We start from the raw sequence: 49,142 nt of genomic DNA, 5'->3' as shown, positions 1-49,142 counted from the left end.
TATGTTTGTAAACTCTTTTAAGGACCATGAGTGTTTTGGTCTTTTTCGAAACTTAGAAACAGTCAAACTTGACAACCAATTTTAGGACGGGACAAGGTGTAACAAAAAAGTGGATGGAATCAATATCTAAAAGAGACACGATCAGGAAAAAAAACGATTCAATCATTTCAATATGGTCTATATAAAGTGGTTTTGAAAAGCCGGAAATTCGAAGAAAAAACTATCTTTGTCATACCTTAAGATAAAAGAAACAAGCGCCTTGATGAAATCTTTTTTCCGTTTTATAATCTGTGTCGGACTGTTATTTCCTTTTATAATGAAGGCTTCAACAGTTCCGTATATACCCAAGGTCATCAATTATTCAGTCAGTGATTACAAAGCCGGCAATCAGAATTGGGCTGTAGGCCAAGGGCCGGATAGTAAGATTTATTTGGGTAATAATCGTGGACTATTGGTTTTTGACGGTATTCGGTGGCAGCTTTATCAACTGCCCCAACATACCCCTGTTCGCTCTTTATTTCTGGGAGAGGATGGGCGTGTTTATGTTGGTTCCTTTGAAGAATTTGGTTATTTTCAGGAAGATAGTGCCGGGCAATTGATCTATTTTTCATTAAAAAGCCAGGTTCAGGATCATCGTTTTTTTAACGATGAAATATGGACCATTCATGCATTTAGCGGTGATATTTATTTTCAATCTTTTTCTTCCTTTTTTATTTATGACGGAGAACATGTCAGAACAGGTACTGCGAACTATTCCCCGTTGTATTTCTTTTCTGTGGATGAGAAGATGTATGTACAGTTTATCAGAGAGGGTTTTTATCAAATGGATGAGGGAAGACGTTTTATCTCTTTGTTATCCAGAGAGCAGTTGAATGATGATAATGTGGTCGCTGTTTTGCCTTATGATGATCAATTACTGCTGGTTACAGCCCAGAATGGCCTTTATCTGTATAACAAAAGAGGCGTTCTTCGTCCTTGGAATGTTTCATCCGGCGAATTATTGAAGACAGGTATAGCAAACAGGGCCATACTAATGCCCGACTCATCTTATATTATCGGAACGATTTCGGAAGGAATCGTTGCGATCGATAAATCAGGGAATCAACTCTGGCATATTAATCGTGAAAATGGCTTAATGAACAACTCCATCTTAGGCTTGAATATTGATACTTCGGGGAATTTATGGGTGGCGATGGATAATGGCGTGTCACAGGTTCAGGTCAACTCTCCGCTTTATTTTTATGAACCGGTTGCAGCTCAGATAGGGATGGTTCATGATATGGCGATAAAAAACGATCGAATTTATCTGGGTACCAATCAAGGCGTTTATGTGTTTTCGGAAAATGATATAACCCCTCATTTAATTCCAGGAACGGAAGAGCAAACCTGGTATATTACTGATGTGGGCAATCATCTGATTGCTGGGCATAACAGGGGGACACTGTTTATTAAAGATGATCAGGCGCATTTTATCGATGGTCCGTCAGGAGGAGGTACCGATATGCGGAAAGTGATTATTCATGGGAAAGAGGTGTTGATTCAGGTCTCCTATACGTCTCTGAGTATTTTTACACAAACTGCTGAAGGGGATTGGGGCTTTAGTCATAATGTAGAAGGTTTTAATAATCTGATACGAACCCTTGAAATCGATCCGGCGGGGACGATTTGGGCCAGCCATATGTTTAAAGGACTTTATCGGATCAGTCTGGATGAAACGCTGCAAAAGGTGAAAAACGTGGAATACATCGGAAAACTGAGTGAGGATCAGGAGGAGGGTAAAATCAACGTTATGAAATTGAGAGGGCGTATTGTGTTGACGGATGGGAGTCAATTTTATACGTATGAAGATCTGTCTGATTCTATTGTGCCGTATGATGTTTTGAATGAAGATTTTCCGGAGTTGGGTGATACGTATCGGATTGTCTCGTTAAATAACGACCTGTTTTGGTTTATCCGAAATACGGAATATGTCTTGTTGAGTTATGAAGGCGGACGGTTTGTGCATCGTATGCGAATGCCTTTTTCTGTCTTTGAAAACCCGACTATAGAAGATCGCGGATATATTTATATCAGTACGAGCGGTTTATCGTATTTTTGTTTGAATGGTGGTATTGCTCTTTTTGATCCCCTACGTCTTAAAAGAGAGAGCCAGACGGAGATGATTCCGCTTTCTCTTTCGTCTGTTGAAGCGTATGACCGGTTTAATAATAATTGTATTATGCCCAATAAACCGGGTAGCGATTCGTCGGAAAATATCTCATTCCCTTTTAAATATAATACGATCACCTTTGAACTTTCTTATCCCGATTATAGCCGGTTATATGCACAGATACGCTATAAATTGGAAGGGTTTGATGAGGAATGGACGGTCGGTACGCCCGATTTTGTGAAAAGTTACTCCAATCTTCCTTACGGGAAATATGCGTTTTCGGCATTGGTCGAAAATGGTGTCGGACAGACACTGGCTGCTTTGTCTTATCCGTTTGAGATCAAACGACCATTTTATCGTTCGATAGGGGCGATAATACTTTATGTTGTATTCGGATTAGCCCTTTTCATCGTATTGATCCGGTTTTATATCAACCGGCAGATAAAAAAAGAGAACAGATCGATAGAGGAATATCGCCAGAAGCAAAAAGAAAAGCTTGAAAAACAAGAGCAACTTATCGTTCAATTAAAAAATGAACAATTGGAAAAGGAGTTGACTTATAAGAGTAAAGAGTTGGCCAGTGTAACCTTGGCTCGTATCTCACAGACCGATTTTCTGGAAGAATTGAAGAAAGAGATCCAGACTCAACAAATCTCCGGAACGTATACCAAACGTTTTTTTGAAAAGGTGATTCATATGATTGATGAGAATTTAGCCAGAGAAGGGGAGTGGGAACTCTATCAGGCAAATTTTGACCGTATTCATGAGAACTTCTTTTATAAGATCAAAGAGCGTTATCCTGATCTGACTCCGGGCGATTTACGGATGTGTGCTTTACTGCGATTGAATATGCCTACCAAGGATATGGCCAAAATGCTTAACCTTTCGGTGCGGGGAATAGAAGCAGCCCGGTATCGGCTACGTAAAAAATTGGATTTGTCTGAAGGTGAAAATCTGGTGGAATTTATGATTCGGTTTAACTAAATCATACATATTCGAACAGAAACATGCTAAATAACATAAATTACGCCTTGGTCTAATTAACAAATATAACTTCATTGTTTTCAATGTTCTAAATATTTATGACGTACTGAAAACGTATTGAAATAACACCCCTTCTTCTTGTAAAGTAGCTTTCACGTATACATTTATTTGTCATTTTTTTGAGTTAGGCGTTCATTTGCCATACAAATCAAAATTGTGTGTAAAATCAAATGTTCAACTTTAAAATTGAAATGCATGAAAGCTAAATTAATGCTTTGTTTATGCCTGCTTATGGCTACGGCATCACTGTTTGGCCAGGGCAATCTGACGGTTACCGGAGTGGTAACTGAAAAGGCCACCGGTTATCCAGCTATTGGTGTCAGTGTGCTGGTAAAAGGCACTACAAACGGAACCATAACTTCTGTTGATGGTGATTATTCGTTAACTAATGTACCTGCGAATGCAACGTTGGTCTTTAGTTATATTGGTATGTTGACTCAGGAAGTACCTGTAAATGGTCAAACGGTTGTTAACCTGTTACTTGAGGAAGATACTCAACGATTAGAAGAGGTGGTTATTATTGGTTATGGTACAAGTAAAGTGAAAGACCTTACTTCTTCCATTACGACAATCAAAACAGATGACATTATGAAAACACCAGCGAGCCAGCCGATGCAAGCTTTGCAAGGAAAGGTGCCGGGCGTTCAGATCGTTAGTAGCGGTCGTCCGGGTGCATCTCCAACGGTACGTGTGCGTGGTGTGGGATCTTATCCTAAAAAAGACAGTGATGGTAATTGGACCAATACAGAGGCTCCGTTGTATGTTGTTGACGGAGTGTTTTATGATGATATCGGCTTTTTGAACTCAGCAGATATTACCTCTATGTCGGTATTGAAAGATGCTTCTGCAGCAGCTATTTATGGGGTGCGTGCAGCGAATGGGGTTATTTTGATTGAAACAAAATCGGGTCAGTTCGACCGGAAAGCAGAAGTGACCATGGATGCTTATTATGGGGTGCAGGTTGCTCAGAACGTATTAAAAATGGCCAATACGGAACAGTTTGTCACCATGGCTATGGAATCGGGTTCTGCAACAGATATGAGCAATATCGAAAAAGCGATGCTTCGTTACGGACGTAGCCGCCTCAATCCGAATCTGCCTGATGTCAATACCGACTGGTATGATGAGGTGATACGTTCGGCAGCCATCCAGAACTATAGTTTTGATGTATCGGGTGGTAGTTCTACGGTTTCTTACTCTTTTGGTGGCAACTATTTTGCTCAGGAAGGTATATTGGATATGAAAAACCAATATGAAAGATATAACTTCCGTTCGAAAATCGACTTTAAAGCAACCAGTTGGTTGAAAATGGGTGGAAACATGATCTGGAGTCAGTCTATACAATATCCGGAGAAAAAAGAAGCATGGAAAGCGGCTTACCATGCCATTCCGATCTTACCGATTTATGATGAATCTAATACGGCGGCAACTCCTATCAATTATGCCAATGCACAAGACATGGGTTATAGAGGTTCTCAAAACCCGTTTATTGATATGGCGTTCTCGGACAACAAAAATATCACGAAGAAGTTATTAGCGAATTTTTATGCTGAAGCAACGTTGATTCCGAATAAACTGGTCTTTAAAACGACGTACAACCAGGCGTATACGAACCTGAGAGAACGTGAAGCTCTTCTGGCTTATTACCTGGGTGATAACGCACAGCGTAAAGATGCTTCGTTGGTTAAGAAACATAAAACCTATTCGGATGTAACCTGGGATAACCTGTTGACCTATACGGATACATTTGGTGATCATAACCTGACCGTTATGGGGGGTACTTCTTTCCGTGACGAATCGTATGATTTACTGCAGGCAAAAGGGTTGAACTTCCCTACAGGACAGAAACAATCCTGGTATCTGGATCAGGCCGAAACAATTGTAACGGATGATGTTAAAGATGGTGGTCTGCGTCAGTATGGAATGTCGTATTTCGGACGTGTCTCTTATAACTATGCCAACAGATACCTGTTGTATGCAACAATGCGTGCTGACGGTAGTTCAAAATATCAGGAAAAATGGGGTTATTTCCCAACTGTAGGTGCCGGTTGGGTACTGACAGAAGAAGCTTTCCTGAGAGATAACAAATTTGTAGATTATTTGAAACTGCGTGCCAGCTGGGGACAACTGGGTAACGATAAGATTCAGGCCAGTGACGGTGCATTAACAACCACAGTAGAAACAACAGCTATTAATGATGTATTGACATCTGGTGCCATTGTTTCCGGTGTTTATTCTTCACTCAGCTGGGAAAGAACGGAAGAGACAAATGTCGGTTTGACAGCTAACTTCTTGAATAATAGATTAAGTCTGGATGCCGACTATTATATCCGTGATACTAAAAAGGCGGCAATTGATGTCAATATCCCGGCTGTAGGAGGTACTGTGATTAAGAATGTGGGTGTTGTTAGAAACTCAGGTTTTGAAATGGCACTGAATTGGGATGATGCTATCTCAAGTGATTTCAGATATAATATTGGTGTAAATATCTCTACATTGAAAAATGAAGTACGCGACCTGTACGGACAACCATATGTTGATGGTGGTAGTGCAGAATTCCGTCAACGTTCGATTGTCGGAGAGCCTTTATTGGCATTCTATGGTTATGAAGTAGCCGGTGTTTATCAGACTCCAGAAGAAGTTGCAGCTGATCCTGTAGCGGTAGCAAACGGATTAGTCCCGGGTGATTTCAAATACAGAGATACCAATAAAGATGGAAATATCGATGACGACGACCGTGTAGTACTCGGTTCTTATTTCCCAACATTTATGTACGGTGTCAATCTGGGTGCCAGCTATAAAGACTTTGATTTGTCTGTCAATATCATGGGGCAGACAGGAAACAAAATCCTGAACCGTAAACGTGGTGAATATATCTGGACAAACGATACCAATATCGATGCTGATCTGGCAAAGAACCGTTGGCATGGTGAAGGAACAAGTAACTCTTATCCCTCTTCAGCCGGTTTAAGAAAAGGTTGGAACCAGAAAATGAGTGACTTCTATGTCGAAGATGGTTCATTCTTCCGTATTCAGAATATTCAGTTGGGATATAATATCAGAAACAAACGCTGGTTTGGTTACAATATGCCGACGATGCGTGTAACACTGACAGCCGACCGTCCATTGACCGTATTCAAATACAACGGATTTAATCCTGAAGTTGCTGATGGAATCGATACACAGACCTATCCGATACCTGCAACATATACCATCGGCTTAAATGTTAAATTCTAATCATTTAATAAGAGAAAATATGAAACTGATAAATAAATATATAACGCTTGCTTTCACGGCCACTATGCTATTGCCGACAGTAGCTTGTCATGATTTGCTGGATGAACCTGCCGAAAACAAGACATTTACCGAAGAAACGGATTATGCGCAATCTGGAAATATGATCCAGCCACTGATCGGAGCCTATGCTAGGTTCTACAATGCAGGTTGGGAAACTTACCCGCTGATTTCCGTAAGAGGGGATGATGTGAATGCCGGTGGTTTAGGTGACCAGCAGGATTATGATGCAACAGATAATTTCAAGTATAACAAGGATTATTGGATGTACAACTCTTTATGGCAAGGGTTTTACAGTAATGTATTGGATGCATATTCAGCAGCCAACCAGATCAATCTATACCGTGAAGCTGGGGCAAGCGATCAGTTAGCTGATCAGTATGTAGCTGAAACGAAAACGATCGCATCATTTCTGTTGTTTAACCTCTCACGTGTATGGGGCGATATCCTGATTCCGCAAAGTTATGATCCGACAGATCTGTTGAATCAGGAATTATCTACAAGAGAAGAGGTGATGCGTCATATCTCAAGTGAGATGGCTGAAGCTGCAAAAGTATTGCCGGATATGAATCCGAATCAACGTACAGATATCAGAGGTGGTGTGACTAAATATACCGCATTGGCGATTAAAGCATTGGCTGATTTGGAGTTGAACGATTATCAAGCGGTAGCAAGTGCAACCGGTGAAATTATCAATTCAGGTAAATTTGTGCTTGAATCTGATTTTTATGAATTATTCAAAACCAAGGGTAAGTTGAATAGTGAGAATCTGTTGGAATGGCAATATTCTGACTTCGGCCAAGGTTCGGGAGATAGTAAAAGTTACTTGTGGGGATTCTTTGGCCCACAAAACTGGACACCTAAAGTAGCCGGTATTGGCGGTGGTTGGGGATTCTATGAACCCAGCTTTAAATATATCAAATTTATGCTTGACAGAGGTGAGGTTTCCCGTCTGCAGACAAGTGTGATGTTCACCGATCGTGGTATTGCAGAACTTAAAAAAGATTCCAAATATGCCAAATTGCCTAATTGGATATCCAATACTACTCCTTCGGGGGATGTTGTTAATGATTATGCACGTGCTTACTTCGCAAGTGGTAAACATTATATGCCGAGTGATCAGTTTACTCCCGGTCGTACAGATTACGGGTCAAATAAGAATATGCCGTGTATCCGTTATGCCGAAATTCTGTTGATGTATGCAGAAGCACTGACAAATGGCGCATCCGGTTCAGGTATGAGTGCTGATGATGCGGTGAATCTCGTTCGCACAAGAGCAGGTCTGGGTAAATTATCCGGTGTCACCAACCAACAGGTAATGGACGAAAAATTCGCAGAACTGGCAATGGAGTGGGGTACGCGTTATTACGACATGGTACGTCTTGGAAAGGTGGATGAGTTAAGCTATGACGGCAGAGTATTTAATATGAATCTGAGATTCCTACCTTATCCGCAGAATCAGGTGGATCAGCTTCCTGCACTGAAAGGTGATAAAAATGAATAATGTACGGAATATTAAAAAGAGAAAATAAATGAAAACATTAAAATATATTTTCGTATCCATGCTGGCTGTTTTTGCCGTAGCATGTAATGATGGAATCGATTCGATCTCCCGTGTTGATCCGGGACCGGATGAAACGGCACCGGTAGTAAAGATTCTTTATCCGTTGGAAGGTACTTTGATCCAGGTCACGGAAGCAGTTACTTCGATTAATATACAGGTAGATGGTGTAGACGATATTGAACTGGAGTCTATAGCGATCAGTCTGGATGGGGCAGAAATTGCCAAGTTTACCGAATTTAAAGATTATCGTCATGGTATTGTTTCTTATCTCTATGATAAGTTGACAGATGGAAAACATACGATAAGTGCTACTGCCAAAGATTTGTCCGGTAAAATAACGACAGAATCTGTTTCGTTTGAAAAAGTAGAGGCGTACAGTCCTAAATTTGATGGTGAAATATTCTATATGCCGTTTAATGGTGATTATATGGATCTGGTAAGCATTAAGAATGCAACTGCTGTAGGAAGTCCTTCTTTTGCAGATGGTAAATCAGGAAAAGGATATGTAGGAGCGACAGATGGTTATCTGACTTTCCCGACAGCAGGTCTTTTAGGTTCAGAATTCAGTGCTACTTTCTGGTATAAATTGAATAGTACACCTGACCGCGCAGGTATCCTGACCATTGGTCCGGCTGATACCAGCAGAGAGAAAGGGTTCAGATTCTTCCGTGAAAGTGGAAATGACGGCCAGACATTCAAGTTGAATGTAGGTGACGGAGCAGCAGAAAGTTGGTTTGACGGAGGAGCAACGGCTACATTAACTACATCAGATTGGGTACATATCGCATTCACAATTTCAAATTCGGAATGTGTGGTGTATTTCAACGGAGAACCTGTTTGTCAAAATGCCTTTACTGGTGTGAGTTGGGATACTTGTGATATCCTCTCTATCGGATCAGGTGCGCCAAGATTTACAGAATGGAGTCACTTGTCTGATCTGAGCGTAATGGATGAATTACGTCTATTCAATAAAGCGTTGACTTCTGAGGAGATCAAGGCTGTTATGAAATAATTCTCAATCAATCAATAAACAGAGCCTCTGTGATATGAAAAGCAGAGGCTCTGTATCTTTCTACATTTAACATCTATATATTGAAAAGTCTGTTATCATATTTCTTTTTGCCGGTTCTGATGTTGCTGATAGGATGCAGTGACGGAGAAAAGAATGACCCGGTTCCTCAGCCTTCGGATGTTCCGCTTACCTGCCAGATGTTGACGGTAAACGGATTATCCGGAACTTCCCAGTATAAGGAAGTCAGTCGGGATCCTGTTATTGAACTGTTCTTTTCTACGGTGGTGGATCATTCTACTGTTTCGCAGGCCATCAAACTGACAGATAAAGATAACCGGCCAATCACGTTGACCTTTTCTTACGGAAAAAATGATAGTTTACTCGTTCTTCGACCAACAGGTTTATTGGATTGGCTGTCAAAATATACATTAACGGTCTCGTCCGACCTTAGGTCACAAAGCGGTTATTCTTTGGCAATGCCTGTTTCTATTAGTCTGATTACGGCATTGGATTCAACAGATAAATACTCTATTGTAGCTGATGAAGAGTTATTGACATTGGTACAAAAACAAACATTCCGGTATTTCTGGGATTTTGGTCATCCGGTGAGCGGTATGGCCCGTGAACGAAGTACATCCGGTGATGTGGTAACAACCGGGGGAACCGGATTTGGTATAATGGCAATGCTTGTAGCTGTCGAAAGAGGATTTATAGCAAGAGCGGAAGCTGCCGATAGGGTATTAACGATTGCTCGTTTTCTGAAAAATGATTGTACCTCTTATCATGGAGCTTTTGCTCATTGGATCAATGGGGCAACAGGAAAAACACAACCCTTTAGTGAAAAAGATAATGGGGCAGACCTGGTAGAGACTTCTTTTTTGTTTCAGGGACTGCTGACTGCAAGACAATATTTTACAGAGAATCATGCGACTGAATCGGAACTCAGGTCTCTTATTTCCGAATTGTGGGAAGCTGTGGAGTGGAACTGGTTTTGCCGTGATAATGAAGATGTATTATACTGGCATTGGAGTCCGGATTACGGCTGGGCCATGAATCATCAGATCCGGGGGTGGAATGAATGTTTGATTACATACGTTATGGCGGCTTCATCACCTACCTATCCGATCGATAAAAAGGTGTATGATCAAGGGTGGGCCAGAAATGGAGCAATGAAAAATGGCGGAATATATTATGGTTATACGTTGCCTTTAGGCGAAGCTTACGGAGGACCGTTGTTTTTTACCCATTATTCGTTTCTTGGATTGAATCCGAAGGGATTAAAAGATAAATATGCTGATTATTGGGAGCAAAATGCAAGTCACGCTTCTATGAATTATGAATATTGCCGGAGAAACCCTTCGGGAAATTATGGATACAGTAACGATTGCTGGGGATTAACGGCAAGTGACGGGAACGGAGGATATAGTGCCCATTCACCAACCAATGATAAAGGAGTTATAGCACCAACAGCTGCTCTGTCATCTATGCCTTATACTCCGGAGGAGTCTATGGTAGCACTTCGTTTTTTCTACTATAAGCTGGGAGATAAACTTTGGAAAGATTATGGCTTTGTCGACGCCTTTAATCTGACAGCCAAATGGTATGACAGTCAGTTTCTGGCTATCGATCAGGGACCGATCATTGTCATGATAGAAAATTATCGGACAGGCTTGTTATGGAATCTATTTATGGATTGTCCAGAAATACAAGCCGGATTATCAAAATTGGAGTTTGAATATTCAAATTGTAACCTATGAAACACATGAAAAAAAATTTATTTTTAATTGCCATCTGCCTCTTCTCATTTTTCCATGGATATGGAAAAGTAAACGCAGCTCAATCATCTGAATATCTTTATGACTATATCTTTTTTGAAAATAGTTTGATGAAGGGGTTTCACTTCTATTCTAAAACCGAATATACTTCTCCGTCATGGGTAAAAAGCGCCAGACAGCATTTGCCGATAAATACAGATGTCGCTTTTAGTCCGGGAAATTCTTTGGAATTGACTTATAACTCTTTTCTCAGTGGCGATTGGTACAGTGAAATCCAATATTGTCCGGTGAGAGGGAATGATTTTTTCCGTGTACCTGATATTTTGTCGTTTCAACTTTATTCGGAAACGGATTTGAATGAGACAGCATTACCCCAAATAGCAATACGTTATAAAAACAATACCTATACTAAGCAGATAAAACTAACAGATTATATTAAAGCCGGAAAAGAGAAAACATGGCATAAAGTATCGATCCCGTTAAAAGATTTGGGTGTAGAAAATATCAATGATTCTAATATTAAGACGTTAGCAGCAATTGCCTTTTATCCGGGAGAAAGAGATGGAAAGCAATATACGCTTTATATCGATGATATGGAGTTATTACCAGTGAATCTACCCAAGGTCTCTGTTTTAAAAACTCCGGAATTAAAACAGGCAAAAGCATACGAACGACATATCGATATTGTGTGGACTCCTCAGCAGGATGAACATGTAAAATATTATCGTATTTATCGTTCATTGGACGGAACCAACTATACGCCTGTCGCTGTTCGTCGTCCGTGGCTCAACCGTTTTGCCGATTTTGTTGGCAAGACCGGCTGTAAGGCGTGGTATAAGGTGACAGCTGTTGATTACGCCCTGAATGAATCAGCTGCATCGCAGGTGGTTTCCGCAACTACTTCACCAATGACCGACGAACAGTTGTTGGATATGGTACAGGAAGCCAGTTTCCGTTATTACTGGGAAGGAACTGAACCGGAAAGCGGTCTAGCTCGTGAAAATATCCCCGGACGGAAAAACATGATCGCAACCGGAGCTTCCGGATTTGGGATTATGGCGACAATTGCTGCTGTTGAGCGTGGTTATATTACCCGTGAGGAAGCGGTAGAACGGTTTGTTCGTATCACTTCTTTCCTGGAGAAAGCGGATAAATTTCATGGTGCTGTAGCCCATTTTATTGACGGGACAACAGGTAAAACAGAGCCTTTCTTCGGACAAAGAGATAATGGAGCGGATCTGGTAGAAACATCTTTCTTGTTTCAAGGATTATTAGCCGCACATCAATATTTCAATCAGGAAACTACACAGGAAAAGCAGATACGTAAAAGTATCGATACACTATGGAAGAATATTGAATGGAACTGGTTTAAACGCTATAAAGATAGTCCATTCCTGTATTGGCACTGGTCGCCCGATCAGGAATGGATCATAAACCACCGTTTGATCGGATGGAACGAGACAATGATCACTTACCTGTTGGCCATAATGGGACCTAAACATGGTGTCTCTCCTGAAATGTATTATACCGGGTGGGCAAGCCCAAGTGAATATGCACAGGAGTATCGTATAGATTGGGGGAAAGTCACCGATGGATCGATGTATACCAATGGGAATACTTATTTTGGTGAAAAACTGAAAGTAGGAGTATCCAATGGAGGGCCTCTCTTCTTTGTCCATTATTCATATATGGGACTGAATCCTCATCAATTTACGGACAGGTATGTCAACTACTTTGAAAATAATCGGAAGATTGCTTTGATCAATTATCGTTATTGTGTGGAGAATCAAGGGAATTATGTCGGCTATGGTGAAGATTGCTGGGGTTTGACTGCCAGTGACTTTACTTGGAATTATCAGGCGCAGGAACCGATGCCTCACCGGGATAATGGAACAATCGCACCGACAGGTGCATTGGCCTCTTTCCCTTATACGCCCGAAGAGTCGATGCGAGCATTGAAGAATTATTACCGCAATTTTGGTGAGTTCCTTTGGGGCGAATACGGTTTCCGTGATGCGTGTAACCTGACGGTGAACTGGTGTTCTCCATTGTTTATGGGATTGAATCAGGCGCCCGTAACAGTCATGATCGAGAACTATCGTTCGGGTTTGATCTGGAATTTGTTTATGAGTCATCCGGATGTTAAAAAAGGGATAGAGAAAATAGAAGTATTAAAATAGAAAATAGATTTCAAGGTGAAAAGAATGGTTAGGTTTTTTAAGTTGATAATCACATCGTTTTTTCTCTGTGTCTGTCATTTATTGCAGGCACAGGGAAGCGATGGTGATTCGATCATTGTCGTAAAGGGGCAGGTCAGTGATTATTATATCACAATTTCGAAAGAGCGTATAATTGAAGGAACCGTGACCGGTCCCGACGGGAAACCATTGGAAGGAGCAACAGTCATGTTTACGGCAAGTCCGGTACATTATAATACTGATGCTGACGGGTATTTCCGTGTAAAAGCCAGTAAGTATGATCATGAACTCTTTGTTTATTATCCGGGAATGAAGTATACTTATCATACATTTACGGAGAAAGAGACGAAAATAAATATCCGGATGCAGAAGGGAGATCCGGTTATTATAGATCGCGGACCAGGACGGGCGACCCGTTGGTTTGATCCGGCAAATGATAGGCCTTCTACTTACTGTAATCCAACCAATATTAGCTACAGTTTCAGGGCTGCTCTTCCTGATCTGGTCAAGAACGGATCATTTCGTTCGACAGCTGATCCTATGATCGTAGTATATAAGGATGAATATTTCCTCTTTTCAACCAATCAGAGCGGTTTCTATTATTCTAAAGATCTGAGTTCATGGGAATATGTCTATGCAGGTCTCAATCGTTATCATGAAGACGATGATCATTGTGCGCCAGCCGCTTTTGTGCGTGGTGATACGTTGTTTTATACCGGATCGACTTATAATGGTTTGCCGATTTGGTATAGTACGAATCCTAAAAGCGGAAAATTCAAACGTTATGTGGAGAAAACCGATCTGCCCAGCTGGGATCCGGCATTTCTGGAAGATGAAGACGGGCGTCTTTATCTCTATTATGGCTCAAGTAACGAATATGCATTAAAAGGCGTAGAGCTCGACCCATATACTTTTCATCCGATCAGTAAAATAGAGAATATCATGATGCTCGAACCGGATAAACATGGCTGGGAACGATTCGGCATGAATAATGACGATAGTACGACACTGGCTCCGTTTACCGAAGGAGCGTTCGTCAATAAATACAATGGGAAATACTATTTCCAGTACGGAGCGCCGGGAACGGAGTTTAAAGTATATGCCGATGGTGTATATGTTTCTGATCATCCGTTAGGACCATATACATATCAGAAACATAATCCGATGAGTTATAAACCGGGAGGCTTTGTTCAGGGAGCAGGGCATGGCGGTTCATTTGAAGATGTTTATGGTAATTACTGGCATGTGGCAACCTGTATGCTTTCGTTGAAATACAAATTTGAACGACGAATCGGTATTTATCCGACAGGATTTGACAAGGATGGTGTAATGTATTCCAATACAGCATTCGGAGATTATCCATTATACGCATCTAAAAAGAAATTTGTGGATATCAGTAATGAAAATACATTTACAGGTTGGATGTTGCTCTCTTATAATAAGCCGGTAACAGCCTCTTCGGTCGATAGTACGCTTGTTCCTGCCAATGCTGTGGATGAAAGTATGCGCACATTCTGGTCGGCCGGTAGTGGTGATGCCGGAGAATGGCTGCAAATAGATCTGGAAGAGCAAAAAGAGGTCAGAGCCATACAATTGAATTTCTATGATCATAGAGCCGTTCAGTTTACCCGGGCAAATGATATCTATCATCAATACCGGATTTATCATTCTATAGATGGTAAAGAGTGGGAATTAGTTGTTGATAAAGGAGATAATGATAAAGATGTACCTCATGATTATATCGAATTGCGTGAACCATTAAACACCCGTTATCTGAAGGTCGTGAATAAGCATATGGCTGCAGGTCATTTTGCCTTATCCGGTTTCCGTGTCTTTGGAAAGGCACAGGGAGATAAGCCTACGGCTGTACGTGATTTCAAAGTTGCACGTTCCAAAGAAGATTCGAGAAACGCGATCATCTCCTGGAAACCGGTAGAGAAGGCCTATGCCTATAATATTTATTATGGGACAGCACCGGATAAGTTATACAATACGATTATGGTGATTGATGATAATTCGTATGATTTCAGAGGATTAGATGCAGGTACGACTTATTATTTCGCTATAGAGGCTTTAGGGGAAAGTGGTCGGTCGGAATTCAGTAAAACAATTAAACAATAAATATCTAAAAGCTATGAACACCAATATCCGAATCGTTTTTTTTACTCTTTGTATCAGTATGACCTTGCTATCTTGTCATCAAACCAAAAAGAGTGAAGTATCAACGGGTAAGAAAGTGAGTGATTGTCCGCAAAAATTTCAGTCGGATGACGAATTTCTTGATTATATCCAGAAAGCACATTTTAATTATATGTGGGAAGGAGCAGAGCCGACTTCCGGTTTAGCATGCGAACGTATCCATATGGATGGGGATTATCCGGAAAATGATGCGGATGTAATCACAACAGGAGGAAGTGGCTTTGGTATAGCAGGCTTACTGGTGGGGATAGAACGTCAGTTTATTACCCGGGAAGAAGGCGTGGAACGTTTATACCGTATTGTCGATTATCTGGAGAAAGCTGATCGTTTTCATGGGGTATGGCCACACTGGCTGCATGGGCCAACGGGCAAGGTGAAACCTTTCGGAAAAAAAGACAATGGCGGGGATCTGGTTGAGAGTGCCTTTCTGATGCAGAGTTTATTGTGTGTCCGGCAATATTTTGCAAACGGAACCGAGCGTGAGCAAGTGCTGTCTGCAAAAATCGATCAGTTATGGCGGGAAATGGAGTGGAACTGGTATCAGAACGGACAGGATGTGCTTTACTGGCACTGGAGTCCGGAATATGCCTGGGAGATGAATTTTCCATTGGAAGGGTATAATGAATGTCTGATCACTTATATTCTGGCAGCATCTTCACCGACTTATCCGATACCGGCATCAGCCTATCATAACGGATGGGCTCGCAAAGGAGCGATTAAAAGCGATGCGGTAGCCTATGATTTACCACTGATTTTGAAACATAATTATGCCGAAGAGTATGGAGGTCCTTTGTTCTGGGCACATTACTCTTATATCGGGCTGGATCCACGTGGATTAGTCGATGAATACGCTAATTATTGGGATGTGAATTGCAATCAGGCATTGATAAACTATAAATATTGTGTGGAGAACCCGAACCGTTTTAAAGGGTATAGTGATTCGTGCTGGGGGCTTACAGCGAGTTATTCGGTCAATGGGTATCATGCACACGCACCGATGCATAATGATCCGGGAGTTATTACACCGACAGCCGCTTTGAGTAGTTATCCGTATACACCTGAAGAATCGGCTAAAGCCTTAAAAAACTTTTATTTCAACCTGGGCGATAGTATCTGGGGGAAATATGGATTTTATGATGCCTTTAGCATTGAACATAACTGGTATCCCAAACGTTATCTGGCCATAGACCAATGTACAATAGCACCAATGATTGAAAATTATAGAACCGGATTGCTATGGCGTTTGTTTATGAGTTGTCCTGAGGTACAGGAAGGATTAAAAAAGTTAGGTTTTACAAGGAATACGTAAATTTATGTGCAAAAAGATTTTGACGGCCGGTATAATAGTAACTGTTATATTGGCCTCTTGTCAGCGCTCGTCGGTGACAGGTTGGAGCAGTTTTAGTGGCGATAAGGATATCGAACGTCGGGTCGATTCGGTATTGCAGTTGATGACGTTGGAAGAAAAGATCGGGCAGATGGCTCAGTTTTCGGCCAATTGGGATATTACCGGTCCGGTGATGTCGGACGATTTTGAACCTTATCTGAAAAAAGGATTGGTAGGTAGTCTGTTCAATGTTTATACCGTTGATGGAGTACGCCGGATGCAGGAAATGGCTTTGGCTGAAAGTCGACTGAAAATACCCGTACTGTTTGGTTATGATGTCATACATGGTTTCCGCACAATTTTTCCAATGCCATTAGCCGAATCATGTTCGTGGGATCTCGAGCGTATGCAGCGCAGTGCGGAGATTGCAGCTGCCGAAGCGAGTGCAGAGGGTATTCACTGGACATTTGCGCCGATGGTGGACATAGGCCGTGATGCACGTTGGGGACGTGTGATGGAAGGGGCAGGGGAGGATCCTTATCTCGGAAGTCAGATTGCCAAAGTACGTGTGGAAGGTTTTCAGGGAGGAGATAACTGGCGTTCGCTGGGAGAACTTCATACCGTATTGGCGTGTTGCAAACATTTTGCGGCCTACGGTGCATCCGAAGCGGGACGGGATTATAATCCGGCAGAACTATCTCATAATACGTTGATGAATTACTATATGCCGCCTTATGAAGCGGCTAATCAAGCGGGAGTGGCTACTTATATGGCCTCTTTTAATGAAATCAATGGTGTTCCGGCAACAGGTAATAAATGGCTGATGACCGATTTGTTACGCGATCAATGGGATTTCCGGGGTTTTGTTGTGACCGATTACACCGGTATTAATGAAATGGTGGCACATGGTGTTGCAGCAGATGAGAAAGGTGCAGGAGAATTAGCCGCCAATGCAGGCATCGAGATGGATATGACCGGTGCCGTGTTTAGCAAATACCTGTTGGAATCTGTCCAAGAAGGAAAGGTGTCTGAAGAAACGATCGATCTGGCCGTCTGTCGTATCCTGGAAATGAAATTTATTCTCGGTTTGTTTGATGACCCTTATCGTTATCTGGATAATGAACGCGAGAAAAATACGATTATGAAACCTGAATTTCTTCAGGAAGCCCGTGAATCGGCTGCTCGTGCTATGGTCTTATTGAAGAATGAAAAGGCCTTTTTCCCGATCTCAAAGGATAAAAATATAACTGTCGCTTTGATCGGGCCAATGGTCAAAGATAAGATCAATCAGAATGGTGAGTGGGCCGGACAGGGAAATCGGGAGCAAAGTATCTCTCTGTTTGAAGGACTGACCGAAAAATATGTTGGAACGAATGTGAAGTTTATTTATGCCGAAGGATGCGATCTGTTGACGAACGATCAGAGTAAATTCAACGAAGCAATTGCCGTGGCACGCCGTGCAGATATTGTATTAGCAGCGATGGGTGAAGATTTCAACTGGAGTGGTGAAGCAGCCTGTCGTACAAATATACAGTTGCCTGGCGTTCAGCAAACACTGTTGAAAGAACTGAAAAAGACCGGTAAACCAGTCGGTTTGGTATTGGTCAATGGCCGTCCGTTGGATCTGTCATGGGAGGATGAAAACGTTGATGCTATCTTGGAAGCATGGTATCTTGGAACGATGGCCGGACACGGAATGGCAGATGTGATCAGCGGCGATTATAATCCTTCGGGAAGACTAACCATGTCGTTCCCACGCAATGTCGGTCAAATCCCTATTTATTATAATCACAAAAATACGGGACGCCCATTGCCACCGGAAGCACCAGAGACTGATTATAAATCGTCTTATCTCGACGTACCGGTTACTCCTTTGTACCCTTTTGGTTATGGGTTGAGTTATACGACGTTTGAAGTGAGTGATGTCAAGCTAAATACGAATACATTCTCGAAAGGAGGAGAGATCAATGTCACCGCGAATGTGAAGAATACAGGCACGCGTGACGGTGAAGTCGTTGTTCAGTTGTATATCCGTGATCTTGTTGGCAGTGTGACGCGACCGGTAAAAGAACTGAAGGGCTTTGATAAGATCGCATTAAAAGCGGGAGGGCAAAAAGAAGTCTCTTTCCGTATTGACGAAAAATCGATCGCTTTTTATGGGATAGATGGCATACGTAGAGCAGAAACCGGTGATTTCCATTTGTGGGTGGGACTGAACTCGGCGGATGAATCGAATCTGAATACATTCTCTTTTAAGTAATTAGGTGGAGATGTTGCGATTCGATTGAAAAGAAAAATTCATTCGACAATTGTCAAACGATCGTTACACAATTGTCGAATGATCGTTTGATAATTATAAAAAAATCGTTTGACAACTATCAAACGATTTTTTGTTTATGTTTTGACATGAATTTGATCTAAAGATTTAATCTTCAGATTGAACGCATTTTTCTTAAACTCACGTAATGTTATGATCGTATGATCCTATCAATTTTTGAAACTCATGTTGGCTATTAGTTCCTGACACTTTCAAAGAATTTCAGGCTCTTTTCAATATCATCGATTTGTGAATCGGAAAAGTTTTCATATTCAATAGAAATAAGTCCGTCAAACTGTTGCTTTTTCAACTCTTCTACAGCCTCTTTTACCGGAAGAATACCGGTCCCCCATGTTGTATCCTCCAGGTCGGAACTCAAATCCTTCAAATGAACCACTTTGATTCTGCCATCGAATTTTCGAAGTGTTTCGATCGGGTCGAAACCTGAACGTTTCCAATGACCTATATCGGCACAAACACCCATAATCGGATGACGTCCTTCCAATGCTTTTACCAACACATTCGGATCGGCGTATACGGAAGGATCGGGATGGTTGTGAATGGCTACTTCGATCTGATATTTTAAAGCCATCTGTTCGACAAAGTCCAGATGTTCCAATTTGGGCTCGCAGGTAACGGTATGGATACCCATCTCTTTTGAAAACGTGAAGAATTTTTCCCAATCTTCAATGGTGTCGTAAAAAGCAACGCCAAAACTATAGGGTTTGATACCTCGTTTTTCGAACTCCTTTTTTAGCTGTTCTTTTTGTGTTTGTGACAGGTCGTAATTCAGATAAGTCTCTTTTCCGAAACTGTCACCTAATTCCTGAAAGAAGAACGCTTCGGCATAATCTAATCCTAACTCTTTGGTTTTATCCAATGTCTCCATAAGGGTGAATTTATGGAAGGTATAAGTTTGGATCCCGATTTTGCAGTCAAGCTTTGAATGATTGGTCTCTTCTACTTGTTTGTTTTTTGTCTGGCAAGCAGTAAAACCTAAAACAGATGTGATGAGAAATAGATAAATATATTTCATGATAAGTCATTTATTGATAAGAAAAAGGGCTGAAGTAACCTTCAACCCCTTATTTATATTCTTTTAAGGCATCGCAGGCAAAGACCATCCTTCCCTGTAATTGTGTTTGATATATTCTGCGACAGCTTCCTGTGCATTGAACTTCGCATATTCAATATCAGAATATGGATGACCGTCAATAACCTGGAATTTGTTTTTAGAAATAATCCTTAATTCATCAGTTGGTGAGATGTTTGTAAAGCGCATATTCTCACCATCCCATTTCAGAATTTTTCTCAGACTTTGCAAACGAATAGCCAATACGCCTAGTAATACCATTTCGTTGAATGGGCCTGCGTAGGCAAAATTACCAGTCGTTTCAATGCGGCTCTGAGGGGATTCTTTGCAGGCACGTACCCAGTCTTGTTCATGGTAACCATCGTGATAGCCGGTTGCACCCGGTACACGGCGTAGTGTCTGTGGTACATTAGGAACTCTTCCGGAAAGTAAACGAGGATTGTATCCGCCACATTCGGTAAGAATCGAGTCTTTAGATCCGACAAATAAACATCCGCCTAATCCATCACGCATTAAATCAGTACCGTCGGGCAATAGATCCGGACGATTGGGGAATAATCCGCCATCATACCAATGTACCTTTACTTGCGGCATAGCTACTTTTGCCAGGTTGTCTCTTTGAGGGAAACGGAATTCTACCATTTCAGACTGAGGGGGTGATTCTACATTAATCATAGACGAACTACCTTGTATCTGATCAGGGTATCCTAATTTAAGCGCCTGATAGATTGGGTCAAGCACATGACATCCCATATCTCCGAATGCTCCGGTTCCGAAATCCCAGAAACCACGCCAGTTCCATGGCGTATACGACGGATGATAGGGACGGAAATTTGCAGGGCCAATAAATAAATCCCAGTCAAGAGTAGAAGGGACTTTTACTTTCCCGGTCGGACGATCGAGCCCCTGTGGCCATATCGGTCGGTCGGTCCATGCATGTACTTCCCGGACTTCTCCAATTTCACCATTCCATATCCATTCACACAATTGACGAACACCATCTCCGGAATTACCCTGATGTCCCATCTGAGTGGCCACTTTATGTTTTGCCGCTAATCGGGTCAATAAGCGACTTTCATAGATCGAATGTGTTAATGGCTTCTGACAATAGACATGCTTATCCATTGTTAACGCCGTAGCTGCAATAGCCGCATGCGTATGGTCGGGAGTCGCAACCATTACACCATCAATGTCTTTACCCATCTCATCGAACATCCTGCGCCAGTCTTTGTATTTCTTTGCATTCGGAAATTCTTTGAAGCAATGATCGGCATATTTCCAATCTACATCACATAGGCCGATGATGTTTTCGGTATTCATACCCACCAGATTCGGATGACCTTTTCCCCCGATTCCGATACCAACGATATTCAGTTTATCACTGGGTGTTTTGTGTCCAAGTCCACTGACGACATGCGAGGGTAATATGGATAGCCCGGCAACAGCCAATGCTGATTTTTTGATAAAATCCCGTCTTGAATTCATGTATTGTATTATTTAAGTTCTTTTATTTTGATATTTCTGTACCAGACTTTTGTCCCGTGATTCTGCAAAGAGATATGACCTTCGTCATATTTCGCATAATCCGGATAGGCAGACCATTTTCCACTGTCCCGGAGTTTCGTCCACTCGTCGGAGTATTTGGTGTATTTAACGACTACCACACCATTCAGAAGCTGTGTGACATCGTTCCCGTCTACAATAAGCATCAATTGATTCCATTCACCGATATTCTTAAACGGTCTTTCCATCGGAGGATACATCGCATAGTTACTACCGTTGATTTGAACATCTTCGAGCGGATCAGGCCAGCTTTCATGATCGATGACCTGGAATTCAGGTCCGGTTTCGTAGGCATAGGTATATCGGGGATCTTCTTTTACCTGAAAAAGTACACCACTATTTGCTCCTTTGGTCATTTTATACTCCAAAGATAATACAAAACTCTTATATGCCTTGTTTGTGATCAGGTCTTGTGTGTTTTCACCGCCCCCTTCCATATTCATGGTCAGGCTACCATCTTCTATGGCCCAGCATTCAGGTATGCCTGTTTGATTATATCCATGCCATCCGTTGCCGCTTTTCCCGTCAAATAAGGAAATCCATCCGTTTGCTTTTTCTGAGTCTGCTAAGACGTTTGTCGAACTCCAGTCCACCTGATTATACAAGCTGATTGGATCCATCGTTGCCTGATCACTGTTTTGTGTTGTTTTTTTATTACTACAGGCCATGGTATTTAACAAAAACAATGATGCAGAGAGAAAATAAATGATCTTGTGCATAACTTATACTTATTTTAGAGTGTTATAATCAGCTTATTACAGGCCATTTAAAAGAGGATTTCAGATTGATCCGTTTGCCTTCTGCCTGTGATAACCGTGTGGCCTCAATAATTTCCAACACATGTAAGGCATGTTCGGCATTAATAAGCGGCTCTTTTCCTGTGGCCAGACATTCACAAATAACGGAAGCTCCTTCTTCCCAAACGAAACTACCCTGATCGGTCGAATACCGTTTGGTTTTTTCGTCCTTCATCGTTGCCATATCGATGCCGAACGGCTTCCAGTCATAACCGATCATATGCATGTTTCCGGTAGAACCGACAACAGAAATCGTCGGACGTTCCTGACCGGTTCCTTCATGACCGTAGGGATCGAAGTAATTGAATCCGCATTGAATATGTGATAATACATTATTCTGATGCTCCATAATGATCATGGCGTTATCTTCGGCAACCACCTGGATATGCCCTTTATTACCCGTATTCCGTGTAGGATCGACTATGTTTGTCATAGCCACAATGGATTTTGCCGGACCAAACAGACCGGTAAGGGTGGATATATTATATACACCTAAATCGGGAAGGCTACCTCCTCCTTCTTCAAAGAAAAAGGCGGACCAGTTGGGGCCTTGATGCCCATAATGCGCATGTGCCGCGGCAATACGTCCGAGATTTTGCTCATTGATTTGTTTGGCCATAAAGGCAAATTGCGGACTATTTACAACAGCCGGTGCTCCCCAGAAACGAACGCCTTTTGTTTGGGCCAGTTCGTACAATTCGCGTCCTTCGGCATAGGTGTTAGCCATCGGTTTTTCACTCCACACATTGACCTTGGCATTTAGCGCTAACCGATTAAGCCGGCCGTGCTCCTGCATATCCGTCAGATTGACAAACAGATCGATCGGTACTCCAGCCAGCATCTCATCGATATGTGGATACCAGTTTTTGATGTTATACTTCTGGGCGGCTTGTTGTGCCCGTTCCGGAATGATATCACATACACTAACTACTTCCGCAAAAGGAGATTTAGTCAGATGCGGCAGATACATGCCGGAGACACTGCCACAACCGATCACTCCCACACGGATTTTACTGTTTTTTGTCGGAATGGATGTCGATTCATTCTGCTGTGCAAATCCCATCGTAGGAGTAGTTATTGCTGTTACGCCTAATGCGCCCAAGCTTGAAATAAATTGTTTTCGGTTCATATGTTTTGTTTTGTTGTACTTTGTCAATGAATTGAAGAGTGATGTGTTATTTGCATGATTTCTCAGAGACAAAATTAAATCTCCCTAATAAATTACATAATAGAGTAAACAGGTAAAAAAGATGGATTATATTTGCATGCAGACAATAGCTATTGAAATACACCTGAATATGACTCGAATCAAACATGGTTTTTTAGGACAACGATTGGTGGTGCTTCCCTTTAATATCATAGAGAAAGCATTGAATAACCCATTGACATCTGAGTTGGTTATACACTCTATGGGGTATTTCCCCAAAGCGGAAAATCATTATATCGACAGGGAAAACGGATGTGGTGAATATTTGTTGATTTATTGCACAAAAGGGGAGGGGTGGTATCGTTTGAATGGGAAATTATATATCGTCCCGGCCAATCATTTTTTTATTCTTCCTGCAGAACAGGCGCATCAGTATGGTTCGAGTCAGCAAGCCCCGTGGTCTATTTATTGGATCCATTTTAAAGGACAGAAAGCTCGGTATATATGTGATATGTTGCCAGGAGTACGTTTGATTGATATGGGCGAATCCTCACGGATCAATGATCGTATCTCTTTTTTTGAGGAATTAATCTCTGCCCTTGAATTGGGGAACGATGAACATATGATCAATTATGCCAACCTGAGTCTCAACCATTTATTGGGAACCTTTTTATATGTACAGTCTTATCGGGATGTCAAACTGAGAAAAAAAGGAACTCAAAATACGTTTTTCATCAGTCTGGCTACACATTATATGAATGAAAATATAGAAAAGAAAATTACCTTAAAAGAGATCGCATCGTATTTCGGCTATTCAGAATCACATTTTTACCGTTTATTTTTTAAGGAGGTGAAATATTCGCCAATGAACTATTTTTTGCATCTTAAAATAGAACGTGCCTGTCAGTTCCTGATCCATACAGATATGAAAATCAATCAAATCTCTTTTAAACTGGGTTTTGAAGATCAGTATTATTTCAGTCGGATTTTTACAAAAATAGTAGGTGTTTCTCCCAGGAAATACCGGGAGGAAAAGAGAAATGGATAATTCGCAAATAGACTCTTATTAAAAAGGTTATTTATTTTCTAATTTCAACCTCCAAGTTGCACATTTAGTCCTATTTGATCTCCCATTTTTTTATAAGGTATCAATTCTTCTTTTGTCAACATTTGGCTATATGGATGTGGGTATGGAATACCCAATTGCTCATATTTGTCTTTTCCGAGGGTGTGATAAGGAAGCAAATGTATGTTTTTGATATTGTAATGAATAGCCAGGTCGAAGATATGACCGATCTCTTCCGCGGTATAATTGAATCCGGGAATGACAGGTACTCTTAAGATTAATTTTTCAGGATAGGAATCGGCAATGAAAGATAGGTTGGAGAGAATTAGTTCCAAATCTGCTCCGGTTTCTTTTTTTAATCGTTCTTTGTTTGTATGTTTCAGATCGAACAAGAAAAGATCGGTTAAAGGTGCAGCCTTTTTTATTTTCTCCTGTTGCACCTGTCCACATGTTTCAATTGCTGTATGGATATTTTCTTTTTTACAACATTCCAATAATCTGATCAATCCCTCAAATTGCATAAAGGCTTCGCCTCCGGACACAGTTACGCCACCACCCGAATTCAGGTAATAATCTTTATCTCGCCGGATAATATGCATAATGTCGCCGATCGTTTTATTCTCTCCAGCAAATCGAATGGCTTCTTGTGGACAGGCTTGCACACACTTTTTACAATGGTTACATCCTATGCGGTCAAAAACAGGTTGTCCGCTTTCAAAAGAAATATGGTTGGAAGGGCAGCTTTCGTAACATCTACCGCACCGGACGCATTTGTTCTGCAAATAGAGTAACTGTGGAACTCTTTTTTGTGATTCGGGGTTTGAACACCATGAGCAATATAACGGGCAACCTTGCAAGAAAACAACTGTCCGGATTCCGGGACCATCGTGGATGGCAAATCGTTCGATTTCCAGAATCGTCAACATAAAACTATGATCATAATTAGTTGTAAAGTACACGGCTCAATAGTTCTTCCTGAATATTTGGAGACAGATCAACAAATACGGCCGAAAATCCGCTTACACGAACAATCAGATCCGGATATTTCTCCGGATGTTCGATAGCATCTTCCAGTACTCCTTTATCAACGACTGTGACCATCAGATGGCATCCCCCCTTTTCAAAATAGGTTTTAAATAGAGATTTAATAACTGCTCTGTTTTCATTGAACATAGCCGGTGAGAACTTAATATTCTGAACAGAGCCGGCATGGTATTTCGGATCAAATCTACGCAAGGAATTGAGCAGGGCAGTCGGGCCGCTTTTATTGGCTCCTCCCTGCGGATTGTTTGCCGGATTCATATACATACCCGACAGGCGCCCGTCGGGAGAGGCACCGGTACGGTTACCCCATTCGGTATTCAGTTGATTGTTACTGATGACGATTAAGAAATATTGCATGCCAATAGCTATACCCCGATTCCGAACCCCTTTGGCAACGAATTCATACAGATCGTTGGCCATCGTATCAGCTGTATCCAGATCGTTTCCATATTTATCACAAGCCAGACAATCTTTGCGGATAGCCTCATAACCTTCGAAATTAGCCAATACAGCGTCATGAATTTGTTGCAAGCTGTATTTTTTTTGCGTGAAGACCAACTCTTTAATGGCCCATAACGAATCAGACGTATTGATATTACCGTAAGTCTCATTAGTGCCACCCAGGTAACGAACGCCACCGTCGAGTAAAGCTTTTCCCCGGGCGATACAATCATCCGTAAGCATACTATTGAAGAGGAATGCCACCTGTTTATTCATCAACTCATACGAGAAGTATTGTGCCTTGACAGATAAATCGAGGTAGTGATCCAATAATTCTTTGTAACCGGCATAGAATTCATCAAAAGTCCGGTATGTTTCCAGTTTTTTGATCCGTACAGTTCCTGCTTTATTTTTCCCATCTATAGGGTCGATCCCTTCATTCATAAAGATGGTCAATAATTTCAACAGATTGATACAGATATTCGGTGTGCCTGTACTTTGTCCCTGTATCACGAACTCGGTACAACCGAAAGGCACATACTGCTCGGCTGCCTTTTCATCGATACGCATGCCATAGGCTACCGCAGGTACATTGACATCGTCGTTATACAAAGTAGGGTAGGTCGCACCTGCGCCCAATGCATCCAACGCCTGATCCCATATCTCATCAGAGGTATCTTTGTCAAACCGCAAGGTAAACTGTGGTTCTACATAGCGGCTGTTTTTAGCCACTCGCATGGCATAATGGAGAAAAACATCTGCTTCTTTCGGGTGTTTGCGCCCTTTACCTCCGACAATAACCCGGCCGTTGACGGTCGTTCGTCTGTTTTCTATCAAGGTCCATAAGGAATGGACATAGTTGTAGGCCTCCTCATCGGTTAAACGTCCGGCTTCAAGGTCTGCTGCTAAAAAAGGACCTAAATAATCATCTAACCGGCCATAGTTAATAACTCCTGCCAGAAGGGCATATAACCAGATCAGTTGTAATGCCTCATGAAAAGTGGTGGGACGATTGTATTTGATCATTTCCAACCCTTCATAGATCCGGCTCAACTCTTTTCTGCGTTGGGCGTTGCTTCCTTTTAGTTGTACCAAAGTCTCTTTCTGCAGATGAACGGCGCAGTCGACAAAGAGTTCTAAACACTCAATGGCTGCCTTGTAAAATTGATTATCAGGGTCTTGCGTCTGGTAAGCCTGAATTTCAGCCTTTAATCCGCCAATCCCTTTGGAGAGTAGTTTCGGATAGTCAAGCATCATGCCGGATAAACGAGCGGTGGCAATCATCGGAAATTCACAATCGATAAACATACCGATAGTGTCATCCGTCAGAACCTCTTTGCCGTACAGTGTTTTTGTATCATGATCAAGCCAGTAGTTGTATAAAACATCTACCCGCTTTTGATCCGGTTTTGTCAGTTTTTCCCTGAATGCCTGGAGTTTTTTAAATACACAGTAATGCCCGACACCTCCTTCTGAGGTTACGGAGCCAAAACCAATCGGTAAAAAGTCAATTCTCCCAGCGATCAGGTCATTGGGAGCAATGGTACGAAATAATGTGGGATAGAGCACACGTAGGCAGGCTGCTTCCCGCAACTCTTTCGGCATAGAACTACAGGATTGGTGAGTCGCCGTATATTGTTCCATGATCTCTAATTGCCTTTCTAGAGACTTTTCGCAGGGGAATTTCTTACTTACCTCTACGTTTTGTGTTCCTTCTACATTGAATCGAGCCATGTTTTTGAATGATTAATGATTAATTATGAATGATTAATGTGAATAGGTCGTAGAATATGACTGTCTTTTTGATGATGAATGACCAAGGTTGTCGCTTATAATAAGGTGTCTATGAATATCTAATAATTAATCATTAACAATTAATCATTAATATTCTTAGTGTTTACGTCGTTCGTCTGCGCGCCAGTCGTTTCGGTAGCCACTTAATAAATCGACAAACCGTTTGGTGATTAAGTGCGGACGGGTAATAGCACTTCCGACTACCACAGCGTGTGCACCCAGATAGATGCATTTCATGGCGTCTTCCGGCGTATATAAATGTCCTTCCATGATAACATATGCCTTATCCTTAAAGTCACGACACATCCGTGCGAACTCTCTCAAATCAGGTTGTTCGATATGTTTGGTTGCTGCCGTATATCCATATAAAGTAGGACCGACAATATCAGCACCCAGTTCAATCGCTCTGACTCCTTCTTCGTATGTACTGATATCAGCGAAGATTAGCGCTTCCGGAATCTCTTTTTTTACGATAGGAAGCAGTTCGTATGCTGGCTTCCCTTCGTGTGTGATCTGATCGGTACAGTCTAATGCGATAATTTCAGCTCCTGCTTCCCATACCGCTTTTGCAGCATCGAGGGTAGGGGTAATGAATACATCCGTATCATCATGCCATATTTTCCAAAGCCCGATCATCGGAAGATCGACCTGTTGTTTGATCATCCTGATTTGCTCGGGCGAATTAGCCCGGATACCGACAGCACCACCCCATTGGGCGGCAATCGCCATTTTGAGTACAAACTCTTCTGAGTAGACCGGATCGTCGTGTTGCACCTGGCAGGACACGATCAGTCCGTTTTTGAACGATTCAATTATTTCGTTTTCTTTCACATTCATCTCTGCATTGTTTTTTCTAAGAATGCGGCGCCGATGATACCGGCATCATTTCCTAATTTGGCTTGTATCACTTTAGGAATACCGATCTCTTCTGCCGCAAACGTACTTGTATATAATTGTTTGTTTAATGGTTCCAAAAGGAAGTCGCCGGCATGAGCCATACCGCCACCCAGGATAATGACTTCCGGTCTGAATATGGTGATAAAAGTGGAGATACCGGCAGCCAGATAGCAGATGTATTCCTCTATTAGCGAACTGGCAAAAGGATCCTTGTTTTTAGCCGCCTCAAAGATGAATTCTCCGTTTATCTGTTCTTTATCCTGTCCGCATAATTCCATAATCATCGTACCGGGATGATTGTCTACCAACTCACGGGTTTTCCGGATGAGGGCAGTGGATGAACAATAAGACTCTAAACAACCTTTTTGCCCGCATGTGCATTCGATACCATTGAATACCAACTTGGTATGACCCAGTTCAGCCCCCATGTTATCATAACCTGAATAAATCTTCTTGTCCATCACAATACCGCCACCAACACCGGTGCCTAATGTCAACATAATGGCATCCGTATATGCACTGGCAGCTCCGGCTAAAACCTCTCCGTAAGCTGCACAGTTTGCATCATTCGCTATATAAATGGGTAGTGAAATATGTTTTTGCAAATGTTCATAAATGGGTACATTCTTCCATCCGAAATTATTGGCATGCACCAGTAAATTTGTTTTAGGATTAACATAACTTGGCATACCGATTCCCCATGAGGAGATATCTTCCAGAGTCAGCCCTGCTTTTTGAATCGCACGTTTACTGACTTCCGCCATTTCGGAGGTGATCACCTCAATACTGCGTCCGGCTTTCGTCGGGCTACTCTCTCTGGCTATGATGGTATAATTTTCATCGACTATGCCGGCCACCATATTGGTGCCGCCAAGGTCGAAACCTAAATAGTATTTCTTTCCTGCTCCCATATTGTTGGTTTGTTTCTAACTGTTGCAAAAGTAGAGGGAGTCTGTTCGGTAGGCAATGTGGTTTTTATGTAAAAAAGATGGATTATTTTTGCATAGGGCATTCTTTTATTTGTGCGAATTTCTAAGAAATAGTGTCGAATGGAAGAAAATGTGAAGATAAAAAAAGATGAATCATGAGAACGAATCATAAGAACGAATTAACCGGAACGGTTATCCTTTTGGTAGCCTGGTGGTTTTTAACCCCAGGAGAATCATCCCATCAATAATTAGGAGGCATGCTGAAAGTATGCCATTCGTAATCGCATACCTGCGGCATGTGTTCGGGGAGTGTCATATAATAACCCGTGGTCGTACCACAGGTACCTAAATGCGATCCTTTCAGGATCAAAGAATCTTCAATTCTTGCTCTACTCAAATAGTCATTAGATCGAATTCATGCTCATCCACATGAACAGTCAGGACGTTCTCCGTCGTTTATTTTCCGGATAATGCTTTCCCTTTTTCTACATAACGCATATCTCCAAATGATTCGAGGGTGAATTGACCGTTTTTATAAACGACTTTAGAGACGGCAGCATTTTCCATCTGTCCGACTTCAGGTTTTTTACCTGCACTGTCCAATTCGAAAAGAAATATACTGATCGCCATGCCATGCGAGACCAAAAGAATATTCCCTCCGCCCTGACTGGCTTCTTTTTCCGCAATTTCACGAAGCGCCTGCTGACCACGTTTTTTGACATCGTTATAATCTTCAGCCATATTCAGCGTGTCCAATTTTTTTATCGCAGCAAGTATTTTTTGAAACATATCGGGCTTGCCGGCAATATCTTTCATCAGGTCATTCCCATTTTTATAATGCATATATAAAGCCGCATCGCCCCACATATCGGTATTGAAACCTCCTTCATACCGGCCGAAATTGGTTTCTCGTACACCTGGAACTTCAATGACAGGCAACTCTTTTTGGCCTTTAGCCTCCAATACGATCCGGGCCGTTTGCCTTGCACGGCTCAGGTCACTGGAATAGGCGGCTTTAAAAGGGATCTCTTTCAGTCCTTTTCCTAAATATTCGGCTACTTCAATACCGGCAGGAGTCAGAGGGGAGTCCGACCATCCCTGTACCCGATCCAATGTATTAAACATCGTCTTTCCGTGACGGGCGATATAAAAAGTGACGGTGTTGTCATTCGCTTTATCAGTCGATGATTGTGCATTGACACTTGGAGATACCCATGTTAAGATGGAGAGCATAGCGAGATAAATTTTTTTCATGATCTGTTTATTTAGAGCACCAAAAATAGATTTTTTTGTTCAATTATAAAAATAGGTCATACATCGGGTTTATAGTAACTTATATTTAGGATTTTCAATCAGATCGTTTTTCCAATAGATCTGTATTACTTATTTTTTTCTTCATCAAAAATTAATCGTCTAACAGCTGTGTCACTATCGTCTAACAGTTGGTGCACTTTCGTCTACCAACTGTGTCACTATCGTCTACCAATTGGTAGACGATTAATGCCTCTACAAAAAAATGTGAACGGAATGAGGTGAAAAGGGGAGAGAATGTAGATGAAAGGAGTAAGGGTGTCAGTTGATGATTCATACTATAGACGGTCGTCTAATTGCAAATCGTAACATCTCTGCTGGAATGACTACTATCTCATTGACACAAAAAGGTGTTTATATTATCTCGTTGAATTATAAGAAAACGAAGGTGCTTTTTAAATAATGTGATATAAGGATGAGTTTCAAATGGAAGAAAAGGTGAAGATGCAATATAGTGACCAGTGCTATCTGGGCTCCTCTCCTGGCCAGGAGAGGGGTACCGCCGCTTACGGGGGTGGAGAGGTTGTGTTTTAAAGTTAAATGTTTATTACTAAAATACTTGCAATACTCTCAACCACTCCACCGCTGCGGGGCAGCGATCCCCCTCGCCTGTCCAGGCGAGGAGCAGAGAATGTCCACTTACTAATTTTAGAATGTCCACTTGCTAATTTTGAAATATTCAAACATTACACTAGTCTAAAATATCAAATTTCATCTATTATCACCTCTTTTTCGATCAAATTATAGGCTAAGAACCAAAATAAACGATACATTTGCATTCTAAATTCGAAAAATCAATTCACAATAACAGAAAAAGCAATGATGTATTGGCAGAAAGAGATTGAGACCATAAGCCGGGCAGAACTCGAGCAACTCCAAGTGGAACGTCTTAAGAAGACCATTACCCAGGCCGGAAACTCTCCGTTTTATAAAAAGGTGTTTGCCGAAAGAAATATTTCTCCTGATCGTATTCAGTCGTTGGAGGATTTGAAAAAACTCCCTTTTACGACCAAAGAGGATTTGCGGAATAACTATCCTTTCGGGATGGCGGCTATACCCCTGAAGGAGTGTGTCAGACTGCATTCATCAAGCGGAACAACAGGTAATCCGACCGTTGTATTACATTCGGCCAAGGATCTGGATGCGTGGGCCAATCAGGTGGCTCGCTGTATGTATATGATCGGGTTGAGGGATACGGATGTATTCCAGAATACATCGGGATATGGTATGTTTACCGGTGGATTGGGCTTTCAATACGGTGCGGAGAAACTGGGCGCATTGACCGTTCCCGCTGCGGCAGGAAATAGCAAGCGTCAGATCAAATTTATTACTGATTTCGGAACGACCTGTTTACATATCATACCGAGTTATGCCACCCGTTTGGCTGAGGTGATGTATGAAATAGGGTTAGATCCTAAAAAAGATACCCAACTGCATACGATCTGTATTGGGGCCGAACCACATTCGGAAGAGCAACGGCAACGGATCGAGCAGTTGTTGGGCGTAAAAGCGTATAACTGTTTTGGGATGTCGGAGATGAATGGTCCGGGAGTCGCTTTTGAATGTACGGAACAAAACGGGTTGCATATCTGGGAAGATTATGTGATTGTTGAGATCGTAGACCCGGTCACATTAGAACCGGTGCCGGAGGGTGAAGTAGGAGAGATGGTATTGACCACAATCAATCGCGAAGCGATGCCGTTGATTCGTTACCGTACACGCGACCTGACCTGTTTTATGCCGGGGATATGTGCCTGTGGACGTACACATCGGCGTGTGGCTCGTTTTAGAGGACGCAGCGACGATATGATTATCCTGAAAGGGGTCAATCTGTTCCCGATTCAGATTGAAAAGATTCTCATGCAGTTTCCGGAGTTGGGTAGCAACTACCTGATCACATTAGAGACTATCGGGAATAGTGATGAAATGCTTATCGAAGTGGAGTTAAGCGATTTGTTTACCGATGATTATACGGTATTGCAACGCTTGACGAAGAATATCACCCGTCAGTTGAAAGACGAGTTATTGCTCACACCGCATCTGAAACTTGTTGCCAAAGGATCCCTGCCTGTACAAGAGGGTAAGGCGGTGCGTGTGAAAGATTTGCGAAAAACAATTTAAATCAATGATGAATGATTAATGGTTAATTATTAATCATTCATCATTAACAATTAATAATTAAAAATCATGACAGTCAATCAAATCTCCATTTTCCTGGAAAATAAATACGGAACACTGAGTGAGATTCTGGCCTTATTGGCAGAAGAGAATATACGTATCATTGCTGCGACTGTTGCTGATACCAATGAGTTTGGTATTATGCGTATGATCGTTAGTGATCCGCAGAAAGCGTATAAGATTCTGAAAGAGAATAATGTAACAGCAAATATGACGGATGTATTGGCGATCGTAGCCGATTCGCGTGCCGGGAGTTTTGCCCAAACACTGAGTTATTTTACAAAAGCGGGGTTGAGTATAGAGTATATGTACTGTTTTTCGATCAAGGAAAGAGCGGTTCTTATTCTACGTACAAACAATCGGGAGAGTGCCCGGGAGGTGATCCGTCGTCAAAACCTGGCGCATATCAGCGAAAGCGATCTGATTAATCTGTAGATTGATCTTCTATTATTTCCAACGTTCAATTTTTCACTTCAATAATAAACATATGTTCGGAATAGATGACCCCGGAATAATTCTGGCTTATTTGTTAGCTTTTGGTTGCCTTGTTTTTGCCCTTTATTTTGGTATTTCAACATGGAACAAAACGGATAAAGAGAGTACTAACCCTGAAAAAGAAGCAAAAAAATGAGTACATTGACTTTAGGTGTAGTGGTCATTCTCTATATGTTTTTGATTGCCTGGTTTGGCTATATCGGGTATAAACGTTCGAAAGATGCTACCGATTATTTATTAGGCGGACGAAAGACGAATCCGATCGTCATGGCGCTGTCGTATGGCGCTACATTTATCTCCGCTTCTGCCATTGTAGGGTTTGGTGGGTTTGCCGCGACTTTCGGGATGGGTATTCAGTGGCTGTGTATGCTGAATATGCTGATGGGCGTGATTGTGGCTTTTATCTTTTTTGGTCGTCGAACCCGTCAGTTGGGTGAACGATACAATGCCCGGACATTTGCCCAGTTTTTAGGATTACATTATAATTCACGGCTTGTTCAGGTTTTTATCGCTGTGATCATCTTTGTTGGAATGCCTTTGTACGCGGCTGTGGTGATGAAAGGTGGTGCGGTCTTTATTGAGCAAATGTTTCAGATAGATCTTGACCTGGCCCTGTTGATATTTACGTTGATCGTTGCGGCGTATGTGATCACTGGCGGTCTGAAAGGGGTGATGTATACGGATGCGATGCAGGCTACAATCATGTTTGTCTGTATGGCTTTTTTGTTGTTCTGGTTTTATCATACGATGGATATGGGATTTGCAGAGGCCAACAAGGAATTGACTTCGATGGCTCCGTTGGTGCCTGAACGTTTTAAAGCATTAGGACATCAGGGTTGGACAGCTATGCCTGTTGCCGGATCACCTCAGTGGTATACCTTGGTGACTTCATTGATCCTGGGGGTAGGAATCGGTTGTTTGGCTCAGCCGCAGTTGGTGGTTCGTTTTATGACTGTTGAGAGTACCAAACAGCTGAATCGGGGTGTACTGATCGGTTGTGTGTTCATCTTTTTTGTAGTCGGATCGATCTATCATGTCGGCTCATTGTCGAATATCTTCTTCTATAAAACGGAGGGAAAGGTGGCCGCTGATATGGTGGGGGATATGGATAAAATCATTCCTTTATTTATAGATAAGGCGATGCCGGACTGGTTTGGAGCCTTATTCATGTTATGTATTCTTTCGGCCAGTATGTCGACATTAAGCGCCCAGTTCCACACTATGGGTGGTGCTTTTGGTGCGGATATCTTTCCTAAACTGGGACGATCCAAGAATGAAAACTCCTCATTAGGTGTTCGATTTGGTGTGCTCTGCTCTATATTACTCAGTTATGCGATATGTTATGTGTTGAGTGCTAGCATAATAGCAAGAGGTACCGCCTTGTTTATGGGCGTATGTGCCGCGACATTCTTGCCGGCCTATTTCTGTTCGTTATATTGGAAAGGAGCCACCCGTCAGGGTGCTTTGGCCAGCCTGTGGGTCGGTGCGTTAGCCAGTTTGTTTGCCATGATTTTCTTGCATAAAGCAGAAGCGGCACCTATTGGCATCTGCCGGGCGTTATTTGGCAAGGATGTGCTTATAGATGTTTATCCCTGGTATGCGATTGATCCGATTTTATTTGCACTTCCTTTATCGGTAATCGCTATAATTAGTGTTAGTATTTTTACAAAAAAATCTTAGAACTTCAGTATTGAATAAGCGTTTCGTTTGAGCTAATTCATTTTACCAATACGTTATGAATAAAAGGCTGATTATTTTATGTCTGATTACAGTTTGCTTCTCATTACATGCTCAACAAGAAGAGCCGAATTACGACGAAAGTAAGGTGCCTTCTTTTGTATTATCCCCTTTGCTGATCAATTCCAAGGGAGAAAAGGTGATCTCAACGGAAGAGTGGGAGGAGGAGTGTCGTCCTGAAATACGTTCTGTTTTTGCCGATCAGGTCTATGGGATCACTCCGGATAAAAGTATACCTGTTACATATGAAATAAAAGCTATTTATGAAAAGGCTTTTGAAGGAAAGGCTACGAGTAAGCAGGTGTTGTTGCAGTTTACCGATGGCACTCATCAGCGTGATGTCATGTTGTTGCTTTATCTGCCCAATCAGGTAGGAGGTCGGGTACCGCTTTTCTTTTGTTACAATTATCTTGGAAATGAAAGAATCTGCAATGATCCGAATATCCTCCCATCACCTTCCCGAAAAGAGAAGGGGTCTATACAAAGAGGAGGACGTGAAAATCGTTGGCCGATAGAGAAGATCCTGGCGGCAGGTTACGGTGTGGCCACTGTCTGTTATCAAGATTTTTTTAGAGATGCTCCGGATCAATATGAAGATAGTATGATGCCTTTTTTCGGATATAATAACACGACTGAAATTAAGTCCAATACCTGGCAAGCTATTGGGGTCTGGGCTTGGGGTATGAGTCGTGTTATGGATTATCTGGAAACCGATCCGCAAATAGATGGATCTAAAGTGATTCTGATGGGGCATTCCCGGCAGGGTAAGGCTGCTCTGTGGGCAGGAGCACAAGATCAACGCTTCTCTATTGTTATTTCCAATAATTCGGGTTGCGGAGGTGCAGCCCTGTCAAAGCGGAAGTATGGAGAAACGATTGATATAATTACCTCTTCTTTCCCTTATTGGTTTTGTAAGAATTTCGACTATTATGCCGGAAATGAACAACAATTATCGTTCGACCAGCATGAACTGCTGGCCTTGATTGCACCAAGACCGCTATATGTTGCCAGTGCGGAAGATGATAAATGGGCTGATCCGAAAGGAGAATTTTTAGCTGCTAAGTATGTAAGTCCCGTATATGAATTATATAACTACAAAGGATTAACTGTAGAGGAAGTACCGCCTGTTAACAGTCCGGTAATGAGCCGGGTAGGTTATCATATCCGAACCGGAGTACATGATGTGACTGATTATGATTGGGAGCAATTTATTCGGTTTGCTGATAAATGGCTGAAATAAAAAAGAGTTGTAGTCTTTATCAGAACTCTTTTTCATTGGCCAGATTCCATAGATTAAGGAAAGACGCCTTGGTGATGTTAATTAGTTTATTCCAATTCAGCTGTTCTATATGGTCTGTTGGCATATGATAATCGGGATGCCCATCGGTATGATACCAGATGACCGGAATATCCAATAAAGCAAAGGAGGCATTGTCGCTTCCTCCCACCGGTCTGTCCCATGGGCGGTAATCAGGTTTTAAGTTGAGTTGATATCGGACAATATCATTTTTGAGCCATTCGCCGAAAACAGGATGACTTTCGGTATAGAAATAGACGACTTGCTCGGGAACCTCTTCTTTGTTGTTACGGCCGATCATGTCGAAGTTCAGATACGCTTTGACTTGGTTAATTTGAGAAAATGATTGTACAAAGTATTTGGAACCTAACAACCCTTTTTCTTCTCCGTCCCAGAATGCAAAAATAACAGTCCGTTCGGGTTGCTGTCCGGTAGCCAGAAAGGCTTTGGCTAATTGTAAAACGGCAGATACGCCTGAGGCATTATCATCGGCTCCATTATAGATCTGATCGTTTTCCAATGTCGGATCAATACCCAAGTGATCGTAATGTGCACCTACGATCACATATTCTCCCGCTCTTTTCCCTTCGATTTTTCCTAAGATATTGGATAGTGATAGTTTGCGATGAACAATTTTTTTATAAATAGAAATGGAATCGATGTCGACCTGAAAGCGTCCACGGGTTTGTCGTTCACGAGCGTAGGCCTCAAATGGTTGGATATATGAGTCGTTAAAAGGTTGAATCCCGAGATTTCTCAGGCAAGTAATGATATATTCTCTGGCAAGAGCACCACCCCGGGTTCCGGCTTCACGTCCTTCCAATAGATCGTGGGCTAAAAAATGGATATAACTCTCCGCTGTTGATTGATTGATGACAGCCAATCCCTTTTCCTGTATTGTTTGAGCATGGAGGGTCATTTGGAAAAAGAAAAATAAATATATCCCGATTCTTATTATATGCATATGGCGCAAATGATGAAGATTGATAGTTCTTGGCAAAAGTATAAAAAAAATCTCTCACCATGCTGCCTGTTGACAGGGGTAAGAGACGACTCTATTTGAAAAATCTGTTTTTTAAAAGGGAATGCAGTATTTAATTTTTAACTGCATTTGCATTTAACTCATTGGTTAAACGACGGATTTCAGCGGTAACCTGCTGACTCATTGATCCTTTTCCCATAGCTTGATAATGTTCTGCCTGATAGCGTAACATAGCCAATGTTCTTTGGCTTCTTTCATTTTGTTTCATAATTCTAATGACTTTGTTTATTTACTTTCCACACTTGGAAAGTTCGGTTAATATTAAAGGACTCTTTTCTGAATCCACTACAAAGATAACCATAACAACTGGAAATATGTTTTAAAACATACTCGAAAAACATATATTTAGGTGTTATTTAACACGTATGAGAGTTTGGTTAGCTTATTTTAACAGAAAAGACGTCTTAAAGTAGTTTATATCGGATGAGTGCTTGATAAATACCATCGTTGTCGACAGTTTCGGTGACATAGTCGGCAGAGGCTTTTACTTTTTCATCTGCATTTCCCATAGCAACACCTATTCCGGCATGTTGGAGCATAGCAATATCATTCCCTCCATCGCCAAAGGCCATTGTCTGATCAATCGTGAACCCATAATGTTCGAGTATTTTGTTGATTCCAATACTTTTATTGATTCCTTTCGGTACAATATCCGTAAATACCGGATTCCAACGAGTTGTTTCGCTATGAGGCATAACTGTCATAATCTCTCTCTCTTGTTCCTGGGTAAAGAAGGCGATCAACTGATAGGTCGTCTGATCGGCTATCTCATTGAAGGGACGTATGGGGGGAGAAGGGAAGTTCAACATTTCGAATACGCTTCGAACCTGTTCGTCGATCTCATTCATATAGATCCCATTCTCCTGGACTAATGCACATGGAAACTTCCGAACCGTTTCCTGATAGTGTAGTATGGCCTGAATATCTCCATGGGGAATACTCTGTTTATAGATGACTTGCTCTTTGCCTAGCAGACAATACCCGCCGTTTAATGTAATATACCCGTCGAATTCTAAATCTCCTAAGTTGTTGATCGATTGAAAACGACGACCGGTAGCAATAAATACCTTGATTCCTTTGGCTCGTAAACGATTGATACTCTCTCTGGCGGATGGAGGAACCTGATGGGTGTTAAAACTGGCAAGTGTACCATCGATATCAAAAAAAACTGCTTTTATCATAAATGTGTTCCCTATAAAAACTCTATATCTCTAACTGCGTGCAAAGGTAGAGATAAAAGCACGAAGCACAAGGAATGGATTAAAAAAAGAGCGGACACGATGGTCCGCTCCTTTAGGAAAATTATCAAATGATCATTAATCAGACTTTCAAGCTTCTTGTGATTCCCAAGATAAACTGAGCATACGTTTGTAGCTGTTGTAACGCCATTTGGCATTGTCTTCCGCTGCTTGGAATAGTTCCGCCGCTTCATTTGGGAATTGTTTGGCCACAGAGGCAAAACGTACTTCGCCTTTCAAGAAGTCCTGGAACTTGCTCCAATCCGGTTCTTTGCTATCCAGTGTAAACGGATTTTTACCTTCTTCTTCTAAGGATGGATTATATCTCCACAGGTGCCAGTATCCGCAAGCAACTGCATCTTTTTCTTCCTGTTGGCTCTTACCCATACCTTGACGTAATCCATGATTGATACATGGAGAGTAAGCGATGATCAGAGATGGTCCGTCGTAAGCCTCAGCTTCGCGGATTGCTTTTAGGGTTTGGCCTTGATCAGCTCCCATAGCGATCTGGGCAACGTATACATATCCGTAGGTTGTAGCGATCATACCCAGGTCCTTTTTACGTACACGTTTACCTGCTGCTGCAAACTTGGCAATGGCACCTACCGGAGTAGCCTTTGAAGACTGTCCTCCTGTATTTGAATACACTTCGGTATCCAGTACCAGGATATTTACATTTTTACCGGATGCAATAACATGGTCGAGACCGCCATAACCAATATCGTAAGCTGCTCCGTCACCACCAATAATCCATTGTGAACGTTTCACCAGATAGTGACTCAGTTCAGCGATTTGTTGGCATATCTCGCATTTAGCCGCATTCGCTTCAACCAATGGTTTGATTTGATCGGCCAGTTCACGTGTTTTTTCTGCATCATTCTGGTTGGCGATCCATGCTTCGAACAACTCTTTACCGCCGGCAGGACAATCTTTAGCTATCGCTTCGTTCATCAGTTTTACCAGACGTTCGCGCATTTTTTCATTAGCCAGTTGCATCCCCATACCAAATTCACAGAAGTCTTCAAACAATGAGTTTGCCCAAGCCGGACCTTGTCCTTTCTCGTTTTTGGTATATGGAGTAGAAGGAACCGATCCCGAATAGATAGAGGTACAACCTGTCGCGTTGGCAATCATCTGACGGTCGCCAAACAACTGAGAAACCAATTTGACATAAGGTGTTTCTCCACAACCGGAACATGCACCGGAGAATTCAAACAATGGAGTAGCAAACTGTGAATTCTTCACATTCATCTTGACATCAATCAGATGTTGTTTACTTTTCACCTTTTTAGCCATGTAGTTCCAGTTCGGCACTTCATCAAGTTGTGATTCCAAAGCAACCATTTCCAGTGCTTTTGTACCTTTGAATCCAGGACAGACGTCCGCACAGTTTCCACAACCCAGACAGTCGAGAACATCCACTTGAATGCGGAATTGCATACCTTTTAATTGTGCCGGGGCTTTTACTTCCAGATAATCAACTTTAGGCGCATAAGCCAATTCGGCCTCTTCCAGTACAAACGGACGAATAGAAGCGTGAGGACAGACATATGCACACTGGTTACACTGGATACAATTTTCAGATTTCCATACAGGAACAAATGCAGCAACACCGCGTTTCTCATATTGAGCTGTTCCTTGCATCCATGTACCGTCTTCAATACCTTTGAAAGCAGAAACCGGTAATAAATCGCCGTCTTGTGCATTGATCGGACGAACAATTTCGTTAATAAAGGCCGGGTCGTTGTTGGCTTCCGCCTGATCATCCGATAGCTTCGCCCAAGCTGGATCGATCGTCAGTTGTTTGTATTCACCTCCACGATCAACAGCTGCATAATTCATGTTGACGATGTTTTCCCCTTTTTTACCGTAAGATTTAACGATGAACTTTTTCATCTGTTCGATCGCCAGGTCAACAGGGATTACCTCTGTAATGCGGAAGAATGCGGATTGCAGGATGGTGTTGGTGCGGTTACCCAAACCAATCTCCAGTGCGATCTGTGTCGCATTCATATAGTATACGGAAATATTCTTTTGTGCAAAATAACGTTTGACTTTGTTGGGTAGATGTTTTGCCAACTCTTCACCATCCCATACCGTGTTCAACAAGAATGTACCGTTTTCACGTAATCCTTTAGTGACATCATACATACGCAGATAAGCCTGCACATGACACGCCACAAAGTTCGGTGTATTCACCAGGTAGGTCGAGCGGATTGGCTCGTCACCGAAACGAAGGTGTGAACAGGTAAAACCTCCGGACTTTTTAGAGTCGTAAGAGAAGTAAGCCTGGCTATATTTATCGGTGTTGTCACCAATGATTTTAATCGAGTTTTTGTTTGCTCCGACAGTACCATCAGCTCCCAGTCCATAGAATTTTGCTTCATACATCCCTTCGCCACCCATGGCAATCTCTTCTTTCTGCGGAAGAGAAGTGAATGTGATATCATCTACAATACCGATGGTGAACTGATTTTTCGGCATGTTCATCGACAGGTTCTCGTAGACGGAAAGAATTTGAGCAGGAGTCGTATCTTTGGAAGATAAACCATAACGGCCTCCAACAACCTCCGGAGCATTTACCTGTCCGTAGAAGCAGTCTTTCACATCCAGATACAATGGCTCTCCTGTGGCTCCCGGCTCTTTGGTACGGTCGAGTACGGCGATACGTTTAGCTGTTTTTGGAACTGCAGCCAGGAAATGTTTCGCAGAAAACGGACGATATAAATGAACAGCGACTAAGCCGACTTTTTCGCCTTTAGCAGTCAGATAATCAATCGCTTCACGGATCGCTTCCGTAACAGAACCCATGGCGATAATTACGCGGTCGGCATCTTCGGCTCCGTAATAATCAAACAATCCGTATTTACGTCCGGTAATGGCCGACAATTCGTTCATATATTCTTCAACGATAGCAGGAACTGCTTCGTAGTAGGTATTACTTGATTCACGGTGTTGGAAGAAAGCATCCGGATTTTCAGCCATTCCACGAGCCACCGGATTTTCTGGAGTCAGTGCACGGGAACGGAATTCTGCCAATGCTTTTTGATCAATCAAGTGAGCCAGATCCTCATTTTCCAATGATTCAATTTTCTGAATCTCATGAGATGTACGGAATCCATCGAAGAAGTTCAGGAAAGGAACACGTGATTTCAGGGTAGCCAGATGAGCAACGGCCGATAAGTCCATCACTTCCTGAACCGAACCTTCTGCCAACATCGCAAAGCCGGTCTGACGACAAGCCATCACATCCTGATGATCTCCAAAAATAGACAAGGCATGAGATGCCAGCGTTCGAGCCGATACATGAAATACGCAAGGAAGTAATTCTCCGGCAATTTTATACATGTTAGGAATCATCAGCAACAAGCCCTGAGATGCCGTATACGTAGTTGTCAAAGCACCAGCCTGCAAAGAACCGTGTAAAGCACCTGCTGCTCCACCTTCCGATTGCATCTCCTGTACCAATACCGTTTCACCGAAAATGTTTTTACGTCCGGCGGCCGCCCATTCATCCACATATTCTGCCATTGTAGACGAAGGGGTGATAGGATAGATCGCAGCTACTTCGCTAAACATATACGAAATGTGTGCAGCAGCTTGATTTCCATCACAGGTTAAAAATTTCTTCTTTTTTGTCATACCTTGTAACTATTAGTATTAATAATATTGTTTTTTTAAGTGATTAGTGATTCACAGTGAGAGGAGCAAAAGCGTATATAGCAATCCTTATCTCATTGAAAATCTTTTGCCTAATATAAGAATCCAAATAACCACAACGGGACTATATTTGTTTCTCCGATTTCTATTTTATCTACAGCGTAATACCAATCAGGGTTGTTTTTGATACGTATATTTTCCTCAATCCTGAAATTGTATTTTTCGTTTACCAGAAACTGTATGTTTTTGTTTCCTTCATTCAGTTGATTGTCTTTGATTAACTGATTAAAAAAGAAAGATTCACGCACAGCTTGTACATTCACTTCTTCCGGACGAATAGGATACATCAGATTAGAGTTGTACAGATAGACTTTAGCCGGTTTTTTTGGGAATTCTTCTCCTACCGGATATAACATACTCATCAATCGGGCGTCTGTCAGATACTTGATATAATTCATTACAGTTGCCCGTGATGTTTCTATTTCTTTACTTAACTGGCTGATATTGGGAGTGCATGGAGCACTGATTGCCAGTAAATAAAGCAGTTTGCGAAGTTTAGGAAGATAACTTTGCTCGATTTGTTTGATATATAAAACATCTACTTCGAGCATCATATTCATTGTCTTCAGTAAATTTTCCGAAAAATTGCGTTTCTCAAGAAAGAAAGGGTAGAAACCGTGGTGCAGATAATCCTGAAAATAGGCCATGGGTCTGACCACCGAGCAGATCCGTTGGGCAATTTCCTGATGACGTTGCATGATCTCCTCAAATGTGTAGGCTGGAAACTCATTCCCGGACATTAGATTCAGGTATTCCCTGAACGAAAAACCACGCAAGTGGTAGGAGGACACTTTACCGGATAAGTCCGGATTCTCCTCTTTCAGTCTCATCACCGATGACCCCGAAAAGACAATCTTTAAATCTTTAAAATGATCGTAGCAATACCGCAACTCTTTCGACCAGTTGGGGTATTTAAACACTTGGTCAATAAGCAATACTTTACCCCCTTTGGCTCTGAACTCGAAAGCAAAGTCAATAAGGGTGCGTTCGGTAAAATAGAAATGATTTAAATTGATGTATAGACATTCTTTATTATCGGCACCGAAATGCTCACGAGCGATATTTAACAGAAAAGTTGTTTTGCCAACACCACGGGAACCCTTAATACCGATCAATCGATCATTCCAGTTTATTTCATCCATAAGACCTCTCCGTACCGGAGAGTAGAGATGATCAACCAAGTATTTATGTGTCTTGAAGAAAGATTCCACTTGTTCAACCGTTTTAATTGGCTCACAAAGATAGAAAATATTCCTTATTTTGCAATACCGAGATAGCAAAATAATGAACAATTGATAATCTGGACTTGATAATTTGATGAATTTGTCCCGTTTATCAACTGTTCATTTTAAACTTTTTTAAAGAATAGTCACCCATCCATACGGATCAGGTTCGTCTCCACATTGTATGCCGGTTAGCTTTTGGTATAGCTTGGTACAAACCGGACCCGGTTTGTTCGTTGTTGTAAATACGTATGATTTACCTTCGTCCAGATCGTCGACCTGAGACAGCGGAGTGATAACAGCAGCAGTTCCACATTCGGCCGCTTCTTCAAAGGTGGCCAATTCTTCAATCGGTACAGGGCGACGTTCAACGGTCATTCCCATATCTTCAGCCAGCTGCATTAGGCTCTTATTCGTAATAGACGGTAAAATCGATTCCGATTTCGGTGTGATATAATTGTTCCCTTTGATTGCAAAGAAGTTCGCCGGACCACATTCGTCCAAGTATTTTTTCTCTTTCGGATCCAGATAAAGCACAGCAGCGTATCCTTTCTCTTTAGCCAGTTCGCCGGCTGCCAGACTGGCCGCATAGTTTCCACCTACTTTAATCGTTCCTGTACCCAGTGGAGCCGCACGGTCATATCCCCGCATCATACATACTTTAGAAGGGAGAAAGCCTGTTTTGAAATACGGACCGACAGGCGTTACAAAAACCAGGAACATATACTCATCAGCAGGTTTTACACCCACCTGCGCACCTAGTCCGATCAGTAAAGGACGGATATACAAAGAGGCACCGCTTCCGTAAGGAGGAACAAACCGTTCGTTGAGCCTGACTACTTTCAATACCGCTTCTTCAAACGTCTCGACAGGTAGTTCGGCCATTTTGATGCCACGGCTGGATGCTTGCATACGTTTTCCGTTCTCTTTCATACGGAAGATACGCACTTTTCCGTCTTTCCCTTTGAACGCTTTAAGTCCTTCAAACGCTTCCTGCCCATAATGCAGACAAGTAGCTGCCATATGAATATTAATAATTTCCGAAGAGGATACTTCTAATTCTCCCCATTTCCCGTTGCGATAATAACATCGAACATTATAATCTGTCTTCATGTAACCAAATGACAGATCAGACCAATTCATATTTTCCATATCCGTAGTTAATTAGATTGTGGACGCAAATGTAAGCTATTTTGCAGTATAATTGTTACTTTTGTCACGAAAATGTAGGAAATTGTATATGAAAAGAAACAAAGTGATCGACCTGATCAACCATAGTTCACAAACAGCCTTTTCTTTCGAGATTTTACCTCCGATGAAAGGGAATAGCATTCAGAAAGTGTATGATGTAATCGATAAATTATGGGAGTTTGATCCTAAATACATCAATATAACATCTCACCACAGTGAATATATTTACAAAACATTACCCGACGGGAGTTTTCAGAAGGTCAACATTCGCAAACGTCCCGGTTCGGTTGCGATCGCATCAGCCATACAAAACAAGTATAATATTCCGGCTGTTCCTCATATTATCTGTAAAGGATTTACCAAAGAAGAGACGGAATATGCACTGATTGATTTGAATTTCCTAGGCGTATACGACCTCCTGTTGTTGCGTGGCGATGTCAAAACCCTCGATCCATCGCTTGATCCCTCCCAGTATCACAACTATGCAACAGATCTGCAACAGCAGGTTAATGCCTTCAATCAGGGAACAGCTATGGATGGTTCCACATTCGAAGCCAATGAAACACCTTTTTCCTATGGCATGGCCTGTTATCCCGAAAAGCATGAAGAAGCACCTAATCTGGCGTCTGATATTTTTTACCTGAAAGAGAAAGTAAAAAATGGAGCCGATTATTTAGTTACACAGATGTTTTTCGATAACGAAAAATATTTTGCCTTTGTCGACTATTGCCGGGCAGAAGGAATTACCGTACCGATTATCCCGGGTATCAAACCTGTCGTTTTGAAGAATCAATTGACCATATTACCTAAAATATTCCGTTCCGACATTCCGGAACCGTTTGCCGCAGAGTTGCGAAAATGCAAAAACGATGAGGAAGCCAAAATCGTAGGCGTAGAATGGTGTATACAACAATGTCGTGAATTAATCGCAAAGGGGGTGCCGAGTCTCCATTTTTATACTTTCCTGGCCTCAGACAGTGTCAGCAAAGTAGCTAAAGCCATTTATTAATCAAAATAACAAATACAATAAAACGATATCCCATGTTACAACGTTTATTCGGTTTTGACAAACAACATATGACTGTCCGAACAGAGGTGATTGCCGGACTTACTACTTTTCTGACTATGAGTTATATCCTCGCCGTAAATCCTTCGATCCTGGGAACAACCGGTATGGATAAAGCGGCTGTTTTTACGGCGACAGCTTTGGCCTCTGCCATAGCTACCTTGTTATTGGCGTTTATGGCCAAACTTCCTTTTGCCCAGGCGCCCAGCATGGCATTGAATGCTTTTTTTGCATTTACACTGGTTGAAGGGATGGGTTATTCGTGGCAGACAGCCCTTACGGCGATGTTTGTTGAAGGGGTTATATTTATCTTAATTACTTTTCTGAATATCCGGGAGATTATATTAAACAGTATACCAATGAACCTCCGTTACGCTATTTCGGCAGGGATTGGTATGTTTATCGCTTTTATCGGTTTAAAGAATGCCGGCATAATCGAGGCCAGTCCGGCAACATTTGTCAAATTGGGTGAGTTTACCTCAGCCTCCGTACTGGCTATGGTGGGTATTTTGCTGAGTGGTGTTTTAATGGTTAAAAAGGTAAAAGGGGCTCTTTTCTACAGCATCTTGCTCTGCACATTGATTGGTATACCTTTGGGTGTAACAGAAATTTCCAACGATTTTCTGCCGGTCTCCATGCCACATTCGTTGGCTCCGACCTTCTGTCAGTTCGATTTCTCCGAGTTTTTCACCCTCGATATGGCGGTCATTATTTTTACGCTTTTATTTATGAATATTTTCGATACGGTAGGTACGTTGGTCGGACTGGCTTCCAAAACCGGTATCATGGATGAAAAAGGAAACATCCCCCGGGTAAAAGAGGCGATGATGTCGGATGCAATCGGTACGACTGTCGGTGCGATGTTGGGAAGTTCTACGATTACCACTTATGTGGAAAGTGCTTCAGGGATTGCCGAAGGAGGCCGTTCAGGATTAACCTCCTTCGTTACAGGTGTATTGTTTCTTATCGCCTTATTCTTTGCTCCGATCTTTTTATTGATCCCGGGTGCAGCAACAACAGGAGCGTTGGTTTTGGTGGGCGTGTTGATGATGGATGCCATTCATCAGATCGATATGGAAGATATATCAGAAGCGCTTCCCGCCTTTGTGACGATTCTCATGATGGTATTGACCTATTCCATTGCTGACGGAATGATTTTCGGACTATTGTGTTATGTCTTAATCAAATTGTTAAGCGGTAAATACAAGGAGGTTTCATTGACGATGTACATTTTGGCCGCTTTATTTATTTTGAATTATATGTTTGCCTGAAAAAACACAATATTTATTTAAAAACCCTGATCCGTTCATCCACCGGTTTGAATTCTTTTTCACCGGGGTGCTGTGTAGGTAGGCCAAACGGCATTTGTGCAACCAGTCTCCAGTGTGGCTCGATCGACCATGTCTGGGCAACGGATGCGTCGATCAATGGATTGTAATGCTGCAACGAGGCTCCAAAACCAACATCCGTCAATATCGTCCATAGAGCAAATTGATGCATAGCTGACGTATGGTGCGACCATTCCGGAAACTTCTCTTTATAGGTTGGAAATGCTTCCTGTAACGCTTCGATAACTTGTCCGTCTTCATAGAACAAGACAGTACCGTATCCCGAAGCAAACGCATTGTCGATTTTGTTTTTTGTCGATGCAAACTGTTCATCCGTTTTATTCCCTTTTAATACGCTTTTGGTCAGTTCCCACAATTTCCGATGCTGTTCTCCTAACAGGAGTACGATGCGGGTCGACTGGGAATTGAAAGCCGAAGGGATATGTTTTACGGCAAAACGGATGATCTCTTGTATCTCATCGTCCGAGATTGGTGATTGAGGACTTAGTTTGTAATTGGTTCTGCGATTGATGATCGCATCTTTTAAATACGTTTTCATTTTTTCTTTATTTTAGTTAAGTCTTTGATAGTATAACTAACGATCAAGGCAATTTGTTGCTGAATGAAGAGAAAGAGGGTTAAAATTGTTCCAATACCCTGATTCGCTCTTTGATAGGAGGGTGGGTGGCAAATAGTCCGCTTAATCCGCTGAGTGCACTTTTGGATTGTTTACCGGGATGTTCGATAAAAAGCTGAGCCACATCCTCCCGGGTGACCGCTTCAATATCGGGATCATTGGATATTTTTCGCAGGGCACTGGCCAGAGCCAATGGGTTTTTCGTCATTTCTGCGGCTCCTGCATCTGCCAGGTATTCACGTTTGCGGGATATGGCAAACCGCATCAGGATCGAGAAGAAATAACCGATAGCGGCCACAATCAAAGCTGCCAGTATAATAACGATCGTACCATTGCCTTTCTCGCTACGGCTATTGCGCGATCTTGAAGAGTAGTAGACTGTGCGAAGTGCAACTTGTGCAATCATTGAGAATATCCCGACAAAAACAATTGAGATAATCAATAAACGCACGTCGTTATTGCGGATATGTGACAACTCATGGGCAATTACCGCCTCGAGTTCTTCATCGTTCAGTTTATCGATCAATCCCCTGGAGACCGTCACGGTATAACTCTGTTTATTGATCCCGCTGGCAAAGGCATTGAGTGAATGATCTTCGATAATATTGATTTTCGGCATATCCATTCCCTGAGCCATACAGAGGTTCTCCACCAGGTTGTACACCCGTTTATTTGCCTTGCGTTCCAAAGGACGGGCGCCTGTAGCCGAATTGATAATGCGGGTATTGGTCAAATAGGCGATAATAAACCAGATCAGTACGCCGCCGATCGCATAAGGAGCGATCTCGACAAACATATCGAGTGTCGTTTGCCACAGATCGATCTGTTGAGTGTTGGCTGTCAGTTGAACCAGTATATAACAAAACAGAAAGACCATCCCGACCACCAGGCAGGGAAACAAAAAGAGCAGGAGCAATGAACGTATATTATTCCTGCTCTTTTGGGTTTGTATGCCTACATATTGCATAGGAGGAATTTAGAAACTGATTTTCGGCGCCTCTTCCAAAGTAGTCCGTTGTTCGCCCAGGT

Annotated in this window: 35 protein-coding genes (1 of these 35 only partly in view); 17 read left to right on the top strand and 18 right to left on the bottom strand. The window is 42.0% G+C overall.

Features of this window, described 5'->3' with window-relative positions; genetic code table 11:
* Positions 1-262: 262 nt before the first annotated feature.
* From M2135_RS08625 to bglX, 9 genes are all read left to right on the top strand, one after another.
* Complete coding sequence (locus M2135_RS08625) at positions 263-3,133, top strand: triple tyrosine motif-containing protein (RefSeq protein WP_280748084.1); 2,871 nt, start codon at positions 263-265, stop codon at positions 3,131-3,133.
* 255 nt (positions 3,134-3,388) lie between these two features.
* A complete protein-coding gene (locus M2135_RS08620) occupies positions 3,389-6,430 on the top strand; it encodes a TonB-dependent receptor (protein ID WP_280748083.1) in 3,042 nt (1,013 codons plus the stop codon).
* Between the two features lie 19 nt (positions 6,431-6,449).
* Positions 6,450-7,991, top strand: coding sequence for a RagB/SusD family nutrient uptake outer membrane protein (locus tag M2135_RS08615; RefSeq protein ID WP_280748082.1), 1,542 nt, complete (start codon positions 6,450-6,452; stop codon positions 7,989-7,991).
* Between the two features lie 28 nt (positions 7,992-8,019).
* Entirely contained in the window at positions 8,020-9,063 is a 1,044-nt protein-coding gene (locus tag M2135_RS08610; RefSeq protein WP_280748081.1) for a LamG domain-containing protein, read from the top strand.
* Positions 9,064-9,182: 119 nt separating this feature from the next.
* Positions 9,183-10,820 (top strand): glucoamylase family protein, encoded by a 1,638-nt coding sequence (locus M2135_RS08605; protein ID WP_280748088.1) that lies wholly within the window; start codon positions 9,183-9,185, stop codon positions 10,818-10,820.
* A 128-nt stretch (positions 10,821-10,948) separates the two neighbouring features.
* Positions 10,949-13,018: a glucoamylase family protein gene (locus M2135_RS08600; RefSeq protein WP_348537111.1), complete on the top strand. Its 2,070-nt coding sequence runs from the start codon at positions 10,949-10,951 to the stop codon at positions 13,016-13,018.
* A gap of 24 nt (positions 13,019-13,042) precedes the next feature.
* Complete coding sequence (locus tag M2135_RS08595) at positions 13,043-15,157, top strand: family 43 glycosylhydrolase (protein WP_280748087.1); 2,115 nt, start codon at positions 13,043-13,045, stop codon at positions 15,155-15,157.
* 13 nt (positions 15,158-15,170) lie between these two features.
* The gene (locus M2135_RS08590; RefSeq protein ID WP_280748079.1) at positions 15,171-16,544 is read left to right on the top strand and encodes a glucoamylase family protein; all 1,374 of its coding nucleotides are present in this window, start codon (positions 15,171-15,173) and stop codon (positions 16,542-16,544) included.
* A 4-nt stretch (positions 16,545-16,548) separates the two neighbouring features.
* A complete protein-coding gene (bglX, locus tag M2135_RS08585; RefSeq protein WP_280748078.1) occupies positions 16,549-18,822 on the top strand; it encodes a beta-glucosidase BglX in 2,274 nt (757 codons plus the stop codon).
* Positions 18,823-19,075: 253 nt separating this feature from the next.
* On the opposite strand, the gene M2135_RS08580 is transcribed toward bglX, so the two are convergent.
* From M2135_RS08580 to M2135_RS08565, 4 genes are read right to left on the bottom strand one after another with little or no spacing between them, the layout of a single operon-like run.
* Complete coding sequence (locus tag M2135_RS08580) at positions 19,076-19,918, bottom strand: sugar phosphate isomerase/epimerase (protein WP_280748086.1); 843 nt, start codon at positions 19,916-19,918, stop codon at positions 19,076-19,078.
* Positions 19,919-19,978: 60 nt separating this feature from the next.
* Entirely contained in the window at positions 19,979-21,457 is a 1,479-nt protein-coding gene (locus tag M2135_RS08575) for a Gfo/Idh/MocA family oxidoreductase (RefSeq protein WP_280748077.1), read from the bottom strand.
* An 8-nt stretch (positions 21,458-21,465) separates the two neighbouring features.
* Complete coding sequence (locus M2135_RS08570; protein WP_280748076.1) at positions 21,466-22,254, bottom strand: DUF1080 domain-containing protein; 789 nt, start codon at positions 22,252-22,254, stop codon at positions 21,466-21,468.
* 28 nt (positions 22,255-22,282) lie between these two features.
* Entirely contained in the window at positions 22,283-23,461 is a 1,179-nt protein-coding gene (locus M2135_RS08565) for a Gfo/Idh/MocA family oxidoreductase (protein WP_280748075.1), read from the bottom strand.
* Positions 23,462-23,582: 121 nt separating this feature from the next.
* Here M2135_RS08565 and M2135_RS08560 point away from each other — a divergent pair, with 121 nt between their 5' ends.
* Complete coding sequence (locus M2135_RS08560) at positions 23,583-24,527, top strand: helix-turn-helix domain-containing protein (RefSeq protein ID WP_280748074.1); 945 nt, start codon at positions 23,583-23,585, stop codon at positions 24,525-24,527.
* A 44-nt stretch (positions 24,528-24,571) separates the two neighbouring features.
* Here the strand turns inward: M2135_RS08560 and M2135_RS08555 are convergent, their stop codons facing one another.
* The 5 genes from M2135_RS08555 to M2135_RS08535 form a co-directional block, all read right to left on the bottom strand.
* On the bottom strand, positions 24,572-25,471 hold the full coding sequence (locus M2135_RS08555; RefSeq protein ID WP_280748073.1) for a glycyl-radical enzyme activating protein: 900 nt from the start codon (positions 25,469-25,471) through the stop codon (positions 24,572-24,574).
* A 16-nt stretch (positions 25,472-25,487) separates the two neighbouring features.
* Entirely contained in the window at positions 25,488-27,764 is a 2,277-nt protein-coding gene (locus tag M2135_RS08550; RefSeq protein WP_280748072.1) for a pyruvate formate lyase family protein, read from the bottom strand.
* A 156-nt stretch (positions 27,765-27,920) separates the two neighbouring features.
* Positions 27,921-28,661: an N-acetylmannosamine-6-phosphate 2-epimerase gene (locus M2135_RS08545; RefSeq protein ID WP_280748071.1), complete on the bottom strand. Its 741-nt coding sequence runs from the start codon at positions 28,659-28,661 to the stop codon at positions 27,921-27,923.
* Positions 28,658-29,632, bottom strand: a complete 975-nt coding sequence (locus tag M2135_RS08540; RefSeq protein WP_280748070.1) for an ROK family protein — start codon at positions 29,630-29,632, stop codon at positions 28,658-28,660. Before M2135_RS08540 ends, M2135_RS08545 begins: the two co-directional genes overlap by 4 nt.
* 474 nt (positions 29,633-30,106) lie before the next feature.
* The gene (locus M2135_RS08535; RefSeq protein ID WP_280748069.1) at positions 30,107-30,904 is read right to left on the bottom strand and encodes a histidine phosphatase family protein; all 798 of its coding nucleotides are present in this window, start codon (positions 30,902-30,904) and stop codon (positions 30,107-30,109) included.
* Between the two features lie 876 nt (positions 30,905-31,780).
* Here M2135_RS08535 and M2135_RS08530 point away from each other — a divergent pair.
* From M2135_RS08530 to M2135_RS08515, 5 genes are all read left to right on the top strand, one after another.
* Positions 31,781-33,082: a phenylacetate--CoA ligase gene (locus tag M2135_RS08530; protein ID WP_280748068.1), complete on the top strand. Its 1,302-nt coding sequence runs from the start codon at positions 31,781-31,783 to the stop codon at positions 33,080-33,082.
* 66 nt (positions 33,083-33,148) lie between these two features.
* Positions 33,149-33,574 carry an ACT domain-containing protein gene (locus M2135_RS08525; RefSeq protein ID WP_280748067.1) on the top strand — a complete coding sequence of 142 codons (426 nt, stop codon included), beginning with the start codon at positions 33,149-33,151 and terminating at the stop codon, positions 33,572-33,574.
* A 52-nt stretch (positions 33,575-33,626) separates the two neighbouring features.
* Positions 33,627-33,770 carry a symporter small accessory protein gene (locus tag M2135_RS15550; RefSeq protein WP_348537110.1) on the top strand — a complete coding sequence of 48 codons (144 nt, stop codon included), beginning with the start codon at positions 33,627-33,629 and terminating at the stop codon, positions 33,768-33,770.
* A complete protein-coding gene (locus tag M2135_RS08520) occupies positions 33,767-35,314 on the top strand; it encodes a sodium:solute symporter family protein (RefSeq protein ID WP_280748066.1) in 1,548 nt (515 codons plus the stop codon). The genes M2135_RS15550 and M2135_RS08520 overlap by 4 nt, the downstream gene beginning before the upstream one ends.
* Before the next feature lie 55 nt (positions 35,315-35,369).
* On the top strand, positions 35,370-36,611 hold the full coding sequence (locus tag M2135_RS08515) for an acetylxylan esterase (protein ID WP_280748065.1): 1,242 nt from the start codon (positions 35,370-35,372) through the stop codon (positions 36,609-36,611).
* 19 nt (positions 36,612-36,630) lie between these two features.
* Here the strand turns inward: M2135_RS08515 and M2135_RS08510 are convergent, their stop codons facing one another.
* From M2135_RS08510 to M2135_RS08485, 6 genes are all read right to left on the bottom strand, one after another.
* The gene (locus tag M2135_RS08510; RefSeq protein WP_280748064.1) at positions 36,631-37,632 is read right to left on the bottom strand and encodes a M20/M25/M40 family metallo-hydrolase; all 1,002 of its coding nucleotides are present in this window, start codon (positions 37,630-37,632) and stop codon (positions 36,631-36,633) included.
* Positions 37,633-37,762: 130 nt separating this feature from the next.
* Positions 37,763-37,918 carry a hypothetical protein gene (locus M2135_RS08505; protein ID WP_280748063.1) on the bottom strand — a complete coding sequence of 52 codons (156 nt, stop codon included), beginning with the start codon at positions 37,916-37,918 and terminating at the stop codon, positions 37,763-37,765.
* 196 nt (positions 37,919-38,114) lie between these two features.
* The gene (locus M2135_RS08500) at positions 38,115-38,891 is read right to left on the bottom strand and encodes a Cof-type HAD-IIB family hydrolase (protein ID WP_280748062.1); all 777 of its coding nucleotides are present in this window, start codon (positions 38,889-38,891) and stop codon (positions 38,115-38,117) included.
* 147 nt (positions 38,892-39,038) lie between these two features.
* The gene (nifJ, locus tag M2135_RS08495; RefSeq protein WP_280748061.1) at positions 39,039-42,590 is read right to left on the bottom strand and encodes a pyruvate:ferredoxin (flavodoxin) oxidoreductase; all 3,552 of its coding nucleotides are present in this window, start codon (positions 42,588-42,590) and stop codon (positions 39,039-39,041) included.
* A gap of 110 nt (positions 42,591-42,700) precedes the next feature.
* Positions 42,701-43,879: an AAA family ATPase gene (locus M2135_RS08490; protein WP_280748060.1), complete on the bottom strand. Its 1,179-nt coding sequence runs from the start codon at positions 43,877-43,879 to the stop codon at positions 42,701-42,703.
* 147 nt (positions 43,880-44,026) lie between these two features.
* Positions 44,027-45,043 carry a branched-chain amino acid aminotransferase gene (locus M2135_RS08485; protein WP_280748059.1) on the bottom strand — a complete coding sequence of 339 codons (1,017 nt, stop codon included), beginning with the start codon at positions 45,041-45,043 and terminating at the stop codon, positions 44,027-44,029.
* A gap of 88 nt (positions 45,044-45,131) precedes the next feature.
* Here M2135_RS08485 and metF point away from each other — a divergent pair, with 88 nt between their 5' ends.
* Together metF and M2135_RS08475 are read left to right on the top strand one after the other, a co-directional pair.
* Positions 45,132-46,091: a methylenetetrahydrofolate reductase [NAD(P)H] gene (metF, locus tag M2135_RS08480; protein ID WP_280748058.1), complete on the top strand. Its 960-nt coding sequence runs from the start codon at positions 45,132-45,134 to the stop codon at positions 46,089-46,091.
* A gap of 32 nt (positions 46,092-46,123) precedes the next feature.
* Positions 46,124-47,419 carry an NCS2 family permease gene (locus M2135_RS08475; RefSeq protein ID WP_280748057.1) on the top strand — a complete coding sequence of 432 codons (1,296 nt, stop codon included), beginning with the start codon at positions 46,124-46,126 and terminating at the stop codon, positions 47,417-47,419.
* 13 nt (positions 47,420-47,432) lie between these two features.
* Here M2135_RS08475 and M2135_RS08470 read toward each other — a convergent pair whose 3' ends face one another.
* The 3 genes from M2135_RS08470 to M2135_RS08460 form a co-directional block, all read right to left on the bottom strand.
* Positions 47,433-48,035 carry a nitroreductase family protein gene (locus tag M2135_RS08470; RefSeq protein WP_280748056.1) on the bottom strand — a complete coding sequence of 201 codons (603 nt, stop codon included), beginning with the start codon at positions 48,033-48,035 and terminating at the stop codon, positions 47,433-47,435.
* 79 nt (positions 48,036-48,114) lie between these two features.
* Entirely contained in the window at positions 48,115-49,080 is a 966-nt protein-coding gene (locus tag M2135_RS08465) for a M48 family metallopeptidase (protein ID WP_280748055.1), read from the bottom strand.
* Between the two features lie 9 nt (positions 49,081-49,089).
* A protein-coding gene (locus M2135_RS08460; protein WP_280748085.1) for a LemA family protein crosses the window boundary here: on the bottom strand, positions 49,090-49,142 show its 3' portion. It continues 505 nt past the right edge of the window; 53 of the gene's 558 nt are visible here — the last part of the coding sequence; its start codon lies beyond the right edge, outside the window; the stop codon is at positions 49,090-49,092.

It is taken from the genome of Parabacteroides sp. PF5-9, from assembly GCF_029893105.1.
In the GTDB taxonomy this organism is placed as follows: Bacteria; Bacteroidota; Bacteroidia; order Bacteroidales; family Tannerellaceae; genus JARXWG01.
The sequence above is the reverse complement of the archived record's forward strand: the minus strand, read 5'-3'. Positions and strand labels throughout refer to the sequence as shown.

Bases quoted from the DNA above. Each gene is read 5' to 3' on its own strand.
- M2135_RS08620 (WP_280748083.1), top strand. From the start codon at position 3,389: ATGAAAGCTAAATTAATGCTTTGTTTATGCCTGCTTATGGCTACGGCA.
- M2135_RS08595 (WP_280748087.1), top strand. From the start codon at position 13,043: ATGGTTAGGTTTTTTAAGTTGATAATCACATCGTTTTTTCTCTGTGTC.
- M2135_RS08465 (WP_280748055.1), bottom strand. From the start codon at position 49,080: ATGCAATATGTAGGCATACAAACCCAAAAGAGCAGGAATAATATACGT.
- M2135_RS08515 (WP_280748065.1), top strand. From the start codon at position 35,370: ATGAATAAAAGGCTGATTATTTTATGTCTGATTACAGTTTGCTTCTCA.
- M2135_RS08615 (WP_280748082.1), top strand. From the start codon at position 6,450: ATGAAACTGATAAATAAATATATAACGCTTGCTTTCACGGCCACTATG.
- M2135_RS08530 (WP_280748068.1), top strand. From the start codon at position 31,781: ATGATGTATTGGCAGAAAGAGATTGAGACCATAAGCCGGGCAGAACTC.
- metF (WP_280748058.1), top strand. From the start codon at position 45,132: ATGAAAAGAAACAAAGTGATCGACCTGATCAACCATAGTTCACAAACA.
- M2135_RS08535 (WP_280748069.1), bottom strand. From the start codon at position 30,904: ATGAAAAAAATTTATCTCGCTATGCTCTCCATCTTAACATGGGTATCT.
- M2135_RS08565 (WP_280748075.1), bottom strand. From the start codon at position 23,461: ATGAACCGAAAACAATTTATTTCAAGCTTGGGCGCATTAGGCGTAACA.
- M2135_RS08570 (WP_280748076.1), bottom strand. From the start codon at position 22,254: ATGCACAAGATCATTTATTTTCTCTCTGCATCATTGTTTTTGTTAAAT.
- M2135_RS08485 (WP_280748059.1), bottom strand. From the start codon at position 45,043: ATGGAAAATATGAATTGGTCTGATCTGTCATTTGGTTACATGAAGACA.
- M2135_RS08520 (WP_280748066.1), top strand. From the start codon at position 33,767: ATGAGTACATTGACTTTAGGTGTAGTGGTCATTCTCTATATGTTTTTG.
- M2135_RS08560 (WP_280748074.1), top strand. From the start codon at position 23,583: ATGGATTATATTTGCATGCAGACAATAGCTATTGAAATACACCTGAAT.
- M2135_RS08600 (WP_348537111.1), top strand. From the start codon at position 10,949: ATGAAGGGGTTTCACTTCTATTCTAAAACCGAATATACTTCTCCGTCA.
- M2135_RS15550 (WP_348537110.1), top strand. From the start codon at position 33,627: ATGTTCGGAATAGATGACCCCGGAATAATTCTGGCTTATTTGTTAGCT.
- M2135_RS08625 (WP_280748084.1), top strand. From the start codon at position 263: ATGAAATCTTTTTTCCGTTTTATAATCTGTGTCGGACTGTTATTTCCT.
- bglX (WP_280748078.1), top strand. From the start codon at position 16,549: ATGTGCAAAAAGATTTTGACGGCCGGTATAATAGTAACTGTTATATTG.
- M2135_RS08545 (WP_280748071.1), bottom strand. From the start codon at position 28,661: ATGAATGTGAAAGAAAACGAAATAATTGAATCGTTCAAAAACGGACTG.
- M2135_RS08555 (WP_280748073.1), bottom strand. From the start codon at position 25,471: ATGTTGACGATTCTGGAAATCGAACGATTTGCCATCCACGATGGTCCC.
- M2135_RS08540 (WP_280748070.1), bottom strand. From the start codon at position 29,632: ATGGGAGCAGGAAAGAAATACTATTTAGGTTTCGACCTTGGCGGCACC.
- M2135_RS08605 (WP_280748088.1), top strand. From the start codon at position 9,183: ATGTTGCTGATAGGATGCAGTGACGGAGAAAAGAATGACCCGGTTCCT.
- M2135_RS08470 (WP_280748056.1), bottom strand. From the start codon at position 48,035: ATGAAAACGTATTTAAAAGATGCGATCATCAATCGCAGAACCAATTAC.
- M2135_RS08510 (WP_280748064.1), bottom strand. From the start codon at position 37,632: ATGCATATAATAAGAATCGGGATATATTTATTTTTCTTTTTCCAAATG.
- M2135_RS08500 (WP_280748062.1), bottom strand. From the start codon at position 38,891: ATGATAAAAGCAGTTTTTTTTGATATCGATGGTACACTTGCCAGTTTT.
- nifJ (WP_280748061.1), bottom strand. From the start codon at position 42,590: ATGACAAAAAAGAAGAAATTTTTAACCTGTGATGGAAATCAAGCTGCT.
- M2135_RS08475 (WP_280748057.1), top strand. From the start codon at position 46,124: ATGTTACAACGTTTATTCGGTTTTGACAAACAACATATGACTGTCCGA.
- M2135_RS08525 (WP_280748067.1), top strand. From the start codon at position 33,149: ATGACAGTCAATCAAATCTCCATTTTCCTGGAAAATAAATACGGAACA.
- M2135_RS08590 (WP_280748079.1), top strand. From the start codon at position 15,171: ATGAACACCAATATCCGAATCGTTTTTTTTACTCTTTGTATCAGTATG.
- M2135_RS08550 (WP_280748072.1), bottom strand. From the start codon at position 27,764: ATGGCTCGATTCAATGTAGAAGGAACACAAAACGTAGAGGTAAGTAAG.
- M2135_RS08610 (WP_280748081.1), top strand. From the start codon at position 8,020: ATGAAAACATTAAAATATATTTTCGTATCCATGCTGGCTGTTTTTGCC.
- M2135_RS08505 (WP_280748063.1), bottom strand. From the start codon at position 37,918: ATGAAACAAAATGAAAGAAGCCAAAGAACATTGGCTATGTTACGCTAT.
- M2135_RS08575 (WP_280748077.1), bottom strand. From the start codon at position 21,457: ATGAATTCAAGACGGGATTTTATCAAAAAATCAGCATTGGCTGTTGCC.